This window comes from Bradyrhizobium sp. BR13661 (assembly GCF_029892425.1).
In the GTDB taxonomy this organism is placed as follows: Bacteria; Pseudomonadota; Alphaproteobacteria; order Rhizobiales; family Xanthobacteraceae; genus Bradyrhizobium.
The window spans coordinates 625032-682702 of record NZ_JARXWB010000001.1 but is presented as its reverse complement, the minus strand read 5'-3'; the positions used below and the strand labels follow the sequence as shown (position 1 = coordinate 682702).

General features: G+C 63.8%; 50 protein-coding genes (2 of these 50 cut by a window edge). 20 read left to right on the top strand and 30 right to left on the bottom strand.

The window, feature by feature from the left end; translation table 11 throughout:
* On the bottom strand, positions 1-419 hold the 5' portion of the coding sequence (locus M2427_RS03140) for a lytic murein transglycosylase (RefSeq protein WP_280704657.1). Its footprint begins 808 nt before the window's first position; the window shows 419 of its 1227 coding nt (coding positions 1-419); its start codon is at positions 417-419; the stop codon falls past the left edge of the window.
* A 7-nt stretch (positions 420-426) separates the two neighbouring features.
* Positions 427-2076: an energy-dependent translational throttle protein EttA gene (ettA, locus tag M2427_RS03135; protein ID WP_280704656.1), complete on the bottom strand. Its 1650-nt coding sequence runs from the start codon at positions 2074-2076 to the stop codon at positions 427-429.
* Between the two features lie 235 nt (positions 2077-2311).
* Here ettA and M2427_RS03130 point away from each other — a divergent pair, with 235 nt between their 5' ends.
* Positions 2312-2521, top strand: a complete 210-nt coding sequence (locus M2427_RS03130) for a hypothetical protein (RefSeq protein WP_280704655.1) — start codon at positions 2312-2314, stop codon at positions 2519-2521.
* 144 nt (positions 2522-2665) lie between these two features.
* Entirely contained in the window at positions 2666-3628 is a 963-nt protein-coding gene (locus M2427_RS03125; protein ID WP_280704654.1) for a D-2-hydroxyacid dehydrogenase family protein, read from the top strand.
* A 57-nt stretch (positions 3629-3685) separates the two neighbouring features.
* On the opposite strand, the gene M2427_RS03120 is transcribed toward M2427_RS03125, so the two are convergent.
* The gene (locus tag M2427_RS03120) at positions 3686-4846 is read right to left on the bottom strand and encodes a L,D-transpeptidase (protein WP_280704653.1); all 1161 of its coding nucleotides are present in this window, start codon (positions 4844-4846) and stop codon (positions 3686-3688) included.
* 365 nt (positions 4847-5211) lie between these two features.
* On the opposite strand from M2427_RS03120, the gene M2427_RS03115 reads away from it, so the two are divergent.
* Positions 5212-5985: a hypothetical protein gene (locus M2427_RS03115; protein WP_280704652.1), complete on the top strand. Its 774-nt coding sequence runs from the start codon at positions 5212-5214 to the stop codon at positions 5983-5985.
* 18 nt (positions 5986-6003) lie between these two features.
* Here M2427_RS03115 and sseA read toward each other — a convergent pair whose 3' ends face one another.
* From sseA to M2427_RS03100, 3 genes are all read right to left on the bottom strand, one after another.
* Complete coding sequence (gene sseA / locus M2427_RS03110; protein WP_280704651.1) at positions 6004-6858, bottom strand: 3-mercaptopyruvate sulfurtransferase; 855 nt, start codon at positions 6856-6858, stop codon at positions 6004-6006.
* A 208-nt stretch (positions 6859-7066) separates the two neighbouring features.
* A complete protein-coding gene (locus M2427_RS03105) occupies positions 7067-7480 on the bottom strand; it encodes a rhodanese-like domain-containing protein (RefSeq protein ID WP_280704649.1) in 414 nt (137 codons plus the stop codon).
* Positions 7481-7612: 132 nt separating this feature from the next.
* Entirely contained in the window at positions 7613-8788 is a 1176-nt protein-coding gene (locus tag M2427_RS03100; RefSeq protein WP_212234810.1) for a VWA domain-containing protein, read from the bottom strand.
* Positions 8789-8911: 123 nt separating this feature from the next.
* Here M2427_RS03100 and M2427_RS03095 point away from each other — a divergent pair, with 123 nt between their 5' ends.
* Entirely contained in the window at positions 8912-9157 is a 246-nt protein-coding gene (locus M2427_RS03095) for a GlsB/YeaQ/YmgE family stress response membrane protein (protein WP_280704646.1), read from the top strand.
* A gap of 105 nt (positions 9158-9262) precedes the next feature.
* Positions 9263-10105 carry a MoxR family ATPase gene (locus tag M2427_RS03090; protein WP_028145612.1) on the top strand — a complete coding sequence of 281 codons (843 nt, stop codon included), beginning with the start codon at positions 9263-9265 and terminating at the stop codon, positions 10103-10105.
* Positions 10106-11025: 920 nt separating this feature from the next.
* Here the strand turns inward: M2427_RS03090 and M2427_RS03085 are convergent.
* From M2427_RS03085 to M2427_RS03065, 5 genes are all read right to left on the bottom strand, one after another.
* Complete coding sequence (locus tag M2427_RS03085) at positions 11026-12672, bottom strand: GMC family oxidoreductase N-terminal domain-containing protein (protein ID WP_280704645.1); 1647 nt, start codon at positions 12670-12672, stop codon at positions 11026-11028.
* Positions 12673-12687: 15 nt separating this feature from the next.
* The gene (locus M2427_RS03080; RefSeq protein ID WP_280704644.1) at positions 12688-13281 is read right to left on the bottom strand and encodes a GNAT family protein; all 594 of its coding nucleotides are present in this window, start codon (positions 13279-13281) and stop codon (positions 12688-12690) included.
* A 166-nt stretch (positions 13282-13447) separates the two neighbouring features.
* Positions 13448-14374: an SMP-30/gluconolactonase/LRE family protein gene (locus M2427_RS03075; RefSeq protein WP_280704643.1), complete on the bottom strand. Its 927-nt coding sequence runs from the start codon at positions 14372-14374 to the stop codon at positions 13448-13450.
* Between the two features lie 137 nt (positions 14375-14511).
* Positions 14512-15366: an AraC family transcriptional regulator gene (locus M2427_RS03070; RefSeq protein ID WP_280704642.1), complete on the bottom strand. Its 855-nt coding sequence runs from the start codon at positions 15364-15366 to the stop codon at positions 14512-14514.
* A 247-nt stretch (positions 15367-15613) separates the two neighbouring features.
* Entirely contained in the window at positions 15614-15931 is a 318-nt protein-coding gene (locus M2427_RS03065) for a hypothetical protein (RefSeq protein WP_280704706.1), read from the bottom strand.
* A gap of 217 nt (positions 15932-16148) precedes the next feature.
* Here M2427_RS03065 and M2427_RS03060 point away from each other — a divergent pair, with 217 nt between their 5' ends.
* Complete coding sequence (locus tag M2427_RS03060; RefSeq protein WP_280704641.1) at positions 16149-16373, top strand: hypothetical protein; 225 nt, start codon at positions 16149-16151, stop codon at positions 16371-16373.
* A 282-nt stretch (positions 16374-16655) separates the two neighbouring features.
* On the opposite strand, the gene M2427_RS03055 is transcribed toward M2427_RS03060, so the two are convergent.
* On the bottom strand, positions 16656-17312 hold the full coding sequence (locus tag M2427_RS03055; RefSeq protein ID WP_280704640.1) for a glutathione S-transferase family protein: 657 nt from the start codon (positions 17310-17312) through the stop codon (positions 16656-16658).
* Between the two features lie 124 nt (positions 17313-17436).
* On the opposite strand from M2427_RS03055, the gene phaZ reads away from it, so the two are divergent.
* Positions 17437-18660, top strand: coding sequence for a polyhydroxyalkanoate depolymerase (phaZ, locus tag M2427_RS03050; protein WP_280704639.1), 1224 nt, complete (start codon positions 17437-17439; stop codon positions 18658-18660).
* Positions 18661-18703: 43 nt separating this feature from the next.
* Here the strand turns inward: phaZ and M2427_RS03045 are convergent, their stop codons facing one another.
* From M2427_RS03045 to M2427_RS03010, 8 genes are all read right to left on the bottom strand, one after another.
* The gene (locus tag M2427_RS03045; protein WP_280704638.1) at positions 18704-19174 is read right to left on the bottom strand and encodes a PaaI family thioesterase; all 471 of its coding nucleotides are present in this window, start codon (positions 19172-19174) and stop codon (positions 18704-18706) included.
* 19 nt (positions 19175-19193) lie between these two features.
* Positions 19194-19772: an Ada metal-binding domain-containing protein gene (locus M2427_RS03040; protein ID WP_280704637.1), complete on the bottom strand. Its 579-nt coding sequence runs from the start codon at positions 19770-19772 to the stop codon at positions 19194-19196.
* A 116-nt stretch (positions 19773-19888) separates the two neighbouring features.
* Positions 19889-21757, bottom strand: a complete 1869-nt coding sequence (locus M2427_RS03035) for an ABC transporter ATP-binding protein (RefSeq protein ID WP_280704636.1) — start codon at positions 21755-21757, stop codon at positions 19889-19891.
* On the bottom strand, positions 21757-22683 hold the full coding sequence (locus tag M2427_RS03030) for a glyoxylate/hydroxypyruvate reductase A (protein ID WP_280704635.1): 927 nt from the start codon (positions 22681-22683) through the stop codon (positions 21757-21759). The genes M2427_RS03035 and M2427_RS03030 overlap by 1 nt, the downstream gene beginning before the upstream one ends.
* A 7-nt stretch (positions 22684-22690) precedes the next feature.
* A complete protein-coding gene (locus M2427_RS03025; protein WP_280704634.1) occupies positions 22691-24019 on the bottom strand; it encodes an FAD-binding oxidoreductase in 1329 nt (442 codons plus the stop codon).
* A gap of 34 nt (positions 24020-24053) precedes the next feature.
* Positions 24054-24929: an ABC transporter permease gene (locus M2427_RS03020; RefSeq protein ID WP_280704633.1), complete on the bottom strand. Its 876-nt coding sequence runs from the start codon at positions 24927-24929 to the stop codon at positions 24054-24056.
* 4 nt (positions 24930-24933) lie between these two features.
* Entirely contained in the window at positions 24934-25884 is a 951-nt protein-coding gene (locus tag M2427_RS03015) for an ABC transporter permease (RefSeq protein ID WP_280704632.1), read from the bottom strand.
* 27 nt (positions 25885-25911) lie between these two features.
* On the bottom strand, positions 25912-27603 hold the full coding sequence (locus M2427_RS03010; RefSeq protein ID WP_280704631.1) for a peptide ABC transporter substrate-binding protein: 1692 nt from the start codon (positions 27601-27603) through the stop codon (positions 25912-25914).
* 206 nt (positions 27604-27809) lie between these two features.
* Here M2427_RS03010 and M2427_RS03005 point away from each other — a divergent pair, with 206 nt between their 5' ends.
* On the top strand, positions 27810-28442 hold the full coding sequence (locus M2427_RS03005; protein ID WP_280704630.1) for an XRE family transcriptional regulator: 633 nt from the start codon (positions 27810-27812) through the stop codon (positions 28440-28442).
* A gap of 155 nt (positions 28443-28597) precedes the next feature.
* On the top strand, positions 28598-30460 hold the full coding sequence (locus M2427_RS03000) for an ATP-binding protein (protein WP_280704629.1): 1863 nt from the start codon (positions 28598-28600) through the stop codon (positions 30458-30460).
* A gap of 16 nt (positions 30461-30476) precedes the next feature.
* Here the strand turns inward: M2427_RS03000 and M2427_RS02995 are convergent, their stop codons facing one another.
* A complete protein-coding gene (locus tag M2427_RS02995) occupies positions 30477-31502 on the bottom strand; it encodes an AraC family transcriptional regulator (RefSeq protein WP_280704628.1) in 1026 nt (341 codons plus the stop codon).
* A gap of 181 nt (positions 31503-31683) precedes the next feature.
* Between M2427_RS02995 and M2427_RS02990 the strand changes: the two genes are divergently transcribed.
* The gene (locus M2427_RS02990; protein WP_194479904.1) at positions 31684-32133 is read left to right on the top strand and encodes a cupin domain-containing protein; all 450 of its coding nucleotides are present in this window, start codon (positions 31684-31686) and stop codon (positions 32131-32133) included.
* A gap of 106 nt (positions 32134-32239) precedes the next feature.
* Positions 32240-33733 carry an NAD(P)/FAD-dependent oxidoreductase gene (locus M2427_RS02985; protein WP_280704627.1) on the top strand — a complete coding sequence of 498 codons (1494 nt, stop codon included), beginning with the start codon at positions 32240-32242 and terminating at the stop codon, positions 33731-33733.
* On the opposite strand, the gene M2427_RS02980 is transcribed toward M2427_RS02985, so the two are convergent.
* Positions 33730-35283 carry a TadE/TadG family type IV pilus assembly protein gene (locus M2427_RS02980; RefSeq protein ID WP_280704705.1) on the bottom strand — a complete coding sequence of 518 codons (1554 nt, stop codon included), beginning with the start codon at positions 35281-35283 and terminating at the stop codon, positions 33730-33732. The two genes, M2427_RS02985 and M2427_RS02980, sit on opposite strands and share 4 nt — an antisense overlap.
* Before the next feature lie 367 nt (positions 35284-35650).
* On the opposite strand from M2427_RS02980, the gene M2427_RS02975 reads away from it, so the two are divergent.
* Entirely contained in the window at positions 35651-36715 is a 1065-nt protein-coding gene (locus tag M2427_RS02975; RefSeq protein ID WP_280704626.1) for a hypothetical protein, read from the top strand.
* On the opposite strand, the gene M2427_RS02970 is transcribed toward M2427_RS02975, so the two are convergent.
* The 3 genes from M2427_RS02970 to M2427_RS02960 form a co-directional block, all read right to left on the bottom strand.
* Positions 36712-38055, bottom strand: a complete 1344-nt coding sequence (locus tag M2427_RS02970; RefSeq protein ID WP_280704624.1) for a cytochrome c peroxidase — start codon at positions 38053-38055, stop codon at positions 36712-36714. The two genes, M2427_RS02975 and M2427_RS02970, sit on opposite strands and share 4 nt — an antisense overlap.
* A gap of 18 nt (positions 38056-38073) precedes the next feature.
* Positions 38074-39786 carry an alkaline phosphatase family protein gene (locus tag M2427_RS02965; protein WP_280704623.1) on the bottom strand — a complete coding sequence of 571 codons (1713 nt, stop codon included), beginning with the start codon at positions 39784-39786 and terminating at the stop codon, positions 38074-38076.
* Between the two features lie 248 nt (positions 39787-40034).
* Positions 40035-40223 carry a hypothetical protein gene (locus M2427_RS02960; protein ID WP_280704622.1) on the bottom strand — a complete coding sequence of 63 codons (189 nt, stop codon included), beginning with the start codon at positions 40221-40223 and terminating at the stop codon, positions 40035-40037.
* A gap of 108 nt (positions 40224-40331) precedes the next feature.
* On the opposite strand from M2427_RS02960, the gene M2427_RS02955 reads away from it, so the two are divergent.
* Together M2427_RS02955 and M2427_RS02950 are read left to right on the top strand one after the other, a co-directional pair.
* A complete protein-coding gene (locus M2427_RS02955; RefSeq protein ID WP_280704621.1) occupies positions 40332-41525 on the top strand; it encodes an efflux RND transporter periplasmic adaptor subunit in 1194 nt (397 codons plus the stop codon).
* Between the two features lie 13 nt (positions 41526-41538).
* Positions 41539-44694, top strand: a complete 3156-nt coding sequence (locus M2427_RS02950; RefSeq protein WP_280704620.1) for an efflux RND transporter permease subunit — start codon at positions 41539-41541, stop codon at positions 44692-44694.
* 154 nt (positions 44695-44848) lie between these two features.
* Here the strand turns inward: M2427_RS02950 and M2427_RS02945 are convergent, their stop codons facing one another.
* Positions 44849-46822, bottom strand: a complete 1974-nt coding sequence (locus M2427_RS02945) for a potassium transporter Kup (protein ID WP_280704619.1) — start codon at positions 46820-46822, stop codon at positions 44849-44851.
* Between the two features lie 319 nt (positions 46823-47141).
* Between M2427_RS02945 and M2427_RS02940 the strand changes: the two genes are divergently transcribed.
* The 4 genes from M2427_RS02940 to M2427_RS02925 all read left to right on the top strand — a co-directional run bounded on the left by M2427_RS02940 (position 47142) and on the right by M2427_RS02925 (position 51983).
* Positions 47142-48395, top strand: coding sequence for an OpgC domain-containing protein (locus M2427_RS02940; protein WP_280704618.1), 1254 nt, complete (start codon positions 47142-47144; stop codon positions 48393-48395).
* A gap of 33 nt (positions 48396-48428) precedes the next feature.
* Complete coding sequence (locus tag M2427_RS02935) at positions 48429-49640, top strand: OpgC domain-containing protein (protein ID WP_280704617.1); 1212 nt, start codon at positions 48429-48431, stop codon at positions 49638-49640.
* 23 nt (positions 49641-49663) lie between these two features.
* A complete protein-coding gene (locus M2427_RS02930; RefSeq protein WP_280704616.1) occupies positions 49664-50155 on the top strand; it encodes a DUF2059 domain-containing protein in 492 nt (163 codons plus the stop codon).
* A gap of 97 nt (positions 50156-50252) precedes the next feature.
* Entirely contained in the window at positions 50253-51983 is a 1731-nt protein-coding gene (locus tag M2427_RS02925; RefSeq protein ID WP_280704614.1) for a hypothetical protein, read from the top strand.
* A gap of 42 nt (positions 51984-52025) precedes the next feature.
* Here M2427_RS02925 and M2427_RS02920 read toward each other — a convergent pair whose 3' ends face one another.
* Positions 52026-53204, bottom strand: a complete 1179-nt coding sequence (locus M2427_RS02920; protein WP_280704613.1) for an MFS transporter — start codon at positions 53202-53204, stop codon at positions 52026-52028.
* A gap of 60 nt (positions 53205-53264) precedes the next feature.
* Here M2427_RS02920 and M2427_RS02915 point away from each other — a divergent pair, with 60 nt between their 5' ends.
* Together M2427_RS02915 and M2427_RS02910 are read left to right on the top strand one after the other, a co-directional pair.
* Complete coding sequence (locus M2427_RS02915; RefSeq protein WP_280704612.1) at positions 53265-54110, top strand: helix-turn-helix transcriptional regulator; 846 nt, start codon at positions 53265-53267, stop codon at positions 54108-54110.
* A gap of 96 nt (positions 54111-54206) precedes the next feature.
* Complete coding sequence (locus tag M2427_RS02910) at positions 54207-55559, top strand: malonyl-CoA decarboxylase (RefSeq protein ID WP_280704610.1); 1353 nt, start codon at positions 54207-54209, stop codon at positions 55557-55559.
* 223 nt (positions 55560-55782) lie between these two features.
* Here M2427_RS02910 and tarD read toward each other — a convergent pair whose 3' ends face one another.
* The 3 genes from tarD to M2427_RS02895 form a co-directional block, all read right to left on the bottom strand.
* Positions 55783-56952 (bottom strand): D(-)-tartrate dehydratase, encoded by a 1170-nt coding sequence (gene tarD / locus M2427_RS02905; RefSeq protein ID WP_280704609.1) that lies wholly within the window; start codon positions 56950-56952, stop codon positions 55783-55785.
* A 109-nt stretch (positions 56953-57061) separates the two neighbouring features.
* Positions 57062-57319 carry a DUF3297 family protein gene (locus tag M2427_RS02900; protein WP_212234757.1) on the bottom strand — a complete coding sequence of 86 codons (258 nt, stop codon included), beginning with the start codon at positions 57317-57319 and terminating at the stop codon, positions 57062-57064.
* Positions 57316-57671: the 3' portion of a glutathione peroxidase gene (locus tag M2427_RS02895; RefSeq protein WP_280704607.1), read on the bottom strand. It continues 121 nt past the right edge of the window; 356 of the gene's 477 nt are visible here — the last part of the coding sequence; its start codon lies beyond the right edge, outside the window — the gene reads right to left on this strand; its stop codon occupies positions 57316-57318. Before M2427_RS02895 ends, M2427_RS02900 begins: the two co-directional genes overlap by 4 nt.

The following is a 57671-nucleotide window of genomic DNA, read 5'->3' as shown; positions in this document are numbered from 1 at the left end:
AGCTTGTAGCGACCGTAATCGGTCTCGCGGCCCCAGATCGCGAGCATCACGGTCGCGGGCACGCCGGAGCTCTTTTCGATCTTCGTCAGCGCAGCCTTGTATTTCTGCAGCAGCCGCTGCCCCTCGCCCGCAAGATTCGCAATCGAGGCTTCCCTGACGTAGTCAGCCGGCACCTGCACGAACTCAGCCTGCGACGGCGCGCCGGTCGCAGGCCGTCCGGGCAGGATCAGATCCGGCAGCTTGTAATCCGGCTCAAGCCCGCGCGTCTGTTGATCGAACGTCGCGCGCGAGACGCCGGCCTCTTGCGCTTCCGGCCAGAGCGAGGCAATGAACTGCGTGAAGGCAGCGTCGGCGGCGCGAGCGGGCGACCAGCCGCAGGTGATCACCATCACCGCAGCGATGAGCGCCCGCCGCATCATGACGGGATCACCGCGTCAGCTTCTTGTATTTCACGCGGTGCGGAATGATGCTGTCCTGGCCGAGCCGGCGCATCTTGTCCTTCTCGTAGTCCTGGAAGTTGCCTTCGAACCATTCGACATGGCTGTCGCCTTCGAAGGCCAGGATGTGGGTCGCGATGCGGTCGAGGAACCAGCGATCATGGCTGATGATGACGGCGCAGCCGGCAAAATCCTCCAGCGCCTCTTCGAGCGCGCGCAGCGTGTCGACGTCGAGGTCGTTGGTCGGTTCGTCGAGCAGCAGAACGTTGGCGCCGGACTTCAGCATTTTTGCCAGATGCACGCGATTGCGTTCACCGCCCGACAGCGCGCCGACCTTCTTCTGCTGGTCGGCGCCCTTGAAGTTGAACGACGAACAATAGCCGCGCGAGTTCACTTCCTTCTTGCCGAGCAGGATCAGCTCGTTGCCGCCGGAGATTTCCTCCCACACGGTCTTCTTGCCGTCGAGCGCATCGCGCGACTGGTCGACATAGCCGAGATGCACGGTCTCGCCGATCGTGATGGTGCCCTTGTCCGGCTTCTCCTGCCCCGTGATCATCCTGAACAACGTGGTCTTGCCGGCGCCGTTGGGACCGATCACGCCGACGATGCCGCCGGGCGGCAGCTTGAAGGTGAGATCGTCGATCAGGAGCCGATCGCCAAAGCCTTTGCTGAGGCCTTCGAAATCGACCACGTTGTCGCCGAGGCGCTCGGCGACGGGAATGATGATCTGCGCGGTCTGGGTCTGCTTCTCGCTCGCCTGCTTGAGCAGTTCCTCATAGCGCTGGTAGCGCGCTTTCGACTTGGCCTGGCGCGCCTTCGGCGAGGATGCGACCCACTCCTGCTCGCGGGCAATCGTCTTCTGGTGCGCGGCGTCCTCGCGGCCTTCCTGCTCCAGACGCTTCTGCTTCTGCACCAGCCATGACGAGTAATTGCCCTCGTAGGGGATACCCTTGCCGCGATCGAGCTCGAGGATCCAGCCGGTGACGTTGTCGAGGAAGTAGCGATCGTGGGTCACGATCAGGATCGCACCGGGATAGTTGCGTAAGTGGCCTTCCAGCCACGACACCGACTCGGCGTCGAGATGGTTGGTCGGTTCGTCCAGCAGCAACAGCTCGGGCTGGTCGAGCAGCAGCTTGCACAGCGCGACGCGGCGGCGCTCACCGCCGGAGAGCTTCGTCACATCGGCATCGTCGGGCGGGCAGCGCAGCGCGTCCATGGCCTGGTCGACCTTGCTGTCGAGATCCCAGAGGCCCTGGGCCTCGATCTCGTCCTGCAGCTTGGTCATCTCATCGGCGGTCTCGTCCGAATAATTGACCGCAAGCTCGTTGTAGCGGTCGAGGATCGCCTTCTGCTTGGCGACGCCCAGCATCACGTTCTCGCGGACCGAAAGCGCAGCGTCCAGCTGCGGCTCCTGCTCGAGATAGCCGACGCGGGCACCCTCGGCGACCCAGGCCTCGCCGGTATATTCCTTGTCGAGGCCTGCCATGATCCTGAGCAGGGTCGACTTACCGGAGCCGTTGACGCCGAGAACGCCGATCTTGGCGTCCGGGTAAAAGCTGAGGCGGATGTTGTCGAGCACCTTGCGGGTCGGGTAGCTCTTGGTCAGGCCTTCCATGAAGTAGACGAACTGGCGCGCCATCGGTCCCGTGAAACCTTCAATTTGAGGAGATTTGCTTAAGCGCCGATGTAGCGATCCCGCCCCCAAAGGGCAATGTTTTCCCTCCGTTCACCACGGATGAATACTGGGCGGACACCATCCGGAGGGGCGATCCGGACAATTGAAACCATCTTTTAATAAATCAGGCCAAAGCTCGGTTTCGCGCGGAAACAGCGCCACCCGCTCAGAATGAGCGGGGAGCACAGCGAGGCCCATCATGGCTCTGATCGAGACCCACTCCCATCCCGTTCCGGCAGAAGCCGGCCGCGCTAACGCGCTCGTCACGGAGATCAAGGGCTTCTGGAAGCGCTTCTTCACCACGGCTTTCAACCCCTACCGGCCCGAACTGCACTATATGCGCGGCCCCGGTCCCGCCTGGCGCGCCAAGCACGGCATGGATGCACCGATCCGGTTGAAGCCCCGCTGAAGCGCCCCTTCCCTATCGGACTTTTGAAGACCCAGACTGCTTGCGCGCGCGGCTGATTGCGCGCAACCATGGCCCCGGTTTCGACGATGGCGCCCAGCCCGCGCTGTCCCCTCTCGCCGTCAACCCTGGCCTTGGATAAAGCTGATGACGCGGCTGCGCTGTGCAATTCTCGACGACTATTTCAACCTCGCCCTCGATGTCGCCGACTGGTCGAGACTGTCCGACCGTATCGACACCACCGTGTTCAGCCATCCCTTTGCTTCCGAGCAGGCCACCGCCAGCGCACTCGCCGATTTCGACATCGTCTGCGCGATGCGCGAGCGCACCGCGTTCCCCAAAAGCCTGTTCGACAAGCTGCCCAAGCTGAAGCTGCTGCTGACCTCAGGCATGCGCAACGCCGCAATCGACATGGAGGCCGCCAAGGCGCGCGGCGTCGTGATCGGCGGCACACAATATTCACGCGATCCGACCGCGCCGCTGACCATGGGCCTGATCCTGGAACTGACCCGCGGCATCGGCCGCGAGAATGCGCGCATGCATGCGGGCGAGCCGTGGCAGACCTTCGCCGGTGTCGAGATCGAAGGCCTTACGCTCGGCGTCATCGGCCTCGGCAAGCTCGGCACCAAGATGGCCGGCATTGCCAAGGCGTTCGGCATGAGCGTGATTGCCTGGAGCCCGAACCTCACGCCGGAGAAGTGCGCGGCTGCCGGCGTCGGCTACGCCAGCAAGGAGGAGCTGTTTGCCCAGGCCGACATCGTCACCATCCACGTGGTGTTGAGCGAGCGCTCACGCGGCCTCGTCGGCCGCGCCGATCTGGCGCGGATGAAGTCGACGGCGTTCCTCGTCAACACCGCGCGCGGGCCGATCGTGGACGAGCAGGCACTGCTGGAAGCGTTGCAGCAGAAGAAGATCGCAGGCGCTGGCCTCGACGTGTTCTCGGTCGAGCCGCTGCCGGTCGATCATCCCTTCCGCAAGCTCGACAATCTCGTGCTGACGCCGCATCTCGGCTACGCCACCGAGGATGGCCTGCGCATCCATTACGGCCAGATGGTCGAGGCGATCGACGCCTTCACCAAGGGCAGCGAACTGCCGCGCAAGCTGGCCTAAAACGATGAAGGGCGCGCAGATGGCACGCCCCTCGCAATTTCAATTGTCTTTCCGCGCTTAGCGCACGGTGACCGGCGCCGGCAGCGGCGGCACCACCGTCGGCTGCGTGCCCGGAACCGGACCAGCCTGGGCGGCCATCGGAGCCGGACCGGGTGCAGCCGATGCGGTTGCCTGCGCCGGATTGCCCTGCATCACGACCACGCGCGTGCCGACCTTGGCGCGGTCGAACAAATCCGAGACGTCCTCGTTCAGCATGCCGATGCAGCCGGAGGAGACGAACTTGCCGATCGTCGAGGGCTGGTTGGTGCCGTGGATGCGATACACGGTCGAACCGAGATACATCGCACGGGCACCGAGCGGATTGCCTTCGCCGCCGGCCATGAAGCGCGGCAGATAGGGCTGACGCTCGATCATTTCCGCCGGCGGATGCCAATCCGGCCACTCGGCCTTGCGGGTGATCTTCTGCACCCCGTTCCAGGTGAAGCCGTCGCGGCCGACGCGAACGCCGTAGCGGATCGCACGGCCATTGCCGAGGACGTAATAGAGGTAGGTGTTCGGGGTATCGACCACGATGGTGCCGGCCGGCTCCTTGGTCTGGAACGCGACCTCCTGGCGGCGCAGGTTCGGCGCCAGCTGCGCCGGGGCCGCATCAGGCTGCTCCTCGGGCGGCAGTGAAGCGACCGACATCGGCCGGCCACCGGCGCCCTGCTGCGGAACCGCTCCGGTCGCGGCCGGGCCACCAACGGCTTCCGGCGGACGCATGCCATCGCTGCCGGGCGCCTGGCCCGAACGATCGCCATAGATCACCGGAGGTGGACCGGCGGGCCGGCCGTAGCGGGGATCATCGGGCGACATCACCGGCCCCTGCGGCGGATTGGCGGAATAGACCGGCGGCGCGCCGGCCGGACGGCCATAGCGCGGATCATCCGGCGACATCACCGGGCCCTGCGGCGGATTGGCGGAGTAGACCGGCGCGCCGGCGGGGCGGCCATAGCGCGGATCGTCAACGGGACCGGGCGGCGGCAGCGCAGCCTGCGGCATGGCGTCGTCATCGTCTTCCAGCGCGTCGAAATTCGGGGTGCGCTCGCCGGGCCGATATTCGGCCGGGGCGCCATAGCTCGGCGTCTGCTGAACCGGATAGCTCTGGGCCTGTGCAAGCGAGGTTCCCGCCGCAGCGACTGTTGCGGCAGCGCATATCGTCAGAAAATGTTTGATCATCATCGCTCTTGTGGTGTCCCGGGCCCCGTCCGAGCCGTTGACGGCCAGATGACCGAAGATAGCGGCACATTCAAGACATAACAGGCCGATTTGTGCCCGATTGAGCGATTTGTGATGCAATCGCACACAGTTGCTCCGTTGCATCACGGGGCGGAAATCGCATTTCGCCGTAGATCGACGGACCGCTCACCCCGATTTTTACGGAACGTCGCGAAGACGTTGCGATATGGTCGAATCAGCCTGATTCGCCACCGCTTTGAGCTCGAATCCCCGCGTGGCGAACGCGGCAGCAGTACCGTCACCGCGTTCAGATGGCTCATGGGCCCTGGCCAAACGCCGCCGGGGCGGAAATTCGCAATCCGTCAATGCTTCCCGGCTTTCGTTTCCTGCTTGCCGCGATCCTGGTCTCTACCTCCATCCTGGTGTTCGGCTTGGGAGCCGCCTCGCTGCTGCGGGCGAGCCACGAGCAGTATGTCAGCAATCCCTCCTGGCGGAACGGCCCGCAGGAGCAGATGTTCGCGCAAAGCCCAGAGCCAGCCCAGCCGGTGCTCGCGGCCCTGCGCGTCGAGCCGGCCGCCAGCGAAGCGCCGACGCCTGCGGTGCCCGAACAGATCCCGAGCATCGCCTTGCCCGCGGTCGAGACCGGGCCCGAGCAGATGGCCGCGGTGACGCTTCCTGTCAAAGCTCAGCCTGAGCCGAAGCCCGAGCTTCCGGTTGTTGCCGTGGCACCGGCGATGGAGCCGGCTGCGCCCGCCACAGAAGTGCCAGCGGTCGGGCCAGCCAGAAGCGAGGCTGCGGCTCCGTCGCCCACTGACACGCTCACCCCGACCGATACGACTGCTAACACCGCTGTGCCTTCGCCCGCTCCGGTCTTGAACGCCACCGACGTGCCGCGCACCGCGACGCCGGCGCTGGCATCGCGCGTGAGCGATATCGCAGCCGCCCGGATGGCTGCGCTGAACGACCTCGCGAAGCCCAAGGCCGACAGCGCGACGCCGGAGAGCAAGCCCCGCGCGCACAAGCCGAAGAAGCGACACCGCATCGTGCGGCGCGCGCCGCCTCAACAGGTCAACCAGGGGCTCGATCCGTTCGGCCAGCAACAGCAGACGCTCGCCACGACGGCCACGCGCACGCGCTGAGGCTTACGCCACCTCTCTTCACGCCGGCCCCGTCGCGATCGGCGGGCCCTGCTCCTGGCCCCATTCCGACCATGAGCCGTCATACAGCGCGGTGTCGGTGATGCCCAAGCGATAGAGCGCGAGCGTCAGCACGCCGGCGGAGACGCCGGAGCCGCAGCTTGTCACGATCGGCGCATCGAGCTTGACGCCGGCGCCGGTGAAGGCGGCGCGCAGATCCTCGAGCGGCTTCATCACGCCGGTCACGGCATCGAACAACTGGCTATAAGGAACGTTGCGCGCGTTGGGGATGTGACCGGATCGGATGCCCGCGCGGGGCTCGGGCGCACGGCCCTCGAAGCGATCGGCAGCGCGTGCATCGATCACCTGCTCTTTGCTGCTTTCGACGTTGGCGATCAGCTGCTGCATGCTGCGCACGCGCTTCGGATCGTAGCTCGCCTTGAAGGTCGCAGCCTTCGGCTTGACTTCACCACTTTCAACCGGACGCCCTTCGGCGCGCCACTTCTTCAGGCCGCCATTGAGGATGCGCACATTGCTATGGCCGAAGGCCAGGAACATCCACCACGCGCGCGGCGCGGCGACCCAGCCGCCGGCATCGTAGATCACCACGGTGTCGGCGTTGGAGATGCCGAGATTGCCGACGTCGCGGCCGAACTGCTCGGCGCTCGGATACATGTGCGGCAGCGGGTTGGAATGATCCGACACCGCGTCGACGTCGAAGAACACCGCGCCCGGCAGATGCGCGGCGAGGTAATCGTCCTTCGGCAGCGGCAGCACGCCCGGCAGCTTGAAGCTGGCGTCGAGCACCTTGACGTTGGCATCGTTGATATGGGCGGCGAGCCATTCGGTGGAGACGAGGGGGTCGGTGGCAGTCATACGATTTCATCCTTGTCATTTCCGGAGCAAGCACAGCACGAGCTGTCATTGAACTCGTGCGCGTCAAACTCCGCTGTCATCGCCCGGCTTGACCGGGCGATCCAGTATTCCAGAGACAGTTGTGATTAAGCCGTATGGCCACGGCGTACTGGATTCCCCGCTTTCGCGGGGAATGACAGCGGAGATCGGAGGGATTACGGCGCACTCCTCACCCCTTCTTCTTCGGCTCCCACGCTTCCGTCGGACCACCGGCATCGCGCCAGGCGGCGTAGCCGCCGGCAATGTGGGCGACGGGCTTCAGGCCCATGTCCTTGGCGGTCTTGGCCGCGAGCGCGGAGCGCAGGCCGCCGGCGCAGTGGAAGACGAACTTCTTGTCTTCCTGGAAGATCGGCTTCGCGTACGGGCTCTGCGGATCGATCCAGAATTCGAGCATGCCGCGCGTGCAGGCGAACGCACCCGGAATGCGGCCGTCGCGCTCGATCTCGCGGGGATCTCTGATATCGACGATGACGACGTCGCCGTTCTTGGAGATCTCGATGGCATCCTTGGCCGAGAGCGTCTCGATCTCGGCATTGGCCTCGTCGATCAGCGCCTTGATGCCGCGGGTGATGTTCTGGGGCATGGGGTTCTCCCTTCTCTTTGTCATTCCGGGGCGATGCGCAGCATCGAACCCGGAATCCATTTCTCTACATGCGCTGCGACCCGATGGATTCCGGGCTCGCGACTTCGTCGCGCCCCGGAATGACGGCGAACGTCAGTGCGTCAATTCCTTCATCGCATGTTCCAGACCTTCGATCGTGATCGGGTACATGCGGTTGGCGAAGATGCGTTTGATGATGGTGGTCGATTCCGAATAGTCCCAGTGCTTCTGCGCGACCGGGTTCAGCCACACCGTATGCGGATAGGTGCGGATGATGCGGTCGAGCCAGACCGAGCCGGGCTCCTCGTTGACGTGCTCGACCGAGCCGCCCGGCACCATGATCTCGTAAGGCGACATCGAGGCGTCGCCGACGAACACGACCTTGTAGTCGTGCGGGTACTTATGCAGCACGTCCCAGGTCGGCGTGCGATCGGTGAAGCGGCGCTTGTTCTGCTTCCACACGCCTTCATAGAGGCAGTTGTGGAAGTAGAAATATTCCATGTGCTTGAACTCGCTCTTCGCCGCCGAGAACAGCTCCTCGACCTGCTCGATATGCGAATCCATGGAGCCGCCGATGTCGAAGAACACCAGCAGCTTCACCGCATTGCGCCGTTCGGGGCGCATGTGGACGTCGAGATAGCCGTGATTGGCGGTCTCGCGAATGGTGGTGTCGAGATCGAGCTCGTCGGGCGCGCCGGTGCGCGCGAACTTGCGCAGGCGGCGCAGCGCCACCTTGATGTTGCGGATGCCGAGCTCGACATTGCCGTCGAGGTCCTTGAACTCGCGCTTGTCCCACACCTTCACGGCGCGGTTGTTGCGGTTCTTCTCCTGGCCGATGCGCACGCCCTCGGGATTGTAGCCGTGCGCGCCGAACGGCGAGGTGCCGGCCGTGCCGATCCATTTCGAGCCGCCCTGATGGCGGCCTTTCTGCTCCTCGAGGCGCTTTTTCAGGGTCTCCATGAGCTTGTCCCAGCCCATGGCCTCGATCTGCTTCTTCTCTTCCTCGCTGAGATATTTTTCGGCGAGCTTCTTCAGCCACTCCTCGGGGATCTCCGCCTTCTCCATGGCGTCGAGCAGGCTTTCCAGCCCCTTGAACACCGTGCCGAAGACGCGGTCGAACTTGTCGAGGTTGCGCTCGTCCTTCACCAGCGAGGTGCGCGACAGATAGTAAAAATTCTCGACCGAATAGTCGCTGAGGTCAGCGTCGAGCGCCTCCATCAGCGTGAGGTATTCGCGCAGCGTGACGGGGACCTGCGCATCGCGCAGAGAGGTGAAGAATTGCAGGAACATGGGTGACAGATTGCCCGTCGGGGGGCGAACGTCAAGGGGCGGAGGGCCGCGCCGGACGCTGGACCCGGAGCCCATTTGCTCTAGAATTGATGGCCTCACAGGGTCGTTTTGGGGATTGATGCAATGGGTATTCTCGCAGCGCTCATCATTGGCGCGATCGCCGGCTGGCTGGCCGGCAAGATTGTCCACGGGGCGGGATTTGGGCTGATCGGCAACATCGTGGTCGGCATCATCGGCGCGCTGGTCGCAGGCTGGGTGCTACCCCAGCTGCATATCGAGCTCGCCACGGGCACGCTGGGTGCCATCATCGATGCCACCGTTGGCGCAGTGATTGTGCTCGTCATCCTTTCGCTGATAAAACGGGTCTGAAAGCCTGACCGAACCAGGAACGGCCGCCATGCGCGGCCGTTCCCATGTCGCGACCAGAGCAATGAAATCGGCAATGCCTGGGACGACGACCAACAAGGACGCGCAATGAAATTTACCGGCACCAAGGACTATGTTGCGACCGACGATCTCAAGGTCGCCGTCAATGCGTCGATCGTGCTGGAGCGCCCGCTCCTCATCAAGGGCGAGCCCGGCACCGGCAAGACGGTGCTGGCGGAGGAAGTTGCGAAGGCGCTGAACGCGCCGCTGCTGACGTGGCACATCAAGTCCACCACCAAGGCGCAGCAGGGCCTCTACGAATACGATGCGGTGTCGCGCCTGCGTGACAGCCAGCTCGGCGACAGCCGGGTCTCCGACATCAAGAACTACATCAAGCGCGGCAAGCTGTGGGACGCCTTCACCGCCGAGCAGCGCCCGGTGCTGCTGATCGACGAGATCGACAAGGCCGACATCGAATTCCCGAACGACCTCCTGCTCGAGCTCGATCGCATGGAATTCCACGTCTACGAGACCGGCGAGACGATCAAGGCCAAGCAGCGCCCGATCATGATGATCACCTCCAACAACGAGAAGGAGCTGCCGGACGCCTTCCTGCGCCGCTGCTTCTTCCACTACATCAAGTTCCCCGACGCCGACACGATGGGCCGCATCGTCGACGTCCACTTTCCCGGCATCAAGAAGCGCCTGGTGGAAGAAGCGCTGCGCATCTTCTTCGAAGTGCGCGAGGTGCCCGGGCTGAAGAAGAAGCCGTCGACCTCGGAGCTTCTGGATTGGCTCAAGCTTCTGCTCAACGAGGACATGAGCGTCGAGCAGCTGCGCGAACGCGATCCGCGCAAACTGATCCCGCCGCTGCACGGCGCGCTGCTCAAGAACGAGCAGGACGTGCATCTGTTCGAGCGGCTGGCGTTCTTGAGCCGAAGGGAAGTGTGAGCGCGAGCTCGCTAGCGATAGCGCCTCGCTGCATCCCCACCACCGGTGTCATGCCCCGGCTTGACCGGGGCATCCAGTACACTGCAGCTTCTCGGCCCAATCACGTGCGCCTCTGGAATACTGGATCGCCCGGTCAAGCCGGGCGATGACACTGAGTGTCTAATCACAGACACACCTTCGCATCCTCGCGGCGCATCTCGCCCGAGGTTTGCTTCATCTCTCGCCCCCTCCAAACAGAGGGCGCAGGGAAGGCCGGGTGCTGACCTCGCACCCACGGTCCGCTGTGCGCGTGTAGCGCAATGGAAATTGCACAGCGGCATACAGGTGAAGCCGAACACACGGCCTTCCCTGCGCAGTGGTTGGACGGCTTATGCCGTACTCTCCCGGGAGCCGAGTTCCCTCTGGCCTCCCTCGCCCTGCGAAAGTCGCCGACAGCGCGCCGGTTGACACGACTGCCACATTCATCAGGACTTGACCGTAGCGACGACGGCCGGGACCACACGGTTTTGCCGTACGCGTTCAGCGCCGTCCGTCCACACGGAGATCTGGGCTCACGGAGAGCAATCCGCCCTGCCCTTCACCGTCCGTGCCGACGCTGCCGCGTCCACCGCAACCCGGCCCGCGTTTCGAACGACTCGCGAACCGCCCCTCATCGTCAGGCCGGGCTGTTTCGACTTATGCCGCAATTCCGAATTTCGGTAAAGTGGAATATTTTTGCGCGGAGGGCTTGACAGGATGGCGGGTGTTTTGCCCGACGGGACCAAGGCCCGGCACTCTCTCGTGTCCCGGACGCGCTGCAGCGTGCAACGCTGCTGCGCAGAGCCGGGACCCAGCAGCCTTGCGGAGATCGTGGTGAAATGGGCCCCGGCTCTGCAGCGCACCGCAAGGGCGCTGCGCTGCGTCCGGGGCACGAGAGAGTCCTATGCCACCGCGGCGTCCGGAATCCGCGCGGCTTCCATCGGGGCCTTGCCGCGGATCAGGTCCGAGGCGCGGTCGGCGATCATCATCGTGGACGCATTCAAGTTCGCCGAGATCATGCGCGGCATCACGGAGGCGTCGATGACGCGGAGGCCTTCGAGGCCGTGGACGCGGAGCTGGTCGTCGACCACGGCCCATGTCGAATCCGCCGGACCCATGCGGCAGGTGCAGCCGGGGTGGAAGGTGGTGGTGCCCCGTTCCGTTGCCGCGTGCAGGAATTCGTCGTCGGTGTTGATGTTGGGGCCGGGGAAATCCTCGTAGGCGTAATAGGGCGAGAGTGGCGCACTCTTCAAGAGCCGCCGCGCGAGCTTCATGCCGCCGACGATGACGCGGCGATCGAGTTCGGCGTCGAGATAATTGGTCTGGATGATCGGCGGCGCGAACGGATCGGAGGAGCGGATGCGGACATAGCCGCGGCTCTCGGGGCGCTGCTGCCAGGAGGCGACGGTCATGCCGGGCTCGTCCTCGAGCTGGCCCTGCACGCCTTCCTTGTAGCTTGCCGGCGTGAAGGTGAGCTGCAAGTCGGAACTATCGGCGCTCTCGCCGGAGTGCCAGAAGCAATAGACCATGGTCGGCGACAGCGAGAGCAGGCCCTTGCGCGCCGTCGCCCATTTCAGCGCTTCGATCCAGAGCGAGAAGCCACGACGAAGCTCGTTGATGGTCTTGATGTCCTTGACGCGCGCCACCGTGCGCGGCGCGTAGTGATCCTGCAGGCCTTCGCCGACCGGCAGCGCGTGGCGCACCTGGATGCCGTGGGCGTTGAGCAGATCGGGCGAGCCGATGCCGGAGAGTTGCAAGAGCTGCGGCGAATTATAGGTGCCGCCGGAAAGGATGACCTCCTTGTTGGCGCGCACCTCCACCGGCGTGCCGCCGCGGCCGCCCTTGGTGTAGCGCACGCCGACGGCGCGCTTGCCCTCGAAGATGATCTCGGTGGCGTGCGCGTGCGTATGGACATGCACGTTCGGCCGCTTCATCGCGGGCTTGAGGAATGCCGTCGAGCCGGAGACGCGCAAGCCGTTGTTGATGGTGCGCTGGCAGTAGGAGACGCCTTCCTGCTTGGCACCGTTGTAATCGGGGTTGCGGGGAATGCCGAGCGAGACCGCGCCTTCCATGAAGGCCTCGCAGAGCGGATCGCGCCAGTCCATGGTGGTGACAGTGAGATTGCCGTCGCGTCCGCGAAAGGTGTTGTCACCCTCGCCGACCCGCTTCTCCAGCCGCTTGAAGTAGGGCAGCACGTCGGCATAGCCCCAGCCGCGATTGCCCATCTGCGCCCAGGTGTCGAAATCCATCCGCTGGCCACGGTTGTAGATGTGGCCGTTGATCGAGGACGAGCCGCCGAGCGTCTTGCCGCGCGGCGCGTAGATGCTGCGCCCGCCGGTGTAGGGCCCAACCTCCTGCTGGTAGGCCCAGTTGATGCTCTTCATGTGGAAGGTCTTGATGAAACCAGCCGGCAGATGGATGTAGGGATGCCAGTCGTTCGGACCCGCTTCGAGCACGCAGACGCTCACATCAGGATCTTCGCTGAGCCTGGAGGTGAGGATGCAACCGGCCGAGCCCGCGCCGATGATCACGTAGTCAAATCTGTCCATGGTGCCCCGGCCGCCTCAGCGCGGCTTTTCGTTGAGTTGATATTCGAGATGCGCCTTCACCGTCGGCCATTCCGCCGCGGTGATGCTGTACACGACGGTGTCGCGCAGCGTGCCGTTCGGCGCGACCTGGTGGCTGCGCAAGATGCCGTCCTGCTTGGCGCCGAGGCGCTCGATGGCGCGGCGGCTCTGGTGATTGAAGAAATGCGTGCGGAATTCCACCGCGATGCAGTTCAGCGTTTCGAAGGCGTGGGTCAGCAACAGCAGCTTGCACTGCGTGTTGAGCGGGCCGCGCTGCGCGCTCTTCGCATACCAGGTCGAGCCGATCTCGACGCGGCGGTTGGTGGCATCGATATTCATGTAGGTGGTCTGGCCGACGATCTTGCCAGCGGCGTCGAACACGGTGAACGGCAGCATCGAGCCCGCGGCCTGCAGGCCGAGGCGGCGGTCGATCTCCTTGGTCACGTTTTCCGGCGTCGGAATCAGCGTGTACCAGATCGTGTAGAGCTCGCCGTCCTTGACGGCCTCGACCAAGCCATCATGATGCTCTTTCGACAGCGGCTCGAGACGGGCGTGCTGTCCACGCAGGGTGATGGGATCAGGCCAGGGCATTGGGTTGTCTCCAAGAAAAACGACTGGTCGTCATTCCGGGGCGACGCGAAGCGGCGAACCCGGAATCCATTCAACCACAAACTCTGCGGCCCAATGGATTCCGGGCCTGCGTGCTTGCGCACGCATCCCGGAATGACGGCGGAATGTATAGGCACATCTTCTACATTCACTTATTCAGAAAGTTCAACGGCAAACCGCCGCGCGGCCAGTCCATGGCGACGAGCTCGCCCCTGCCTGACAGCGTGATGTAGGCGGTCTTGAGCTCGGGGCCACCGAAGGCGATGTTGGTGGTGGCGCGGTCACCGGTCGGGATCTGCTCGACCAGGGTGCCGTCAGGCGCGATCACCGAGATGCACCCCGAAACCAGGGTCGCGACGCAGACATTGCCGTTCGCTTCCACCGCGAGCGAGTCGAACATCTGGTAGCCGCCGAGGCCGCAGATCGGCTTGCCCCGCTCGCCGCGATAGATCACCTCGCGCGGCTTCAGCGTGCCGGGCGCGGAGAGTTCATAGGCCCAGAGCCGGGCCGTCGGCGTCTCCGCGATGTAGACGGTGTTTTCGTCCGGCGACAGACCGATGCCGTTCGCCGGCAGCACGCCGTGCACGACCTCGACGATCTCTTTCATGCCGGGCTTAAGATAGTACATGCCGCCGACATCCATCTCGCGGGCGCGGCGCTTGCCGAGGTCTGAGAACCACAGGCCGCCGTGCTTGTCGAAGACGAGATCATTCGGTCCGCGCAGCTCGTGCTCGCCGCATTTGGTCACAACGGTCTCGACCTTGCCGGTTTGCAGATCGACGCGCTGGATCGAGCCGCCGAGATAATCCTCGGGCTGCGGCCCCGGCATGATCATCTTGCCGGTCGGGATCCAGGAGAAGCCGCCATTGTTGCAGATGTAGATTTTTCCGTCGGGGCCGAGCGCTGCACCATTCGGGCCGCCCGGCACCTTCGCGACGATCTCCTTGCGGCCGTCATGATAAACGCGGGTGAGGCGCCGGCCGCGGATCTCCACCAGCAGCACCGAGCCATCCGGCATCACGACCGGCCCTTCCGGAAATTCGAGGTCGGTGGCGAGAACGCGGACGTCAGGCATTTGGGGACCCTCCCGGCTGCTTGTTATGGCTTGCTCGGGACGTCCGGCGCGGGCCCCGCTGGCAAGATTTGCCAGCGGTTATGACAAAACAGGTCCCCCTTGCCAAGCAAGCGGGATGGTATGCCAGCGTTGCAGCGCTACTCCTTCACCGGCACCCAGATTTCGAAGCCGCCATTGCCAGTCATGGGATCGAATTTCTCGTCATAGCGCTCGAAGTTCGGGGCATCCGCAGCCTTGTAGCCGGAGGCGGGTAGCCATTGATTCCAGATCGTGGTGACAGTGCGCCTGATCGAGGCGACGTGGTCGGAGTGGGTGAACACCGCGTAGCGCTGCTCGGGGATGCGGATGCGGCCGAAGCGACGCGCGAGATCGGAGAAATCGGTAACTTCGACTCCGGCGATGTAGTCGAAATTGCCGGAATCGTCGCCGTTGCAGCAGACGCCGTAAGCGATCTGAATTTTCTCTTGATTCTTGCCTTCGACGCGCGCGGGGATTTCAACGACCTCCTGGTGCAAGCGGGCCCACATCCCGGGAATGATGGCGCTGTTGTCGCAGGTGATGCGCTCGGCGATGCCAGCGACGAGAAAGGCTTTTGCGGTTTCGAAACGCGGGGCTTTGAGATTGTCGAGCATGGTGGACTCCATGAGGATCGGCTCCTGAAGCTTGAGCTGATTGACACACGTTGCCGCTCTCACCGCTTCGGGCGTGGTGCCGAACTGGTCGCGGAACGCGCGGGTGAATGCTTCATGCGAGCCGTAATCCGCCTCCAGCGCCAGCGATAGAATGTCCGGCGCGCCCCGGGCAAGGCTGCGCGCCGCCTCACTCAGCCGTCGTGCGCGCAAATAGCGCATCACCGGGAAGCCGGTGGCTGCGGCAAACGCACGCACCATGTGAAACCGCGACACGCCGCCGATCGCAGCAATCTCGTCGAGCGTCATCGGCTCGGCCAGATGGCTTTCGATGTACCAGAGTGCGCGCTGGGCCGGGTTCATGGGTTCAAGGCTCTCGTTCGAAGCGTGGCGATGATGCGCGGACCAACGCTACTTCGCTTGATCGGGATTGCTCTCGTGCCCCGGATGCAGTGCAACGCGCCGCCCTTCGCGGCGTGGTGCGCTGCTAAGCCGGGGCCCATCTCACCACGGTAATGCGTGGCCATGGGTCCCGGCTCTGCGGAGCAGCGTTACCAGGACGATGCTACGCATCGCCTAGGCTGCACCGCGTCCGGGACACGGAGACCATTCATTTCGCCGCGTCCTTTGGCGGCGGCGCATCTTGCTTCTTCTTCAGATCATCCGCCGTCTTCGCCTGCGCCGCCTGAAGGTCACCGATGGTCTTCTGCAGACCTGCGAGCGTCACCTTCAGCGTATCGATCTGCCTGATGGCAGCATCGATCTTCTGCTGGTGGTCGAGATTGAGCTTGGTGATGGTCTTCTGGAGAAAGTCGACATTGCTCTGCAGGCAGCTGGTGCGCCGCTCCCAGGTCTTCTCGACCGTGCAGATCTCGATGCCGGGCACGTCCTGCGCGCGCGCCGGCGTGTGCGCGACAAACAGTAACATGACGAAACAAACAGCAACGATCCGGCGCGGCATTCAGGTTCCTCATCAAATCAATCACGGCAATGTGCGCCGATTGCGCGCAGCCGCCAAAGGCTACCACACTCGCACCGCATTCTCGCGTTGAGCTTGGCTTGTTCCCTTTGGACGGGGAGCAGTGAACCGCGCGCGGAAGAAGTGGGCGCTCTTTCCGCGGCTTTGATTAGGGGAGTTTTTTGGAATGGCAACGCGCGATAGACGTCTGGCGGAATTCGATGGCGCCGGAGAACCGCCGCCTGGCCTGCCGGTCGAAGTGCTGTGCGAGGACCACAGCGGAACGTATCAACTGCCGTTCGCCTGCCGCTATGTCGAGGGCCGCTGGCAGAACCACGAAGCCGGCATTGCGGTCGAAGCCACCGTCATCGGCTGGCGTGTGCCGCGCGTGAAGCATTCCGGGGCGGCCTGACGACCTTCGTCTGTCTCAAAATGTAACGGGGCCGCGCTTCCAGCTTAACGAACGGAACGCGGCCCGAACGAATCACGTCCGAATCGGCCTGGTAGCCCCGTACGCAACTGTTCACGGCTAGATGTCGACATCGCTGCGCCAGCGCGCACAATATCTACGCAGCGCGCGAACTGGCCGCCACCGAATACCGGTATCAAAGGTTAATATTAGCAAAGACATAGAGGCCAGCGACGAAGCTGGGCGCGTTCGCTTCGGAAACAGGCAGGGCTGCGCGGCGCCTGCCTAATATTCGACCTCGAGCTCCTCGATCTCGGCCGGCTCTTCCTTCGCCGCCGCGATCCATTCCCTCATTTCGGGCATGGCCATGATGGTGTCGGCATAGGCCTTCAGCCCCGGCTCGAGCTTGACGTCATAGGTGACGAAGCGCGTCACGACCGGGGCATACATCGCATCCGCCATGGTGCGCTGCTGGCCGAACAGGAACGGCCCGCCCGACTTCTCCAGGCAGTCGCGCCAGATGAACCAGACCCGATCGATGTCGGCCTGCGCGCGCGACCAGACCTTGAAGCCCGGGAAGTGCCCCTTCAGATTGACCGGCAGCGAGGCGCGCAGTGTGGTGAAGCCGGAATGGATTTCGCCGCAAATCGAGCGGCAATGCGCGCGTTGCACGCGATCATCAGGCAATAGCCCGGCGTGCGGCATCACCTCGTTGAGATATTCGGCAATCGCCAGCGTATCCCAGACCGTGGCGCCGTCATGCCGCAGGCAGGGCACCAGGATCGAGGACGACAGCAGCAGGATTTCGGCGCGCGCCGACGCATCGTCCGGCGCCGTGACGATCTCCTCGAAATCGAGCCCGGAAAACTTCGTCAGCAGCCAGCCACGCAGCGACCAGGACGAGTAGTTCTTGCTGCTGATGGTCAGTGTCGCCTTCGCCATATGGCCCCTTCCCTCGCTTTTCCGGCCAGAACAAGCAGCAAGCGACGTGCCAATTCCAGGGGCGATTTGACTCCGCTCTGGCTTCGATATTGCATGGCACCATGGGACAGGCGGGCGCTTCAGTATGATGTCGATGTATTATCAGGCTTTTCAGAACCAGATGGATTTGACGGCACCGCTTCGGGCGGGGGCCTCGTCCGCACTCAAATTCCTCAATCTGGTCCCGCAGGGGATGTCGGACCAGGTGGTCGGCCGGCTCTCGGCAGCGCTGGAGCTGATCTCGCGCTCCACCCTCACCTATGACCGGCCGGCCTACGGCATCGACAGCGTGACGGTGGGCAATCGCGAGATCAGCGTCACCGAGGAGATCGCCTATGCGACGCCGTTCGGGTCGCTGCTGCACTTCAAGAAAGAAGGCGTCAGCGAGCAGCCGCGCATGCTGCTGGTGGCGCCGATGTCCGGCCATTTTGCCACGCTGTTGCGCGGCACCGTGAAGACCCTGCTGCAGGACCACGATGTCTACATCACCGACTGGCACAATCCGCGCGACATTCCGCGCAGCGAGGGCCGGTTCGGGCTCGACGATTACACCGAGCATCTGATCGACTTCCTCGGACAGCTCGGCCCGCGCCCGCATATGGTGGCGATCTGCCAGCCGTCGGTCTCGGCGCTCGCGGCCGCCGCGATCATGTGCGAGGGCAACCATCCCTCGCGGCCGGCGACGCTGACGCTGATGGCGGGGCCGATCGACACGCGGATCCAGCCGACCAAGGTCAACGACTTCGCCAAGAGCAAGCCGATCGAGTGGTTCGAGCAGAACCTGATCAACTACGTGCCGGTGCAGTGCCGCGGCGCGCTCCGGAAAGTCTATCCGGGCTTCGTGCAGCTCACCGCCTTCGTCTCGATGAATCTCGAGCGGCACATCAAGCAGCACATGGATCTCGCCAACCACATCGCCAAGGGCGAGAAGGAGAAGGCGGCGACCATCAAGACCTTCTACGACGAATATTTCGCGGTGATGGATCTGCCGGCCGAGTTCTACATCGAGACCGTGCGCGACGTGTTCCAGGAGCATTTGCTGCCGCAGGGCAAGCTGATGCATCGCGGCCGCCCCGTGGACACCAAGGCCGTCAGCCGCATGGGGCTGATGACGGTCGAGGGCGAGAAGGACGACATCTGCTCGATCGGCCAGACGCTCGCCGCGCAGGATCTCTGCACCGGCGTGCGCGCCTATCGCCGCGTCCACCACATGCAGGCCGGCGTCGGCCATTACGGCGTGTTCTCGGGAAAACGCTGGAATAACGAGATCTACCCGCTGCTGCGGGACTTCGTGCACGTGAATTCTTGAGACGGCGGCCGGTCACCTCTGCCAGCACGTGATGACGGGCGCTTCAGCTTGGAAAGATGAGGCACGTCGTTGTACCATGCGCCAGCAGTCGTCCATTGCCGTCGACGACCCGCCCTTCAGCAGTGCCGATACGGCGACCGCAGTTCAGGACCTTGCCTTCAGCCCTTATTCGACCGGTTTCGGGGGTAATCGGTCGCACGAGCGAAATCTTGAACTCAAGCGTCGTCTGGCCGATGCCCTTGTCGAGCATTGACTGAACGGCCAGCCCCATGCAGCTATCCAGCAATGTCGCCGTCAACCCGCCATGCACGGTGCCCGCCGGATTGAGGTGCGCGTCGGTCGGGATCAGCGTGACGACAACACGGCCGCTTTCTGCCTCGGCGACGTCGTAACCCAACGTCTGCGCAATTTTGTTCAGAGGGAGCGTACCGGCCGCAAGCCCGCGGACGAATTCCAGTCCGCTCAACTGCTTTTGCCGTTCTGCGCTCACTGTTCCATAAGTTTTATTGACCATCGCGTTCTTCCTACTTCGTTCAGTCGGACCGAGTCTTCGATGACGACCGCCTTCGGATGGCCAACGGCGGTAGTCCATAAAGTCGCGTGAACGCTGCGTTCAGCCGCCTTGCGTTTGGAAACCCTGCGCGCTCGGCTACGAGCCGTATCGGAAGATCGGTGCCATCGAGAAGACGCTTTGCGCGCCGCACCCGAAGCGAGAGTGCGACCTGCAAGGGCGACGCGTCGAGATACTCGGCAAACAGGCGCGACAGGTGACGCGATCCGATCCCAAGACGCTGCGCAAGTTGGACGACATTACCTCGATCAAGCGCTCCACCCTCGATAAGGGATAGCGCGCGCTCAACGGTCGTCTTGGTCCCCTTCCAGGCAGGGCAAAAGGGAGCCGTTTCCGGGCGGCATCTAAGACAAGGTCTGAAGCCGGCCCGCTCTGCTGCTGCTGCGCTTCGATGGAATGTGACGTTGCGCGCCAACGGCGTTCGCACCCGACATACCGGACGACAATATACGCCCGTTGTCTTGACTGCGACGAAAACTACTCCGTCCCAGGCCGGATCGCGGCGTCTGAAGGCCTCGTATTGAGCGGCGAAGTCGAGCATGGCACGACTATAGCGACTGCGGTCTCGCAAGGCGAATTGAACGCGAAGATCGCGTCCGAAAACGACACTTCACCTGACGATCACTCAGGCAAATCAAGGCGCTCCGCCAAAGCCTTTCAGGCCGACCACTCCTCGCCCCAGACCTGCACGACGTGGCCGGGCGAGACCTCGCGATACTGCCGGATCGGCGGCTGATAATCAGGCGCGCGCACCGGGCTTCTGATCTCGTCGTTGGCGATCTCGCGCTTGCTGCCGCGCCGTGCGGGATCTGGGACCGGAACGGCGGCCATCAGCTTCTTCGTATAGGGATGCTGCGGGTTGCCGAACAATGCCGCGCGCGGGCCGATCTCGACGATCTCGCCGAGATACATCACGGCGACGCGGTGGCTCATGCGCTCGACCACGGCGATGTCGTGAGAAATGAAGAGATAGGCGAGCCCCATGCTGGCCTGAAGGTCGAGCATCAGATTGACGACCTGCGCCTTGACCGAGACGTCGAGCGCCGAGACGGCCTCGTCCGCGACGATCAGTTTCGGCCCAAGCGCGAGCGCACGCGCGATGCAGATGCGCTGGCGCTGGCCGCCGGAGAATTCGTGCGGGAATCGCGAGGCCATGTCGGCGGAAAGACCGACGCGCACCAGGAGATCGGCGACCTTGTCGCGCGCCTGCGACGCCGTGGCGAGGCCATTGGCGAGCAGCGGGGCTGCGATCGCCGTGCCCACCGACATGCGCGGATTGAGGCTCGCGAACGGATCCTGAAACACGATCTGCATGTGCTTGCGGAAGTCGCGCAAGGTGCGACCGGTCATGGCGAGCACGTCATGCCCGTCGATCAGGACGGTGCCGGCATCCGGTTCAGTCAGCTTGAGGATCGAGCGGCCGGTGGTGGACTTGCCGCAGCCGGATTCGCCGACCAGCGCCAGCGTCTCGCCGGCGCGCAAGGTGAAGGAGATGTTTTCGACCGCATGGACGCGGCCGGAAACCTTGCCGAACAGGCCCGAGCGGATCGGGAAACGCGTGGTGAGGTTTGATACTTCCAGCAACGGACGCTCGGCGGTCGAAACCGTATCCGGCGTCTCCGCGGGTTCGTCCGAGGTGCCCGTGACCTTGTCGACAACAGGAAATCGCATCGGCCGCGGACGTCCCTCCATCGAGCCGAGCCGCGGCACAGCAGACAGCAGCGCCCGCGTGTAGGGATGCGAGGGCGCGGCGAAGATGCGCGACGTCGCGTCCGTCTCCACAGCCTGCCCGCCATACATCACCACAGTGCGGTCGGCGATCTCGGCGACAACGCCCATGTCGTGGGTGATGAAGAGGATCGACATCCCCTCCTCCTGCTGAAGCTCCTTCAGCAGTTCCAGGATCTGGGCCTGGATGGTGACGTCGAGCGCCGTGGTCGGCTCGTCCGCGATCAGGAGTTTTGGCTTGCACGCCAGCGCCATCGCGATCATCACGCGCTGGCGCATGCCGCCGGAGAAGCGATGCGGATGCTCGTGGAAGCGCGACTTCGCCGCAGGAATGCGGACGCGGTCGAGCAGGCGGATGGTCTCGGCCTCCGCCGCCGCACGCGACAGACCGCGATGCTGGATCAGCGCTTCCGCGATCTGGAAGCCGATGGTGAGCACCGGATTGAGGCTCGTCATCGGCTCCTGGAAGATCATCGCGACGTCATTGCCGCGAATGTCTTTCATGCTCGTTTCAGGGAGCGTCAGCAGATCGCGGCCGGAGAGCATGATCCGGCCTTCGCTACGGCTACTCTCTCTCGGAATGAGCCGCATGATCGAGAGCGCGGTGACGCTCTTGCCCGAACCGGACTCGCCGACGATCGCGACGGTTTCGCGTGGCGCGATGTCGAACGAGACGTTGCGGACGACCGGGAACCAGTCCCGCTCGCGCAGGAAGGACGTGGTGAGGTCTGAGATCGACAGAACCGGCGCCTGCGCTTCGGCAACGACTTGGTCAGGTCTGGTTGCGCCAGCGCTCATCAGTACCCCCGACGACGGTCAACGAGCCCCGGCAACTCCTCGCCTCGCCCGTGACGCGCGATGACGTCGAGCACGAAATCGACGGCTGTGTCCGGGCTGGTCATGCTCGCATTGTGCGGCGTCAGCAGGATGCGCGGATGGCTCCAGAACGGATGGCCCGCCGGCAGCGGCTCGGGATCGGCGACATCGAGCACTGCACCGGACAGCGCGCCGCTGTCGAGCGCGGCCAGAAAATCAGCCTCGACGAGATGCGGACCACGCCCGGCATTGACGAGCCCCGCCCCGCGCGGCAGGCGCGCGAACAGGTCAGCGTTGAGGATGCCGCGGGTCTCCTCGGTCAGTGGGAGCAGGCAGACGAGAATATCGGCCTGCGCCAGAAATTCTGGCAACGTGTCAGCACCCGCGTAGCAGCTCACGCCTTCGATCTCGCGGGCCGAGCGATTCCAGCCTGACAGCGGAAAGCCGAACGTCTTGAGACGTTCGAGCACCGCCTGGCCGAGCTGGCCGAGCCCCATCACGCCGACGCGCCGACGCTTCGCCGGCGTGATCCGGATCTCGCGCCAGACCTGCTCCTTTTGCTGGGCGATGAAGTGCAGGAGATCGCGATGCAGGCCGAGCACGGCCATGGTGACGTACTCCACCATGGTCTCGGCGATGCCGGGCTCCAGCATCCGCACCAGCGGGATGTGCAGTGGGACTTTCGTCGCATCGAATTGGTCGACGCCGGCGCCGACCGAAAAGACTAGCTCAAGATTGGGAAACGTCGTCGCGATATCGTCGGGCGGCACCCACGCCACGAGATAGCGAACGTCGGAAGGATTACCGATATCAGGCCACAGCCGGAACGGCAGCTGCGGCGCGCGCTCCGCGAAGAAGCGTGCCCATTCCGCACCGCGCACCATGTTGGCCTTGTAGAGAACGCTCATGCCGCCCTCAGAACGGGCTGACCGGCGCGAGCCGCCGGCCGTCGATCATGCGCTTGTGGCTGTAGGGCTCGGGATCGACCAGCGGCGTCGCATTGGTCACGATGTCGGCGGCGAGCTTGCCAGCCGCTGGGCCGATGCCAAAACCGTGGCCGGAGAATCCGGTCGCGAGGAAGAAGCCCGGCAGCGCATCGACCGGCGAGATCACGGGAATCGTATCCGGCGTGCAGTCGATGGTGCCGCCCCAGGCTTCCGCGATCTCGATGTCCTTCAGTTCCGGATTCGCCTTGATTAGCGAGGCGAGCGCGGCATTGACGAGCGACATGTCGGGCGCCGGATCACGCACGCGCTCGGTCTCGAACGGTGACGGCTTGTCGAAGCTCCAGCTGGTGCCGCGCATGATCTGATCAAAGAACGACTTGCCGAACGACATCTTCAGGCCGTTGCGGCGATGCAGATAGGTCGGCCAGAAGGTGCGCGCGTAGCGGAACAGATCGGGCGACAGCTCGACGGTGCCACGGTTGCGCAGCGCCAGCGTGAAACCGCCGTCGAGGCGGCGACGGATGCAATAGAAATCGGTGCCGAGCGCGCCGGAGGTAATCTCCGGCGCCGGCGTGGTGCGGCACGCCGTGGCGTTGACGAGACCGATCGGCAGCTCAATGCCGTGGCGGCGGCAAAACAGCGACGACCATGCGCCGCCCGACAGCAGCACGGCTTGCGTTCTGATGGTGCCCTTCTCGGTGACGACGGCACTGACGCGGCCGCCTGTCGTCTCCAGCCCGCGCGCCGCGCAGCCCTGATGGATGGTGACGCCGTGCTTTCGCGCAGCGATAGCCAGCGCCGGCACGGCCATCGAGGGCTCGGCGCGTCCGTCGCTCGGCGTGTGCAGGCCGCCGACCCAATTGTCGGTATTGCCAGGCACGCGTTCCGCGACTTCGGCCGGGGTCAGCACGGTCGAATGCACCTGCATCTCGCGCGCAACCGCCGCCCAGCGCTCCCAGCTCGCGAGTTCGTCCTTGCTCTTGGTCAGGAACAGCACGCCGGTGCGCCGAAAGCCGGCATCGACGCCGGCGTCGTTCTGCATATCCTCCCACAGACGCAGCGCCTCACGGGCGAGCGGAATCTCCTCGCGCGCGCGGCCCTGCTGGCGGCACCAGCCCCAATTGCGGCTCGACTGCTCGCCGCCGACATGGCCCTTCTCGACCAGCGCAACCGAGAGGCCTTTCTTGGCCAGATGATAGGCCGCGGAGACGCCGATGACACCGCCGCCAATGACGACGACATCCGCCTGCGCCGGCAGGCGTTCGTCGCTGTTTATACGGGTAAGCGGCGGGGACATGGGACACTCCTGGGAAACAGTTCGGGTCGTTTCGTCATGGGATGTTCATGCGCGGGTCGAGCGCGTCACGCAGGCCATCGCCGAGGAAATTGAAGCTGGTCACGGCCAGCGTGATGACGAGGCCCGGCGCGATCGCAAGCCACGGCGCGCTGGTGAGATAGATCTGCGCGTTGTTGAGCATGTTGCCGAGGCTCGCGGCCGGCGGCTGGATGCCGTAGCCGAGATAGCTGAGATAGGATTCCAGCAGGATCGCCTTGGCGACGTTGAGTGTCGCCGCCACCATGATCGGCGCAACGGCATTGGGCACCAGCTCGCGGAACATGATCCGCAGGTTCGACGAGCCGAAGGCGAGCGCGGCCACCGCAAACTCGCGCTCCCGCAGCGAGCGCACCTGGGCCTCGACGACGCGCGCCACCCACATCCAGGCGGTCGTCGCGATCAGCACGGTCGTGGTCACGAAGCCGGGCTCGGTAAGCGCCGCCAGCGCCAGCAGCAGGAAGATGGTCGGAAAGCACAGCACGGCATCGACCAGCCGCATCAGGACCGCGCCGACCACGCCGCCGTAGAAGCCGGCGAAGGCGCCGACGACGATGCCGACCACCATCGCGATCACCATCGCGATGAAGCCGATCGAGAGCGAGACCCGCGCGCCCATCATCAGCCGCGCCAGCACGTCGCGGCCGAGCTCGTCGGTGCCGAGGATGTGCGCGCCTGAGAGCGGCGGCGCGAACCGCTTCATGATGTCGATATAGGTGTCGTCGAATGGCAGAAGATAAGGACCGAACGCCGAGCCCAGCACGAGAACCAGGATGATGACGGCGCCGGCAAGCGCGAGCCGGTGCCGGCAGAAGCGTTGCCAGGCGCCCTGGCTAGGGGTGGGTTGAGCGGTGGACAAGACTGCGGTCGCCATCGCTTCAGCCCACCCGGATGCGCGGATCGACGACGGCATAAAGGATGTCCGCAATCAGCGAGCCGATCAGCACCATGATCGCCGAGAACATCAGGATGCCCATCACCACGGGATAGTCGCGATAGCCGATGGAATCGAGAAACAGCCGGCCCATGCCGGGCCAGGTGAACACCGTCTCGGCCACCAGCGCGCCGCCGAGCAGGGTCGGAAACTGCAGGCCGGCCACCGTGATCATCGGCAGCAGCGCATTGCGCAACGCGTGCACCGTGAGGATGCGCCATTCCGGCATGCCCTTGGCGCGCGCGGTGCGAATGTAATCCTGGTTGATCACCTCGAGCATGGAGGAGCGCATGAAGCGGCCCCACATCGCGGTCTCGACCAGCCCCAGCACGATCGCCGGCGCAATCAGATGATGCAGCAGATCGAGAAAGGAACCGTCGCCGACGGTCTCGCGGTTGCCCGCCGGCAGCCAGCCGAGCGTCACCGAGAACACATAGATGGTGACGAGGCCGAACCAGAAGGTCGGAATCGACAGCGCGATCATCGCCCCGACGGTGGCGAGCGAGTCGAACAGCGAATAGCGCCGGAGCGCACCCGAGATGCCGATCCAGCAGCCGAGCAGCACCGCGATGATGGTCGCGGTGACCATCAGTTCCAGCGTCGCGCCGAGATGCGACGAGATCACCGACAGCACCGCCTCGCCGTCGCGATAAGACTTGCCCCAATCGCCCTTCAGCATCCGGCCGAACCAGTCGAGATACTGGATCGGCAGCGGACGATCGAGCCCGAGCTGTCTGGCGACACGGTCGAGATCCTCATGCGTCATTTGCGAGGAGACCGCGAATTGCGAGAGCGGGCCGCCCGGCGCCAGATGCAAGATGGCGAAGCCGATCGCGGAAACGATCACCAGCAGCATGACCGCCTGCGCCAGGCGATTGAGGACGTAACGGGCCATCTCAGGCGATCCAGCCAGCCTGAGGCATCAGGCCCAGTACCATTCGCGGATGTTCCAGCAATTGGTCGAGGTGTTGATGTTGGGGCGGAAGCCTTGCAGCCCCTCCTTCACGCCCTCGGCAATGAAACCCTGGAACAGCGGCAGGATCGCGAGGTCGTTGCGGATCAGCTTCTGCAAATCGCCATAAGTCGTCTTGCGTTGCGCGAGATCGAATTGCCTGGCGCCTTGCGCGAGCAGCCGATCGGCCTCTGCGCTCTGATACTGATAGGTGTTGTAGCCGCGGCCGCCCTTGGCCTGAATCGCGCCGGATCCGAACCGCGGCGTGACGTCGGGATCGCTGCCCAGCATGAAGTTTACGCCGACGATCACCGAGTTGAACTTCGATAGCTGCCAGAAATCGCCCCAGATCACGGCGGCCGGCATGTTGTTGACGCGCATGGTGGCGCCGATCGCGCGCCAGTCCTGGATCAGCAGCTGCTGGGTCTGCTCGCGCACGGCATTGCCTGAGGTCGTCGAATTGGTGAATTCCAGCTTCACGCCGCCCTTCTCGCGGACGCCGCTGCTGCCGCGCACCCAGCCGGCTGCATCGAGCAGCGCGTTCGCCTTGGTCGGATCGTATTTGTGTTGCGGCAGGCCCTTCTGGAACGACCATGCCTCCTGCGGCACGAAGCTTTCGGTCTGCGTCGGCAGGCCGTAGTTCAGCGCATCGATGATCGCCTGCTTGTTGATGGCAAGATAGAGCGCCTCGCGCACCGTACGATCCGCGAAGGGACCGAACTCCAGATTGGGTGCGATGTGCTCCACTGACGACGTCGACGAGACGAAGATCTTGCGCGCCTTCAGCGTCTTCGCCTCCTGCACGAAGTTAGGCAAAATGCCCTGCAGGCCGGTGTAGTCGACCTGGCCGGTTCGGAATTGCGTGTAGAGAACGGTGAGATCAGGAATGTACTTGAACACCACGCGTTCGACGTAAGGTCCCTTACCGTGATAGCCGGCATAGGCATTGAACAGGATGTGGTCGCCGGGCACGCGCTCGCCCCAGCGGAACGGCCCGGTGCCGACAGGCGCGTTGTGGAACGGCGAGGAATTGGGGTCGGACACCTTTTCGAGGATGTGCTTCGGCACCATGAAGGTGAGCGACAGGATCGACATGTAAGGCGAATACGGGGCTTCCATTCGCCAGTGGATCTCGTCGGGCGCGACGATCGTGATGTCCTTGACCAGACTGTGGCCGACACGGTTGCGGACGCGGAAGTCCGGATTGTTGATCAGATCGAGCGAGAACTTGACGTCATCTGCCGTGAAGGCCGTGCCGTCGTGCCACTTCACGTCCTTGCGCAGCTTGATCTTCCAGGTCAGGCCGTCGGCCGAGAGGCCGCCATTCTCGACGGTCGGCACTTCGCGCGCGAGGTCGGGAACGAACTTGCCGTCGGGATCGATGAACCAGAGCGGCGAGAACACCTGCCACCAGACGCCCTGATCGACCTCGATGCCGGGCATCAAGGGATGAAAGACGGTCGGCTCCTGCGACAGCGCCGCGATCACCTGCCCGCGCGGCTTGTCCGGCGGATTGCTTGGGCGTTCGGTCTGCGCGAAGGCGTTGCCCGAAAGCGTCCATCCCGCTGCGGCGCCGGCGCCGAGCTGGAAGAATTGTCGGCGATTTGGAATGCCGAAATGATGCAGTCCGCCAACGCCGAACTTGCCGGTGCTGTCTGCCATGACCAGTCTCCGTTCCCGCACGCGGCACCTCTCCCGCGCCCCCAAGACCCCGGCAAGGGACAGGAGTGGGCTTTAGTGCTTCTAAATTTTTCGATCAAAAGTTCATCATGACTAAATACAGCTGTCAATCGCCTTGCTAGGATGCGTGACCTTTTCACACCACCGCCGGCCATTCCGGCGGTGAGGGAATGCTTGGGGAGAGCGACATGGATGGTCGCGGCGACACAAACGGTCCGAAGGACGCACCGGCGGTCGAGGCCGGTGATGCGGTCGATGCGCGCCTCGGCGAGACCGTGCGGCTGCTGCGCCAGCGCGCTGGCCTCTCGATCCAGGACGTCGCCAACAAGACCGGCCTCTCCAACGGCATGATCAGCCAGCTCGAACGCGCGCGCGCGATGCCGTCGATTCGCACGCTGCGCCTGCTTTCTATCGCGCTCGAGGTGCCGATCTCCTACTTCTTCGAGACCAGCGATCCCACCGATGTGCAGCGCTACATCGTGCGCAAGAACAACAGGCGGCTACTGCGCCTGACTGCCAGCGGCGTCGTCAAGGAGGCGCTGACGCCGGAAGGCAAGGGCCAGATGGAGCTCTATGAGCTCACGCTCAATCCCGGTGCCTCTTCCGGCACCGACTTCCTGCAGCACACCGGCGAGAAGGCCGGCTACATCCTCTCCGGCAGCCTGCGGCTGTGGCTCGACAACCAGGCCCACGTCCTGGAAGCCGGCGACAGCTTTCGGTTTCCCAGCATCGTGCCGCACATGTTCGACAATCCGACCCAGCAGGCCGCGCGCGTGATCTGGGTCACGACGCTGCGCCAGACCGATCCGCCGGTCGGCTGACGCACGCCCTCGGCCCGATACCGCCGGAAATTGCCCTCGACGCCGCCGCAGGGAGTCTGTAGCTCACACGGAGCCGGACATTGTTTGCGGGCGGACTTGTGAAGGGGGCGCTGGGGCCCCTTGGGGGCCGCGGCTGACGTCGTTGGTGTGAGACCATGAAACTCAGGGGGCTTCTGACATCAGCGATGGCCGCGCAAGCCGTCGTGACCGCATCGGCTCTCCTCGTCTCCCATGCCGTGGCCGGCACCAGCTTCGGCGCTGCCCAGATTGTCGCCCTGCTCGCGAGCGGCGCCGTTGCGATACTGCTCGCGCGCATCTGCGCGCACAGCATCGCCACCTCGCAGGAGAAGCGTATCGCCGCACAACTGGCCGAGCGGGAGCAGGCCCGCATCGACAGTGTGCAGATGACGCAAGCCGTCATCAAGACCGCGCTCGACGCCTTCATTCAGACCGACGAAAGCGGCATCGTGCTGGAATGGAGCCCGCAGGCCGAGGCCCTGACCGGCTGGTCGCGGCCGGAAGCGCTCGGCGCCGATGTCGTCGAGCTGCTCGTCGCCGAGCCGCTGCGATCAGGCTTCAGGCAGCGCATGATGCGGCTGCTGCCGGAATTGTCCGACACGCCGATCGGCATCCGTTTCGAGGCGAACCTCGTTCACCGCAACGGCGACGGGATCCTGATCGAGGCGTCGAGCACCGCGCTCCGCCTCGGCGGCCAGACCATCATCAATGTTTTCGTCAAGGACGTGACGCAGAAGCGCGCAGCCGAGGAGCAGCTGATCCAGTCCCAGAAGATGGAGGCGATCGGCCAGCTCACGGGCGGCATCGCGCACGAATTCAACAACATGCTCACGGTGATCACCGGCACGATCGAGATTCTCGCCGATGCCGTCAAGGACAATCCGCGGCTTGCCACCATCACCAAGCTGATCAGCGAGGCCGCCGATCGCGGCGCCGCACTGACCTCGAGCCTGCTCTCTTTTGCGCGCAAGCAGGCGCTGCAACCAGCCGACATCGACGTCAACGACTTGCTCGAAGAGCTTGCTAAGCTGCTGCTCGCGACCTTCGACAAGAAGATCGAGATCGTGAGGAAGCTCGACGGCAACATCTGGCTGGCCTTCGCCGACCGCGGACAATTGAGCTCGGCGCTGCTCAATCTTGCGATCAACGCCCGCGACGCGATGCCGGAGGGCGGCCGCTTGACCCTGGCGACGCGCAACGTCGTGTTCGGCGTCCGCGAAGCCGTCGCGGTGGGCGCCGGCTATGCCGGCGACTATGTCGAGATCGAAATCTCCGACACCGGCACCGGCATTCCGCAGGCGCATGTCGAACGCATCTTCGATCCGTTCTTCTCGACCAAGGAGGTCGGCAAGGGCACCGGCCTCGGGCTCAGCATGGTGTTCGGCTTCGTCAAGCAGTCGGGTGGCGGCATCAAGGTGAAATCGGAAGAGGGCCGCGGCACGACCTTCACGATCTATCTGCCGAAGGCCGAGAGCAGCACGCTTCGTCCCACCGGCTACGATTCGCGCAAGATCGTCGGCGGGACGGAGACGATTCTCTGCGTCGAGGACGACCGCGACGTCCGCCAATACGTCACGGTGCAGCTGATGAGTCTCGGGTACAAGGTCGTACCGGCCGCCAACGCGACCGAGGCGCTCGCGATCGCGGCGAACGGCACGCCCTTCGACCTGCTGTTCACCGATATCGTGATGCCCGGCGGCATCAATGGCCGCGAGCTCGCCGACCGGATGGTGGCTGCACGCCCCTCGCTCCGGGTCCTGTTCACCTCGGGCTATGCGAACGACCCCCAGCACGCGCCGGGAGGTGCCACCATGGGCGCGCCACTGCTGGCGAAGCCCTACCGCAAGGCCGAGCTTGCACGCATGCTGCGCCGCTCGCTCGACACCGCCGTCGATGCCGCGGGCGATGCGATCCCGACGCCCTATTCGGTGCAGGCCGAGCTCGAAGGCTTCTTGCGCAAGCAATCGTCCGACGACGACACGCCCCGATCGCGTCGATGAGCTTTTTTCGGCGCCCTCAGCTCATCCGCCGCCGCAGAGTCGCCGACGGCGTCTCGCCGAATTTCTCGCGATAAGCTCCAGCCATGCGGCCGAGATGGGTGAAGCCGAGATCGAAGGCGATGTCGGTGATCGAGACGCCGGACGCGGCCTGCGCGAGTCGGGCGTGGAGACCGGCAAGGCGCATATCGAGCAGCATCTCCGAGATCGACACGCCGAAGTGCCGGCGGAAACCGAGCTGAAGCGCGCGGATACCGATGCCGGACGCGCAGGCGAGCCGCGAAAGGTCGAGCGGCTCACCGGCATTGTCCGCAAGATAGTCTCGCGCAGCGCGAAGTGCGCGCGGCAGACGTTCGGCCTGCCCCGAGAACGTCCTGATCGCATCCGACAGGCCGTGCCGCTGGCCATTGAGCAGATGATCGAGCAACACCTCGCGCCAGCCGGCCGTCACGACCGGCGACATCCGGCCTGACGGCCCGAGACGCTCGGCGAGCAGCATCAGCTCGGCAAGACTGGCTTGCAGGTGGCGGCCCGACGGCGCGTTCAGGTCGATCACGGGATCGAACTCGACCGCGCCGGCCGCCCTGCCCGACAGCGCCGCGGCGCGCTGCTCGACCATGCGACGGTCGAGCAGCAATATCGCTTGCGCGCAGTCGCGCCACATCATCTGCGTCGGGATGGTCGGCGACAGCAGCGATGCGGTCCTGGCAGGCGCAGCATCGAATCTGCCTGCCCCCGCACAAATATGGGCGGAGCCCGTGAGCGGGATCTGCACCAGGAAGAACCGGTCGAGGCAGCCGGGATCGATGCTGACAGTCCCGCCATAGGCAACGTAGTTGATGGAGAAGCCGTCGAAAGCTGCGCAATTGTGCCGGGCCGAAAATCCGGACGCGCGGGCCTCTGCCGGCTTGAGATCGTGCGGACAAAAAATGCGGCCGATCTGCTCGGCCGCTTCGTCGACATCATCAGTGGTCACGCGAGCGAAGTCCGCAAGCCGTTCGGCGGCTGGCGGTCCTGCGCTCATTTCCTGCACGGCTCCGGACATCGTCGACCACGCTTCGCGGAATTGCTTTAAGCCTATAATAGTTCCCTGAATGCGGAAAGGGCCGTGTCGCAAAATCGTCGTGCTGCATGGCAACAGGCGCGCCGGATTCGTTTAGCGGATAGACAGACGACCATCGCGGGCCGAAGCTCCATCCTCGCCGGTATCCAACAGGAGGCGAGCCATGACTGCACTCGAAAAGGGCATTACTGCAAACGGCACAGGCTACGGCGGCAAGACCTGGAACATCCTTGGGCAGGTCTACTTCCCCAAAGCCGTCACCGACTCCACCTTCGCGTTCGAGACCAACAGCGATCCCGGCCAGTTCGTGCCGGTGCATATCCATCCGACCCAGGACGAGTTCATCCTGGTGCAGGAAGGCACGCTCGACCTGAAGCTCGATGGCGTCTGGGTCAAGGCCCATGCCGGTGATCTCGTGCGCATGCCGCGCGGCATCCCGCACGGCTATTTCAACAAATCCGACAAGCCGTGCCGCGCGCTGTTCTGGGTCTCGCCGATGCAGAAGCTGGAGGCGCTGTTCAACCAGCTCCACAATCTGACCGACCCTGCCGAAGTCGTACGCATCTCGGCGCTGCACGAGGTCGATTTCCTGCCGCCCGAGGCCAACGACTAGGCGACCGCCTCCTCGTCCAATTTCATCTGCTTGCAGCTCGGCCGACCGCGCCTTGCGGCTGAACGAGACCGCTTGCGCGCGAAACACATTGATAGCGAGCCACCCCATGGTCAGCCCCAAGCATGTCTGCGTGATCGGCGCCGGCGTCTCCGGCCTCGCCACCGCCAAGGCGTTCTCCGCCCGCGGTCACCGCGTCACCATTGTCGAGCGCAGCGCCGATCTCGGCGGCGTCTGGGAGCCGGCGCGCTCCTATCCGGAGGTGCAGACGCAAAGCCCGAAGGATCTCTACCGCTACACCGACCGCGCCATGCCTGATACCTATCCGGAATGGCCGACCGGGCCGCAAGTCCACGCCTATCTCGCCGACTACGCGAAAAGCTTCGGCCTCGACCGCATGCTGCGTCTCAACACCGCGGTTGCCGGCATGGCGCGGCGCGCCGACGGCAGGCCGGGCTGGACGCTCACACTATTAGGCACGGACGGCGCGACCGCGAGCGAGGATTTCGATTTCGTCGCCGTATGCACCGGGCAGTTCAACGAGCCGCGCGAGCTGCATTGCCGCGGCGAAGGCAGCTTCCTGGATCAGGGCGGGCAGATCCTGCACTCGTCGAAATACGGCGATCCATCACTGGCAAAAGGCCGCCGCGTCGTCGTGCTCGGAGGATCGAAGTCGGCGACCGACATCGCCGTCAACGCGGTGAAGTCAGGCGCGCGCGAGGTCACCATCGTGATGCGCGAGCCGGTCTGGCGCATTCCCTATTTCATCGGCGGGCTCGTGAACTTCAAGCGCATCCTCTACATCCGCGCGCAGGAGGAGATGTTTCCGGGCTGGGGCATCGGCACGATGTCGCGGCTCGCGTATCGCCTCGCCGCGCCCCTGATCTGGGCCAACTGGCGCGGGCTCGAGAGCCTGCTGAAGGCGCAGCTGAAGCTCAAAACGTGCAAGATGGTGCCGAAGGAGCGGATCGAGGACGGCGTCAATTGCTCGGTGCCGATCGCAACGCCGGGCTTCTACCCGATGGTCGCCGACGGCCGCATCAAGGCCGTATTCGGCAGCTTCGACCACTACGAGGGCGACAGCATCGTGATGAGCGGCGGCGAACGTGTGGGCGCCGACGTCGCGGTGCTCGCGATCGGCTACAAGCTCGACGTGCCCTTCCTCCCCGAGGCCTATCAGCAAAAGCTTGTCGATGCGGACGGGCAGTACCGGCTCTACCGTCTGATCGCGAATCCCGACCTGCCCGATCTTGGCTTCGTCGGCTTCAACTCGTCATTCTGCACCGTGCTCTGCGCCGATCTCGCCGCGAACTGGCTGGTGCGCTATGCCGACGGCCAACTGGCGCGGCAGCCGACGGAGCGAGAGATGCGCGACAACATCGAGATGATGCTGCACTTCAAGCGCGTGGAGCGGCCCGCCGCCGGCGTTTATGGGGGCCTGTGCGTCGCGCCCTATCATTTCCGCCATTTCGACGAGCTGCTGGCCGACATCGGCGCAAAGACCCGGAAGCGCGGCGGGCCCGCCGGACACTTCCTGCCGCCCGACGCCGATGCCTATGCCAAATTCCTGGCGTCAGCGCCGGAGTACCAGGCCGCGGGCTAGTTGGTGATGCGGGCCTCCTGGACCGCATGATTGAACATCGCGTTCAACGCCGCCGTGATGTCGGCCGGCGTGTTCGCGGTGTAGAAGAAGCCCGGCGAGGCGCAGTTCTGCAGGCTCGCCGGAATGTTCGGGATGTTCCAGTTGGCGTAATCGTCCTCATCGCCGGCGAAGGACGTGTTGACCGGGTTGATCGGCTGATAGGGAATGTACAGCACGGACACGATGATGCCGCGGTTCTTCAGCGGCGTGCAGGACGTGGCCGGATCAATCGTCGTGGCATGGTTGCTGCCCGACCAGGAACCGTTGGGAACGCCCTTGACCTGCGGATCCTGCGCACCGTCGGTGACGAGGAAAACGTAGGGCAGCGTGTTGTTCCAGGCGCTGCCGTCACCCACGGTGGTGATCAGCGTGTTCACGCTCGACAGCGCGGTGTCGATATGCGTGCCGCCCGAACCGAGGCTCGCGTTCATGTTGGTATCGAGCAGCGTCGCCAGATTGGCCGCGGCATAATTGATTGTCGACGGATTGGTCGTCGAGCCGTTGATGCTGCTGGTCAACGGGAAATACGAATAGAGATAGCGGATGAAAGGATAAAGGCCGATGCGGAACTGGTTCGCCACCTTCGCGGTGTTGTTCGCCGTGACGAACAACTGGTTCACCGCATAACCGACCGCGTCCAGCCGCAGCTGAATGCAGGAATCGGTCCCGTCGGTCGGACAGTTCGCCGCCGTCGCGAGATTTGAGTAGAGCGAATTCGGCAGCCCGGAGACGATCGAGGACGGCAGCTGGACGCCCATGGGATTGCTGGCCTTCGGGCTGAGCAGACCCTTGTAGCCGCTCTGGCTGACGCGCGAGATCGCATAGCCGAGGCAGTAATTGTTGGTCGGGTAGCCCTGCGTGCCGGAGTCCGTGCAGGCGCTGTTCTGCGGCGAGAAGTGGCAGGCCAGCGTGCAGCCGGTCGGATATTGCCGGTAGTTGTCGGGATTGATCGACTGCATGCGCTGCGCTTCCGCGGTGGTTGACGGCAGGCCCATCGAGCCCGAGACATCCAGCGTCAGATAGAAATCGAGATACAGCGGCAGTGTCGTGGACGAGGACGAACTGCCCGTCACGGTGAGCGTCCTGTAGCCCAGCAGCTGCATGAAGGTGACTGGAACATCGGCGCTGAACTGCACGTTCGAGGCAAGCTTGTTTCCGGTCTTGGTCACCGTGCTCGTCTTGGTCAGATTGGTGTAGCTGCCGGCAAATCCCGAAGCGTTTCCACTGAAGATGTTGTTCGCTTCCGTGACGCCTGCTGTAACCGATCCGTTCGACGTCATCGACATCGCCGCGTTGTAACCGGCCGAGTTCACCGAGATCGAGGCCACGCTCGCCGAATCCGCCGCGCCCTGCAGCTTGGCCTTGATGCGCGTTGCCATGCTGTAGTCGATGGCGCACCCGGTCCCCGTGATGATCGGCACCAGCGCGATCGCAAACAAGACGGCGACATTGGCATTGGGGTCGCGTTTCAGTCGCGAGACGAGCCGGCCGATGCGATGGACGATTCCCATATCTGGCATTGCCAAGCCTTCTCGAAGGTGCGCTGAGAGAAATGTCTGAAAGGAGCGACAAGGACAAAGAGACGAAACAGGTGCCGGGAAGCAACGCGCGGCAGCAAAGACGAAGAATTTCGCGCAGGAACAGCCGCCTCGCCCCTCGGCAGGACAGCGCATTGTGCCGATCCGGCACTACCGAATCGTAAAGACGCCCAGTGAAAAGCGGGGCGACCTCGTCAGCCTGCTTTAAGCCGAAGACGGGCTCGTCCGTCCTTTTACGGCCCCTTTGGATCCGGCTGCCCCCAATCTGGCCCCTCGCCAGCCTGCACCATTGATGCTTACGATCGCAACAGCTGCCGAATCGGCGGCCCAGGAACCCGCGATGCAACCTCGATGTTATGCCGCCGCCGCAGTGCTGGCCCTGTTCCTTTCAATGCCCGCGTCGGCACAGGGCGGGCTCACGCCGACGCAATCCGAAGCGCAAGCGGCCTACGATCGCGCGCTCGGCGAATTCAAATCGATCCTCGCCGAGCGGCGCCGGCAGATCGAGGCGAAGCAGCCGCTGCCGAACCTGCCGGGCCAGGCCCTCTATCTCGCCCGCGTCGCCGTCATCAGCACGTACAAGGACCTCACCGACGCCATGCCGTCGCGGATCGGCAAGCCGAACAAGTTCGGGATTCCGCCGGCCTATTTCGATGCCGCGATCGAGCCGCTGGTGGACGAATACGCAGACATCTTCGAGATCATGGAGGCGCCGCCCGCGAGCGCTCAGGACTCAGCCACGCCGTTCAAGGACGTCGTCGATCTCGGCGCCGCGATTGCGCGCGCCAAAGGGCTTGGACCCGACGACGCCGCCGCCGCGGGCCGCATCAGCCTGGGGCTGTTCTATGCCGAGACCAACGGCAAGCAGAACGTCCGCAATGCGCGTTCGAACACCTATATGGGCAGCCTGCAGACCGGCCCGTCCGAGGACCGCAACGGCCAGCGCAAATGGGAGGCGATCAAGGGCAAGATCGCAGCCGTCGATCCCGCGCTCAGTGCGCGCGACGACAAGGAAGAGGCGCGATCGCGCGGCACCGACCGCCGCTTCAACCACTGGACCAATGTGCGCGACGGCCTCATGAACGCGCATGCGGAGTTGTTTGCCGAGATCCCCGCGATCGTGAAGACGCTGCCCGATCCGATCGAGCAGATGAAGCTGTTCGAGCTGGTCCAGATCATCCCGACGCCGACGCGGTCCGCGCTGGGTTCGGGCGAGCTGTTGAACTACAGGGTGTCCAATCCCACCATCATGAAGCACCTGCGCAACAACAGCATCTTCGCCTTCGGCAAGTCCGACCGGGCACGAAGCTCGGCCAGCTTCCGCGAAATCCTCGGCGCGATGTGGTTGTTCAAGCGGAAGTTCGACAAGGCGATGGCGAAATACGCGGAGATCAATCAGCGCTAGTTCTCAACCTTGTAGCCGTCGGTCAACGTCTTCAGGAAGGCGATGATGTCGGCCATGTCCTGGTCCGTCATCGCCGGCTTGTCGCCCAGATGGCGATCGAAGGGCGGATCCGCGACGTCCACATTGGCGTGATATTTCTGCGGCAGGTCGTCGTATTTCTGCACCGTGCCGTCGGCGGCGCGCGGAAACACCTTCTCAGGATTGGTGTCGCGGAAATTGTAGAAATCGAGCACCTGCTCGAGGGTTTTGAAAACGCCGTTATGGAAGAAGGCGCGACGCGTCGCGGTGTTGCGCAGCGTCGGCGTCAGGAACATGCCGCAATATTGCGTCTGCTCGGGCATGTCGGTGCGATGCGGGCCGCAGATGCCAAGATCGAAATGGTTCGGATCGCTGTTGCCGGCAAGCGCAACGTTCCGCGGCGCGCCGAGCGCCTCATACTGATGATCGGTAAAAAGCGGCGGCAGGCCGTCGCGCGACGGCGCCGAAGTATGACAGCCGGCGCAATTGGCCTTGTCGGGATCGTTGAACAATTGCAGGCCGCGCAGCTCGCTCTCGGAGAGCCGCGCCTTGCCCTCGAGCCAATGATCATACTTGCTGCTGTAGGGATGGAAGGTCTGCTCTTCCACCTGGTAGCGCGCGACCGCGAACATCGCCTCCGCAATCAGCAGCCGCTGATTCCTCATCACGCCGGCGCCGAACAATTCGACGAAGCGCTGGGCGTAAGGCGCGCTGCGCAGCTTGTTGGCCACGATCTCGGCGCTGCCGCCGTCCATCTCGTTGGGATCGAGCAGAGGGAACAGCGCCTGCTCCTGCAACGTGTCGGCGCGACCGTCCCAGAACAGGCCGCCTTGCGGCACGATGTTCGCTGACGCGCCGGTGCCGCCCGCAGTCTTGGTCGTGCGCACGGCCTGCTGGCCGAGCGCGGCCATCTGCGCGAGATCCATGACGTTGTCGTCGTCGTCCTTTTCCGGACCGATGCTGAAATTCGGGTGGCGCTCCAGATAGGTCAGCGACGGAACGGCGCGTGCGCCTTGCCGCGACAGGTTGGCGCCGCCGAGCATCACCGGCCCATCGTTCGGCGGACCGTAGGCGTGATCCGGGCTGTGGCAGGATGCGCAAGACAGCGCACCCGATGACGACAACGACGAATCGAAGAAGATCGCCTTGCCGAGCTGCGCCATCGCCGAGAGCGGCTCGACCGGCGGGCGGTAGAGATGAACCGGATTCGGGTTGACGCCCGACGGGGTCGCCTCGGCCAGTCCCTGCGTCTCGACCGCAAAGACAGCGCCGGCCAGCGAGAGCAGGCCGGCGCCGAGGAGCCACAAAGTGCGGCTGTGCATCATGACGTCCTGTCGGACTTAGTGGTGGCCGTCCGGCGGGCTGACGATGACCGTGCCGGCAGTCGGGTCGAGGAACAGCGCGTTGTTGCGGTCGTGGTCGTGACCGTCATGATCCCGATCGAAGTCGAACAGATCCATGATCGATCCCGAGGTCGCGTCGAACGAGCCGCCGCCGAGACGCTTGCCGTGCAGCCAGTTGTCCTCGATGAACCGCACCACGGAAGCCTGCGAGATGTAGGTGCTGCTCACATGATTGGTCTTGGCAAAGGGCGAGACCACGATGAAGGGAATGCGCGTACCCGGGCCGCAGCGGCCGTTCACCGGCTTGCCGTTGAGGCCGTTCGGTGCCGGTTGCTGGCTGGCGCCGAGGCCGCACTGGCCCGGACCGTTGACCTGGTCGGCGGTCGGATCATACGAGGCGCTCTTCGGGGCGAGGTACTGGTGGTCGTACCAGCCGTCGGAGTCGTCGTAGGTGATGATGACGGCGGTCTCGCGCCATTCCGGCTGCTTCTGCAGGAAGTTGAGCAACTCGACAGTACCGACCTGCTCGTCGAGCGGGTCGGAGTAGCCAGCATGACCGTCCTGGAAGGCAGACAGCTTGACATAGGAGACGGCCGGGAGATGGCCCGCCTTCACCGCCGCGTAGAAGTCCTCGAGATCGTAATTGTGGTTGGCCGGATCGAGGGTCTTGTGGTCATCCGCATAGGTGTGACCGATTGCATGCACCGAGCTCGGTCGCGCATGGGTCCAATTGGCAGTCGAGGTGTAGTACTGGAACCAGGCGTGATGCGGGATGTAGTCCGCGGTCGCAGCGCCCACGACGGTCGACAAGGTGCTACGCGCGCAACCCGTCGTGCCGTTGGCGTTCTTGATCGTCAGATCGAAGCCGCCCATGAAGCTGCCCCAGCTGATGTGCTCTTCATTGAGCAGGTCGCCGATGTTCTTGCCGTTCATCAGGAGCGTCGCAAATGCCGGGTTCGTGGTCGAGCACACGTCATTGCCCGGATCTGTGTCGCCAATCAGGGTTAGGCCACCCTGAGTGTCCGGAACGGTCTGCGTCGATGTGCCGAGGACGTTCACGGCGCCATTGGTCTGACCCGCGACAAGCTCGAGCGCGCCCGGCGTCGACGGACCGAAGGTGTCGGTCCAGGCGTTGTCGCTCATAGCGAAGTGCTGGGCGTAATTCCAGAGCGCGGTGACGGTATTGCCGTCGAAATAGCCCATCACCTGACCGTTGGTGCCGAAGGCTCCGACGCCGCCGGCGGTGCCGCGGCCGGTGAATTTCGGGAACAGGTCGTCCTTGCCGTTGTCGACGGCTTGCTGCTCGGGCTTGTAAGCGTGGTTCTGCGAGCGCGTGTTGGCCTGGGTGCGGTCGAGGCGGAACGGGTCCGTCGCGCCGGTGCCGTTGGCCGCATTGTTGTTCGGGTTATTCGTCAACAAATTGGCGTTGGCGAGGTTGTTGACCTTCGGCGTATGCGGCTTCGGCACGAACGGGATCGAGCCCGAGGGATTGCCGGCATTCGGATAGGTCGCGAAATAATGGTCGAACGAGCGGTTCTCGTTGAAGACGATCACGAGATGCTTGATCGGCGTCTCGGTATGAATGTGGTGCGGATGGCGATGATCGCCATCGTGATCGCGATCGAAGTCCTCGGCGAACACCGGAACACTGCACGCAAGTGTCGTCGCGGCTGCGAACATCGCAGCCGTCGTCAAGAATTTGGTTTTCATCTTGTTTGCCCCGAAGGAGTGACGGCGGGACCCTAGCGATCACCGGTGACAACGCTGTGTCAGTTTGACGCAAGAGAAATTTCGCGCAGTTGTTGGGACAAACAATTTTACAGACGCGACTGAGCAAGACGTCGCCGCTTGTTACCGACCCGTCGCAAAAATTTCATTCGCGATCGAGATGTCGTCGGCCAAGGGCTATTCTATTCGATCCGGATAGCGACGTCCTTCATCGCGTGATTATCGAAAGCCTAGCGCAGGGTGACGTTCGTCGCTGCGGCGAGAACAAACCCGACAAAGATCGACCAGAGACGCGTTGGCATGTCGCCCAACCCCTTCTTTCGGTCGCTCATTTCCGTCACACGGCCTTTGGCACAATTCTGGTCGATCGTGCGCTCGGTGAAAGGCGATTTTGTCATGCCAAAACTGTCAATGGCCACGCCGCTCTTTGTCGTGCAAGGAGCGCGACTGCCATGGCTATGGTGTTCCAAGGCCGGGCATTTGTTGCTAGCCTGCCGCACCGACAGACAGCCATCGGGGGCCACCGAATGACCTCAGCGAATCCTGCCCATCCCGCACAGTTTGATCGCCCGTGGAGATCTATCGGGCGGGCTTTGGCCGCCACCGCGGCCGTGATGGCGCTGGCAGGCTGCGAGGACAAGAACACATTCGTGGCGCCGCCGCCGCCCAAGGTGGACGTCGCGACGCCGGTGCAGCGCCCGGTCACGCGCTATGTCGAGGCCACCGGCAACACCGCGCCGATCAAGAGCGTCGATCTCGTCGCGCGCGTGCAAGGCTTCCTGCAAACAATCGACTATACGGACGGCACGTTCGTCAAGCAGGGCACCCAGCTGTTCACGATCGAGCCCGAGACCTACAAGCTGAAGCTGGATCAGGCGCAGGCGGCCGAGACCGGCGCGCAGGCTTCGCTCAAGCAGGCTGAGGCCGACTACAAGCGGCAGGTCGATCTGGTGCAGCGCCAGGCCGTCTCGCAGGCGACGCTCGATACATCGACATCCACCCGCGACAACGCCCAGGCCAATCTCCAGCAGGCGCAGGCCAATACCAGGCTCGCCGAGGTGAACTACGGCTACACCAAGGTGACCGCGCCGTTCGACGGCATCGTCAGCGCGCATATGGTCTCGATCGGCGAGCTCGTCGGCGTCTCCTCGCCGACCCAGCTCGCGACCATCGTGGCGATGGATCCGATCTATGTGAACTTCACCGTCAACGAGCAGGATGTGCTGCGCATCCGCGCCGAGGCGCAGCGCCGCGGGCTGACTACGGCCGACCTCAGACAATTCCCGATCGAGGTCGGCCTGCAAACCGAGACCGGCTATCCGCACGAGGGCAAGCTCGACTATGTCGCGCCGACCATCAATACGTCGACCGGTACGCTCGCGGTGCGCGGCCTCGTGCCCAACGACAAGCGCGTGCTGCTCCCCGGCTATTTCGTCCGCGTCCGCGTGCCTTTCGGCGACGCCAAGGACGCCCTCCTCGTCCCCGACACCGCGCTCGGCAGCGACCAGAGCGGCCGCTATCTGCTGGTGGTGAACAAGGACAACGTCGTCGAGCAGCGCAAGGTGCAGATCGGCCCCGTCGACGGCGGCCTGCGCGTGATCGAGAATGGCCTGATGCCTGATGACCGCGTGATCACATCGGGACTCCTGCGCGTGATTCCGGGCCAGAAGATCGACCCGCAGCAGAGCAAAATCGAGCAGCCGCAGGCGTCTGCCAAGTGAGGGGTCGCCAGCCATGATCTCAAAGTTCTTCATCGAGCGGCCGGTCCTCTCGAACGTCATCGCGCTGCTGATGATCCTGATCGGCGGCGTCGCGCTGTTCAACCTTGCGATCTCGCAATATCCCGACGTGGTGCCGCCGACGGTGCAGGTGACGACGCGCTATCCCGGCGCCAGCGCCAGGACCGTGATCGACACGGTTGCCTTGCCGATAGAACAACAGGTCAACGGCGTCGAGGACATGCTCTACATGCAGTCCTACAGCGGCTCCGACGGCACCTACACGCTGACGGTGACCTTCAAGATCGGGACCGATCTGAACTTCGCACAGGTGCTGGTCCAGAATCGCGTTTCCAGCGCGCTCTCGCAACTGCCGCAGTCGGTGCAGAACCAGGGCGTCACCGTCCAGAAGAAGTCGACCTCGATCCTGCTGTTCGTGACGCTGACCTCGCCGGACAAGACCTTCGACAGCCTGTATCTGAGCAACTACGCCACCATCAACATCCGCGACGAGCTCTCCCGCCTGCCCGGCGTCGGCAACGTCACGGTGTTCGGCGCCGGCCAGTATTCGATGCGGATCTGGCTCGACCCGAACAAGCTGCAAGTGCGTGGGCTGGTGCCGCAGGACGTCATCCAGGCGATCCAGCAGCAGAGCCAGCAGGTCTCGGCCGGACAGGTCGGCGCGCCGCCGACACCGCCGGGCCAGGCGTTCCAGTACACGCTCAACGTTAACGGCCGGCTCGACGACACCACGCAGTTCGAGAACATCATCGTCAAGACCGGAGCCAGCGGCGACGTCACGCGCGTGCGCGACGTCGGCTGGGTCGAGCTCGGCGCGCAGACCTACAGCCAGATGTTCTCCCTCAACAAGCAGCCGGCCACCGGCATCGGCGTATTTCAGTCGCCCGGCGCCAACGCCCTCGAGGTCGAGCAGGCCGTCGAGAAAAAGATGGTGGAGCTCGCCAAGCGCTTTCCGGAAGGCATCAAGTACGACACGCCGTTCGACACCACGAAATTCGTGAACGCCTCGGTGCACGAGGTCTATATGACCCTGATCGAGGCCGGCCTGCTGGTACTGGTCGTCATCCTCGTGTTCCTGCAGGACTGGCGCGCGATGCTGGTGCCGGCGACCACGGTGCCCGTCACCATCATCGGCGCCTTCGCCGCGATGGCCGCGCTCGGCTTCACCGTCAACATGTCGACGTTGTTCGCGATCGTCCTCGCCATCGGCATCGTGGTCGACGACGCCATCGTCGTGGTGGAGGGTGCCGCCCACAATATCGAGCAGGGCATGAACGGCCACGACGCCGCGATCAAGGCGATGGACCAGCTGTTCGCGCCGATCGTCGGCATCACCCTGGTGCTGATCTCGGTGTTCCTGCCGGCCTCGTTTCTCGCCGGCCTCACCGGGCGCATCTACTCGCAATTCGCGCTGGTGATCGCGGCAACCGCGCTGCTGTCCGCCATCAACGCCGCGACGCTGAAGCCGACGCAATGCGCGCTGTGGCTTCGCCCGGCGGTTCCGCTGGAGAAGCGCAACTTCTTCTACCGCGGCTTCAACGCCGTCTATAACAAGGTCGAGCGCGGCTACATCAGGCTGATCACCTTCCTCGTGAAGCACGCCACTGTCTCGGTCGCGTTCGCGCTCATCGTGATCGGCTTTAGCGGCTACGGCCTGTCGCGGGTGCCGACCGGCTTCCTGCCGATCGAGGACCAGGGCTATCTGATCGCCGCCGTGCAGCTGCCCGACGGCGCCTCGCTGGAGCGAACCCAGAAGGTGCTCGACCGGGCCGCCGATATCATCAAGGACACGCCAGGCGTCCAGCAGGTCATCACCATCGCCGGCATCTCCGCACTCGACAGCAGCGCGAGCCTTGCCAATGCCGGCGTCGCCTACATCATCCTGAAGGATTGGGAGGCGCGCGGCAAAGGCGAGGATCTGCGCTCGCTGGTCTACGGCCTCAACGACAAGGTCGCAACCATCATGGAGGCGCGGACGTTGGTGCTGCCGCCGCCGCCCATTCAAGGCATCGGCAACGCGGCCGGCTTCTCGATGCAGGTCGAGCTGCGCGACGGCAACAGCGATTTCGGCAAGCTGCAGGCCATCACCGGCGCGATGGTCTCGAACGCCCAGAGCCAGAGCGCGCTGCAGCGCGTCTCGTCCTCGTTCCGCTCGGCGGTGCCGCAGTTCAATGTCGAGATCGACCGGGTCAAGACGCAGACGCTGCACGTCACGACCGACGCCGTGTTCTCGGCGCTGTCGACGTATCTGGGCTCGTCCTACGTCAACCAGTTCAACAAGTTCGGCCGCGTGTTCCAGGTCTACACGCAGGCCGACCCGGCGTTCCGCGTCACCGAGCGCGACATCGCCAACATGATGGTGCGCAACCAGAACGGCGACATGATCCCGATCGGCACCGTTGCCACCATCACGCCGGTGACGGGACCGTCGCTGATCAGCCTCTACAATCTCTATCCGTCCTCCACCATCGTCGGCCTGCCGGCGCAGGGCTATTCGTCCGGTCAGTCGTTGAAGCTGATGGAGGAGATCGGCGACAAGACGTTGCCGCCGGGCACTGGCTACGAATGGACGGCGATGTCGTACCAGGAGAAGGCCGTCTCCAACCAGATCTACTGGGTGTTTGGCCTCGCCATGCTGCTGGTCTATCTCGTGCTCGCCGGCCAGTATGAGAGCTGGTACGCGCCGATCTCGGTGATCCTCGCGGTGCCGCTGTCGCTGCTCGGGCCGATGCTGATCCTCTCGGGGCTGAAGATCGACAACAACCTCTATTGCCAGATCGGCCTGATCCTGCTGATCGCGCTGTCGGCCAAGAACGCCATCCTGATCGTCGAGGTCGGGCTCGAGCTGCACGGCCGCGACGGCAAGGAGGTCGTGGAAAGTGCGATCGAGGCGGCGCGCGCCCGCTTCCGCCCGATCCTGATGACCTCGTTCGCCTTCATCCTCGGCGTGGTGCCCTTGGTGCTCGCGACCGGCGCCGGCGCCAGCGCGCGCAAGTCGATCGGCATCACGGTGTTCTCGGGCATGCTGGCCTCGACCTGCCTCGCGGTGCTGTTCGTGCCGGCGTTCTTCGTGGTGGTGCAGCGGTTCGAGAACTGGCGCGAGTCAAGGAAGGCGCCGAAGGCGCAGCCGGCCGCGGAGGTGAAGACCTAGGGCAGTTTCGGCGACAACGCGAAAACAACCCCATGCACAGTAGGGATGGGGTTGAAATGACTGGAGAAAATTCGGTATCACCGAAATCGCTTGCTGCGTCGGGCAAAACAGGGGCAAGATGGCATCGTGGGTGGTGTGCGTAACGCGCAATGCCTCACACGTCGACGCGGAAGCCGACCTCGATCACTGCGTCGTGGGGGATCTTGAAGAAGTCCGGCGCGCGGCTGGCGATCCGGTTCAGGAACGAGAAGATGCCGAAGGACACCGGATCGATCGCAGATCCGGCCTCGCGGCGGACGATGGTCTCGTGGGCCAGATAATAGTTCTTGTGCTCGAGGTCGGCGTCGAAGCCGAGCTTGTTGCAATTGTCGAGCGTCAGCGGAATGTCCGGCGTCTGCATGAAGCCGAGCCGGACCTGGATGGCGTAGAAGCCATGGCCAAGGCGATGCACCGAATGGCGCTCGCCGAACGGCACGCGCGGCCTTCGATCCCCGACATAGGTCAGCAGCACCACGGTCTCGTGCAGCACCCGGTTGTGCTCGATATGGCGCAGCAGCATCGGCGAGGCGCCATGCTCGACTTTCGTCAGCCAGACGCCCATGCCGGGCGCGCGGCCGATCACAGCGGTGTCGGCATAGCCCAAAAACTCCTTCAGCGGCATCGACATCTCGTTGAGGCGATGCCGCACCGCCGACGAGCCCCGCCGCCACGACAGCATCAGCGCGGCAATGAGCGTGCCCACCACCAGCGGAAACCAGCCGCCCTCGACGATCTTGAACGAGTTCGACACCAGGAAACTCGCATCGATCGCCCCGAAACCGAGGATCACCGGCAGCGCCAGCGCACGTGTCCATTTCCAGCGCGAGCGGGCGACCCGATAGAGCAGGATGGTGGTGATCAGCATGGTGCCAGACACGGCGATACCGTAGGCGGCGGCGAGATTCTCCGACGAGCGGAACATGATCACCGTGAGCAGCGTCCCGGCCATCAGCAGCCAGTTCGCGGCGGGCACGTAGATCTGTCCGGCTTCGTCGTAAGAGGTCGGCGTGATCCGCGCCCGCGGCGAAAGGCCCATCTGCATTGCCTGCCGCGTCAGCGAGAACACACCTGAGATCAGCGCCTGCGAGGCGATGACGGTGGCGAAGGTCGCGAGGATCACCATCGGGATCAGCGCCCAGCCGGGCGCGAGCTTGTAGAAGGGATTGTCGGCCGCGCCAGGATCGGCGAGCACCAGCGCGCCCTGGCCGAAATAATTCAGCATCAGGGCCGGCAGCACCAGCGCGAACCAGGCCTGCCGGATTGCGGTCGCCCCGACATGGCCCATGTCGGCATAGAGCGCCTCGCCGCCGGTGAGCGCGAGGAAGACGGCGCCGATCACCACGAACGAGATCTTGGGATCGGCGACCAGGAAGTGGCCGGCTTCCAGCGGATTGACCGCAAGCAGGATGGCCGGCGCCTGCCAGATGTTGATGGCGCCGAGCGCCGCGATCACGACGAACCAGACCACCATGATCGGGCCGAACAGCTTTCCGATGCTGCCGGTGCCATGGCGCTGGATCACGAACAGGGCGATCAGCACAGCCAGCGTCGCCGGCAGGATGAAATTTTCGAAGGCTGGCGCCACCAGCTTCATGCCTTCCATGGCCGACAGCACCGAGATCGCCGGCGTGATGACGCCGTCGCCATAGAGCAAGGAGGCGCCGATGACGCCGAGCAGCACCAGAATCGGAAGCTTCGCGCCGTTGGCGACCTTGTCGGCGGCGACCAGCGACAGCAGGGCGAGGATGCCGCCCTCCCCGTCATTGTCCGCCCGTAAAATGAACACGACGTATTTCAGGGCCACCATGGCAACCAGCGCCCAGAGAATGAGAGAGACGATGCCAGTCACCTCGGCCGCTGTAGGCGTGGGATGGCCAAGGCCGGAGAGCGCGACCTGGAAGGCGTAAAGCGGACTGGTGCCGATATCGCCAAAGACGACGCCGAGCGCGGTCAGCGCCAGAAACCAGGGGCTGCCGAGGTGATGGACGGATTTCGGGTGCTCGGTCGCCGCTTCGAGCGGATCAAGGACGACACCCGTCGCGGCGCGATCGATCAGGCTTCGGACCGGCAGATCGGACGGCATATCCATGCGGGGCCTCGGCGGTGAGGACAGATACCCGCAGGGGGAAATGCAAGGCGCGTGCCGCGCCAGTTTCGGACGAACGGCGCGCATCCCTCGATCGTTGGCTCTGGCAGTCCTTCTCGGTCACTTCCAATGCCGACCGGCTAACGAAGCCATAGGGCCAAGGCATTGGATAGGTCCCCCCCGTACCGGTTATGCAGCCCTCACGCACGGCATTCGTTGTGTGAGGTATTCGGCAGGGTCGACTTGCATGGAGGCATCGCATTTTCGATGTTCTTGTTCCAGAGCCGAGGTTAAGCTCCTATCGGAACAGGGAGGGGGACCAATGAGGCGTTCGCCGATTCTTGATATCCATGGCGCGGGGGTCGAGATTGGGGTGACGAGCCGCCCGGCCTCGTCGCCGTCCCTCGCAACACCCAGCTTTGCCGTCGCCAAAGGCGAGCGAGAACTGCGGCTCGACTTCTTCCGCGGCCTGGCCCTCTGGCTCATTTATGTCGATCACGTTTCACCAGACCTCCTGACCTGGGTCACGATACGCAACTACGGGTTCAGCGACGCCGCCGAAGTATTCATCTTCATCTCCGGCTTCACCGCGGCTCTGGTCTACGGTCGGGCAACCTTCGAGACGGGCTTCGTGATCGGGACAGCACGTGTGCTGCGGCGGGTCTGGCAAATCTATACCGCGCATCTTCTGCTCTTCCTGGTCCTGATGGCCGAAATCGCTTTCGTTACGACGGTTTCCGAGAAGCCGGCGTTCTACATCCAGGAGATGGAGGTCGGAGAATTCTTCAAACAACCTGGTTCCGAAGTGATCCAGGCGCTACTTTTGCGATTCCGCCCGCTGAACATGGATGTCCTGCCGCTCTATGTCGTGCTGATGGCCTTTCTGCCGTTGGTGCTGCTGCTCGCGAGATTGCACAGGGATCTGCCGCTCGCCCTGTCGGCCGGACTCTATGTGCTCACGCTTCGATACGACCTGCATTTGTCGACCTATCCAGACGGCTTCTGGTCGTTCAATCCTTATGCATGGCAGCTGCTGTTCGTGTTTGGTGCCTGGTGCGCGCTTGGAGGAGGCAGGCGACTATCGCCGATCCTCAATTCCCGATCCGTGTCGTGGCTGGCCGTTGCCTATCTCTGCGCTGCTTTCTTTGTGACCATGACGTGGTATTTTCCGTCACTGGAGCGCCTGATCCCCGGCTGGGTGGCGAGGCTGATCTATCCGATCAACAAGACCGATTTCGACATCCTGAGGTTTGCGCATTTCCTGGCGCTGGCCGTCGTCGCGCTACGCTTCGTGCCGGGCGACTGGGCGGGGTTACGATCGGCCTGGGCGCGCCCACTCATTCTTTGCGGACAATATTCTCTTCAGATTTTTGCGCTCGGCGTCGCCCTGTCATTCGCAGGCTACGCGCTGCTCACCGAGCTTGATGCGGGTGTCGTGCTGCACGTGTTGGTCGGCGCCGGCGGCATCTTGATCCTGTACGGCATAGCAAGGGTATTCACCTGGTACAAATGGGCGATGTCCGGGCGCGAGCGCGCCAAAGCGGATACGTCCAAACTGATCGCGCAAGGTTCTTGATGATGACACACTCAACCGACTGGGCAGGCTGACATGGCAAGAGAGAGCACGGATCTTTTTGTCGTAGAACGGGACTTGAGGCTCGATCTCCTGCGCGGCCTCGGCCTCTGGATGATTTTTCTCGACCACATTCCGGACGACGTCGTGGCCTGGCTCACGCTACGCAATTACGGTTTCAGCGACGCAGCCGAGTTCTTCGTTTTCATCTCCGGCTATCTCCTCGGATTCATTTACGTTCCCATCGTGGCTGCGGGCCAGTTTCTTCCGGCGTTGAAGCGATTGTGGCTGCGCGCCTGGCAAATGTACGTTGCCCACATCCTGTTGTTCCTCGCCTTCACGGCACAGATCGCCCGTGCAGCGAGGAAGTGGGACAATCCCATGTACAAGGACGAGTTCAACGTCGCCAACTTCCTCGCGCACCCTGACGAGTTGATCGGCAAGGCGCTCACGCTGCAATACAAGCCTGTCGATCTGGACGTCCTGCCGCTCTACATCTCCCTGGTGCTGGTTTCGCCGTTCGTGGTGTGGTGCCTGGTGCGACGCCCGAATCTGACCTTGGCAGGTTCGATCGTGCTGTACCTGCTCGCTCGCTATTTCGACTGGAACCTGCCGTCCTATCCGAAAGGGGCGACCTGGTATTTCAATCCGTTCGCCTGGCAATTGATGTTCTTTTTCGGTGCCTGGTGCGGATGCGGCGCGGTCGCTCAAATCAGCAAATTCCTTCAGTCGCGCATCGTCTTCGCAGTCGCGATCGCCTGGATCGCCTTTGCGCTGGTGATCGTGATGACCTGGCACAGTGCATTTCTGGAGTCGTTGATCCCGAAATGGATGATCAAGCTGATCTATCCGATCGACAAGACCGACCTCGACATGCTCCGCTTCACGCACTTCCTTGCGCTGGCGGTCATCGTCTCGCGTTATCTCAACCGAGATTGGGAAGGACTGAAGTCGATATGGCTGCGACCGCTGGTGTTGTGCGGCCAGCATTCGCTGCCGCTGTTCTGCCTCGGCGTCTTCCTGTCGTTCGGAGTGCATTGGATGCTGGTTCAGTGGAAGCACCAGGTGATCGAGCAAATTCTGCTCAGTATCGGTGGAATGGCCATCATGACCGCTGTCGCCTGGCTTCTGGATCGTGCACAGCGGGTCCAAAATCTCTTTGTAGACGCCGGCAGCGACCGGCGCCTGGACACTAAACCCCAGGCGGAGGCCGTGCCCGCGGCTCGCACTCAGCCAAGCGCCGCGTGAGCGGGTTCGAGGAGGACACGGCCATGTACAAGGTACTGACGATCATTGTTTGTGCCATCCTGCTCACAATGGGTGGCGCGCGGGCAGACGACCCATCGCCCGCCGCCATGGACGTGGCCCGACGCCTAGTCACGGCGCTGAGGGTGACCGATCAATTCAAGGCCATGCTTCCGGGTATTCTGTTCAGCCTGCGGCCGGTTTTGTCTCAGGACCGTCCCGAGATCGAGCACGACTTCGACGCGGCAGTGACGGCGATTTTGGAAACCGGCCAATCGAAATACAACAATTCGATGATCGAGCGCGCCGCAGCGCTTTATGCGAGGAATTTCTCCCTGGACGAACTTCACGCGATCGAAGCGTTCTATCGCAGCGCGCCCGGGCAGAAATACATCGAAAAATCGCAGGAGCTCTCGGAGATGAGCCGAAAGATCGGTGATGAAATCTCGCGCGAAGAAGCCGACGAGATCAAGGCGCAGATGACCCAGTTGCTGCGGGACAAGGGCCATAAACTCTAGGACCACCGGTCATGAGGGACGACGTGGGAGACAGCGCACCAGTGGCCGCCTCCGAGACATGCGCTTGCGGCCCGCTTTGCAAGCGAGCGAGCCGCACATGAGATCCGACAATGCGCTCTTGAGAGTTGAAGCAAAAGCAGCGGACCGGGTTTCGGCTCGTCACGCACCAAAGCGTGATGTCGAAAGCACTCCGCGCAGCATCATCCCTTCGAAAGCTTTCGATTTCCTGGCCCTGGCGTTTCTTGCAGCCTTGGTATTCCTCGCGTTCTCCACAGCGAAGGATTACGCAATTTCCAATGACGAGGCCGTCCAGCATCGTTACGGCGAATTGATCATTGCTTACTATCGGAGCGGACTGCGGGTCCGCGATCTCTTCACCTTCGATAACCTGTATCTCTACGGGGGTCTGTTCGACGTCATCGCAATCGCGCTCGGCCAGGTTATCCCCATCGACATCTACGAATTGCGGCACATCCTCTGTGCCGTTACGGGCCTCGCCGGCATCGCGGCCAGTGGCGCTGCCGCGCGACTGATCGCCGGGCCGCGCGCGGGCCTGATTGCGATGGTCGCGCTTGCACTCTGCGGCGCCTGGTACGGCGCCATGTTCAACCATACCAAGGACATTCCATTTGCGGCGGCCATGGGCGGAGCGACGCTGTTCCTTCTCCGCCTGGCGCGCCAACTGCCGGCGCCCCGCGCCCTCGATGTCGTGGTCTTCGGCTGCCTTGCCGGAGCAGCGCTCGGGCAGCGGAGCTATGGTTTGCTGCTGTTCGTCTATCTCGGGGTTGCAATCCTGATCTATCTGCCCTGGCCGGAAAGCCGCGGGGCGCGCCTGGCCTTTGTGGCCAACTCCCTGTTGACGACATGTCCCGCGGTAGTCGTCGCCTATCTGCTGATGATCCTGGCCTGGCCGTGGGCTGCCCTGTCGCCCCTCAATCCCATTCGTGGCCTGTTTGCCTTCTCGGAATTTCAATATGCAATCCGCACCCTTTTTGACGGGCGCGTGTACGAGATGGCCGACGTACCGCGCGTCTATGTTCCCTTCTACCTCTTCATCCGCTTGCCGCTGATGACTCAGGCGGGCGCCGCGCTGGCGATGCTTTCGCTTCTTTGGCGTCCCCTCAAGCGTGGCTCGGTCCGGTGCCGCGAACTTGCATTGCTGTTGACAATGGTTCTGCTTCCCCTGGGGTGCCAAGCTCTCGTTCATGGTCCTGCGTTCAGCGGCATGCGCCATTTTCTCTTTGTGCTTCCTCCTCTGGCCATGCTGGCCGGCGTCGGTTTGAGCGAGGTCCTCGATACGATGGCCGTGCGGAGCCGCCGACTGGCCTCAGCGGCAGTTGCGGTGATGTGCGCGGCTTTCTTGTCGGAAGGGATCATGCTGGCAAGGCTTCATCCTTACGAGAATCTAGCCTACAACGCCGTGGTCGGAGGTCTTCCGGGAGCCTTCCGCCGCTATGACCTGGACTACTGGTTCAACAGCATGCCGGAAGCGATCCGCATTCTCGAGGCATTCGTCCGCGAAACGACACCGCTCGACGGTATCAAATCGCCGGCGGTCTATTCGGTCGCGGTATGCGGGGAGCGTCCGGCGTTCGATCACACCGTCACGCTTCCGCAATTGCGTTGGGACTTCCGGTCCGAATGGGAGGAATCGGAATTCTTCATCGCTCCGACGCACATGAACTGCGATCGCGACCTCGATGGCGCCATCGTCGGCCGCGTGGAGAGGCTGGGTGTTCCCATTGCCTATGTGAAAGACAGGCGGGCCATTGTGAAGCAACCGGCGACGAACGTCTCAATTGCCGCTCGCCCGTCGGATTCCCGCTGAGAACGAGATCGCGCCGGGATTTCGAAAGCCGTCATCTTCTGATCAAGCGTTCTGACCCGCCGGCGCCTTGATCTCGCGCGGCAGGATGATCGCGGCTGCAATCGCGAGCAGGCATAACCCGGCAAAGGCGTGCAGCATCGTCACGAAGCCGCCCTGCTCATACAACCACGCGACGAGGCCGACGGACGCACCCGCCGCGGTGAAGCCGATGAAATAGCGCACGGCGTAGGCGCGCGAGCGCCATTCTTCGCTGGTGTATTTGCCGACCATGGCGTCGTTCACCGTGACCTGCCCGAACGCGCCCATGACGATGCCGATCGACACCAAGATCAGCGGAAAATTATTCAGACTGGCGGCCAGATACAGGAACGGCGCCAGCATGAAGGACAGCGGCAGGGCCACCGTCTTCAGCGAAAAGCGGTCGAGCAGCCGGCCGATCGTGTACTGCGTCATCGCGCCGAACACGTAGACGCAGGCCGCGATGACCCCCAACAGCGCCGGGCTCCTGGTCAGGTCCGCGAGCCGCTCGGCGAACAGCTTCGGCAGCGCCACGGTGACGGCGTTGAACGTGGTGGAGATCGCGATGACGACGATGAGCAGCGACAGCACCACGCGCCACATGTCCTGTCTTGCCACCCGCGCCTGCGCGGCCGCCTGCTTGCTGCCCTTGCGGTCCTCGTGCACGACCAGCATCGCAAACGCGATGCCGATCAGGATGGTGACGATGCCAGGGACGATGAAGGCAAAACGCCAGCCGAGATACTGGCCGATCACGCCTGTGACCAGCGCCGAGGAGGCAACCCCGAGATTGCCCCAGACGCCGTTGATGCCCATCTCGCGGCCGAGCCTGTTAGCATAGGACACGATCATCGCGGTACCGACAGGGTGATAGATCGAGGCGAACATTCCGATCGCGAGCAGCGCCGCGCCGAGCTGCAACGGCGTCTGCACGAAGCCGACCGAGATCATGGAGGCCCCGATGCCAATGAAGAAGATCAGCATCATGTGACGCCGGCTCCAGCGGTCGCCGAGCCAGCCTGTGAGCAGCGAGCCGGCACCGAAGGCGATGAAACCGGGGGTCGCGTAAGGCAGCAGCTCCGAATAGGCCATGCCGAGCGCCGGCCCCATGATGATCACGGCGGCGGCGAAAATGAGCATCGCATAATGGTCGATGAAATGGCCTGCGTTGACGAAACTGATGACCCTGACAGGGCTGTTCATTCGGAATCCTCTCCTGCTCCGAAATGAGTTATATGTCCTGGGCATGACGGGATGCCGCCAATGACTGTCGTCGAAAAGCCAATCTTGGAAACGCCAAACTTGGAAACGCCAATCTTGGAAAAGCCAATCCTGAGGGAGGTCCGGGGTAACCACCGCTCCACCGCGGGCGTGCATCTGGTCGCGCGCGATTATCCCAGGGGTATGCGGATCGATCTGCACATGCACCGTGAAGCGCAGCTGATCTATGCCGCGAAGGGCACGATGCAGGTCAACACCCCCGAGGGGCGCTGGCTGGTGCCGCCGGACCGCGCGGTCTGGGTCCCGGCCGGGCTCCAGCATGCCATCGACCTGCTCGCCGATATCGAGATGCGCACGCTGTATTTCGACCTTGCCTGGCTGAAGCGCGAAAAGCGCTATCAGGGACTGACCCGGGAATTCGTGGTGCGGGTGTCGCCGCTGCTCAACCAGGCGATCCTCGCTTTGTTCGACGCGCGCAACACCGAGGAACGAACCGAGCTCCTGGTGCGCCTGGTGATGCTGGAACTGAACCAGGCCGAAGATTCCGCGACCTTCGTGCCGCTGCCGCACGAGCCGCGCTGCCGCCGCGCCGCAATGATCGTGCTCGACGATCCCACCGCCCTGCACGACATCGACACCCTGGCGCGCGAGGTCGGAACCTCGGCGCGCACGCTCTCGCGGCTGTTCTCGACGGAAACACAATTGAGTTTCAAGAGCTGGTGTCAGCGCGCAAGAATCGCGGCGGCGATTCAGAGGCTGTCGACCGATGCGACCGTTTCGGTGAAGCAACTCGCAACGCAGCTCGGCTATGCGAGCGTGCCGGCGTTCTCGGCGGCGTTCCGCCAGGTGACGGGACGAACGCCGACGGAGTTTGCGGGCAAAGCATAACAAACATGCCGCAATCCTCCGCTTGATTGTGATCGGCTTCCGCCTAAATCCCGTGTAAGCTTCCGCACTGCACAAACCCGGATTCGAAAAGCCCAGATGGCCAATGCCTTCTTCTCCGACCTGCTCGCCACCATTTCCGAGCGCGGCCGCACGCTGCTGCGCCGGGGGGACGCCACCGATACCAAGCAGGATGCCGACGGGCTGATCGCGCTCTGCGACGCGCTGCTGTCCGGGCGCGGCGAGGCCTCCGGCACCGCCATGGCGCGCGAGGTGCTGGACAGCTACGCGGAGCTGGATGCGGCAGGACGCCGCGCCTTCTTCGAGGGACTGGTGCGCGATTTCGGGCCGGACCGGGAACGCCTGTCCAGGGCGATCGAGAAATGGCGCGCGGAGCTTGATGACGCGGACGCCAGCGCGCTGCATTTCGCCTCGGAACCCCGGCGGCAGGAACTGATCCGCCGGCTCAACCGCGCGCCGGGCGGCACCGGCGATCTCGTTGCCATGCGTGCCGACCTGCTCGGCATGATGAACGGACACACCGACCTCGCCGCGCTCGATCGCGACGTCTCGCATCTTCTCTCGTCGTGGTTCAACAGGGGGTTTCTCGTGCTGCGCCGGATTGACTGGTCGACCCCGGCCAACATCCTCGAAAAGATCATTCGCTATGAAGCCGTGCACGAGATCTCCGACTGGGACGATCTGCGCCGCCGCATCGATCCCGTCGACCGCCGCTGCTATGCCTTCTTCCATCCTGCGATGGTGGATGAGCCCCTGATCTTCGTCGAGGTGGCGCTGACCGAAACGATTCCGGGCGCGATTGCGCCGCTGCTCGCCGTCGACCGCCAGCACTTACCGATCGAGAAGGCACGCACCGCCGTGTTTTATTCGATCTCGAACACCCAGCGCGGCCTTGGCGGCATCTCCTTCGGCAGCTTCCTGATCAAGCAGGTGGTCGAGGAGCTGCGCCGCGAGACGCCGAAGCTCGACACCTTCGTGACGCTGTCGCCCGTGCCCGGCTTCATGCCATGGGTGAAGCAGGACAAGGACCTGCCGCTGTCGGACGAGGACCGCGAGATGCTGAAGCGCCTCGACGATCCCAGTTGGTTCGAGAACCCCGAGACGACCGCGCAGCTGCGCGCCGTGATCGAGCCGCTCGCCGCCTATTACTTCCTGAAGGCACGCACGCCGAAGGGCAAGCTGATCGATTCCGTCGCCCGCTTCCACCTCGGCAACGGCGCGCGCCTCGAGCGCATCAACTGGCTCGGCGATCTCTCGCCCAAGGGCCTGCGCGAGTCCGCCGGCGTGATGGTGAACTATCTCTATCGCCTCGACGACATCGAGAAGAACCACGAAGCCTACGCCAATGACGGCGAGGTCGTGGCGTCCGGCGCGGTGAAGAAGCTGCTGAAGGGCGAAGGACGGCGGCTGCTGGATATGCGGCTGTCGTAGTTGCTCACTCAATCGTCGTTCCGGACAAGCGGAGCGCAGCGCTGATCCGCAGCCACAGCCTCAGTGTCATCGCCCGGCTCGACCGGGCGATCCAGTATTCCAGAGGCCGCCGTTGAAGAGCTCGCTCTCGCCACGTCTGCCGCGGCGTACTGGATGCCCCGGTCAAGCCGGGGCATGACAGCAGAGAGCTTGGCTCGGCCGTCGCGCGTCAGCAACGTGAGCCCTACTCCGCCAACGCCTTCATCTCCTTGTAGAGATCCGACTTCCCTTCGAACCCGATGCCCGGGAGATCCGGCATCGTGATGTGGCCGTTCTCGACGCGCACGCCATCGGGGAAACCGCCATAGGGCTGGAATAAATCAGGGTAGCTTTCATTGCCGCCGAGGCCGAGGCCGGCTGCGATGTTAAGCGACATCTGGTGGCCGCCGTGGGGGATGCAGCGGCTGGGGGACCAGCCGTGGGTCTTCAGGACGTCCAGCGTGCGCTGGTATTCGCACAGGCCATAGGACAGCGCGCAGTCGAATTGCAGCCAGTCGCGATCGGGGCGCATGCCGCCATAGCGGATCAGATTGCGGGCGTCCTGGTGACTGAAGAGATTCTCGCCTGTCGCCATCGGGCCGGGATAGAATTCGGCGAGGGCTGCCTGCAGCGCGTAGTCGAGGGGATCGCCGACTTCCTCGTACCAGAACAAGGGATAGTCGCGCAGCATCTTGGCGTAGGCGATGCCGGTCTCGAGATTGAAGCGGCCGTTGGCATCGACGGCGAGCTGCGCGTCCTTGCCGATCTCTTCCAGAACCGCCTCGATGCGCATGCGATCCTCGCCGATGTCAGCACCGCCGATCTTCATCTTCACGACGTTGTAGCCGCGATCGAGATAGCTGCGCATCTCGCCGCGCAGCATCGAGAGCCCCTTGCCCGGATAATAATAGCCGCCCGCCGCATAGACGAAGACGCGCGGATTGGCTTGCCGGCCGTGGCGTTCGGCCAGCAGGCGAAACAGCGGCTTGCCTGCGATCTTCGCCACCGCGTCCCACACCGCCATGTCGATGGTGCCGACCGCGACCGAGCGCTCGCCGTGACCGCCGGGCTTTTCGTTGGTCATCATCGCGCCCCAGACCTTGTCTGGGTCGAGATTGTCGCCGACCTCGTTCAGAAGCTTCTTCGGATCGGCTTCGAGAATACGCGCGGCAAAGCGCTCGCGGATCAAACCGCCCTGCCCGTAACGGCCGTTGGAATTGAAGCCGTAGCCGACGACGCGCTTGCCGTCGCGCATGACGTCGGTGACGACGGCAACGAGGCTCGTCGTCATCTTGGTGAAGTCGATATAGGCGTTGCGGATCGGGGAGGAGATCGGTTTGGTGATCTCGCGGACGTCGACGATGCGGACGGACATGGGGGTCAGCTCTCTCTCTTCGTCATTCCGGGGCGATGCGTAGCATCGAACCCGGAATCTCGAGATTCCGGGTTCTCGCTTCGCGAGCCCCGGAATGACGGCTTCGCCGTCACTTCTTATCCCTGAAATACGGCTCGACCGGGCCATGCACCTTGATGGTCAGCGGGTTGCCGTAGCGGTCCTTGGCGTTGCCGGCGGTGACGCGGACCCAGCCTTCGCTGATGCAGTACTCCTCGACATTGGTCTTCTCGATGCCCTTGAAGCGGATGCCGACGTCGCGCTGGAGGATGTCGGCGTTGTAATAGGGGCTGTTGGGGTCGACCGACAGGCGGTCCGGAAATTCGTCGCTCATGGATGTCTCGCTCATAACAGGGTCTCGATTTGCTTCCGCAATCCTTCCGGCCTCGCTGTCGGCGCATAGCGCGCGATCACCTTGCCGGCACGGTCCACCAGGAATTTGGTGAAATTCCATTTGATGGAGGAACCGAGCAATCCGGATTGCTGACGTTTCAGGTACTCATACAAGGGATGCGCATTGGCGCCGTTGACGTCGATCTTCTCGAACAAGGGAAAGGTGACGTCGTAATTGGTGGAGCAGAACGCCTGGATCTCGTTCGCTTGCCCCGGCTCCTGTGCGCCGAACTGGTTGCAGGGAAAGCCGAGCACCGAGAAGCCGCGTGGCGACAGGTCGCGGTGCAGATCTTCCAGCCCGCGATATT

Excerpts from the sequence above, each read along its gene's own strand:
- M2427_RS03010 (WP_280704631.1), bottom strand. The coding sequence starts at position 27,603 with ATGGCAGACAGCACCGGCAAGTTCGGCGTTGGCGGACTGCATCATTTC.
- M2427_RS02975 (WP_280704626.1), top strand. The coding sequence starts at position 35,651 with ATGCAACCTCGATGTTATGCCGCCGCCGCAGTGCTGGCCCTGTTCCTT.
- M2427_RS03065 (WP_280704706.1), bottom strand. The coding sequence starts at position 15,931 with ATGTTACTGTTTGTCGCGCACACGCCGGCGCGCGCGCAGGACGTGCCC.
- sseA (WP_280704651.1), bottom strand. The coding sequence starts at position 6,858 with ATGACTGCCACCGACCCCCTCGTCTCCACCGAATGGCTCGCCGCCCAT.
- M2427_RS03125 (WP_280704654.1), top strand. The coding sequence starts at position 2,666 with ATGACGCGGCTGCGCTGTGCAATTCTCGACGACTATTTCAACCTCGCC.
- M2427_RS03090 (WP_028145612.1), top strand. The coding sequence starts at position 9,263 with ATGAAATTTACCGGCACCAAGGACTATGTTGCGACCGACGATCTCAAG.
- M2427_RS03095 (WP_280704646.1), top strand. The coding sequence starts at position 8,912 with ATGGGTATTCTCGCAGCGCTCATCATTGGCGCGATCGCCGGCTGGCTG.
- M2427_RS03025 (WP_280704634.1), bottom strand. The coding sequence starts at position 24,019 with ATGTCCCCGCCGCTTACCCGTATAAACAGCGACGAACGCCTGCCGGCG.
- M2427_RS03130 (WP_280704655.1), top strand. The coding sequence starts at position 2,312 with ATGGCTCTGATCGAGACCCACTCCCATCCCGTTCCGGCAGAAGCCGGC.
- M2427_RS03105 (WP_280704649.1), bottom strand. The coding sequence starts at position 7,480 with ATGCCCCAGAACATCACCCGCGGCATCAAGGCGCTGATCGACGAGGCC.
- M2427_RS03000 (WP_280704629.1), top strand. The coding sequence starts at position 28,598 with ATGAAACTCAGGGGGCTTCTGACATCAGCGATGGCCGCGCAAGCCGTC.
- M2427_RS02945 (WP_280704619.1), bottom strand. The coding sequence starts at position 46,822 with ATGGATATGCCGTCCGATCTGCCGGTCCGAAGCCTGATCGATCGCGCC.
- M2427_RS03085 (WP_280704645.1), bottom strand. The coding sequence starts at position 12,672 with ATGGACAGATTTGACTACGTGATCATCGGCGCGGGCTCGGCCGGTTGC.
- phaZ (WP_280704639.1), top strand. The coding sequence starts at position 17,437 with ATGATGTCGATGTATTATCAGGCTTTTCAGAACCAGATGGATTTGACG.
- M2427_RS02995 (WP_280704628.1), bottom strand. The coding sequence starts at position 31,502 with ATGTCCGGAGCCGTGCAGGAAATGAGCGCAGGACCGCCAGCCGCCGAA.
- M2427_RS02940 (WP_280704618.1), top strand. The coding sequence starts at position 47,142 with ATGAGGCGTTCGCCGATTCTTGATATCCATGGCGCGGGGGTCGAGATT.
- ettA (WP_280704656.1), bottom strand. The coding sequence starts at position 2,076 with ATGGCGCGCCAGTTCGTCTACTTCATGGAAGGCCTGACCAAGAGCTAC.
- M2427_RS03035 (WP_280704636.1), bottom strand. The coding sequence starts at position 21,757 with ATGAGCGCTGGCGCAACCAGACCTGACCAAGTCGTTGCCGAAGCGCAG.
- M2427_RS02965 (WP_280704623.1), bottom strand. The coding sequence starts at position 39,786 with ATGAAAACCAAATTCTTGACGACGGCTGCGATGTTCGCAGCCGCGACG.
- M2427_RS02920 (WP_280704613.1), bottom strand. The coding sequence starts at position 53,204 with ATGAACAGCCCTGTCAGGGTCATCAGTTTCGTCAACGCAGGCCATTTC.
- M2427_RS03060 (WP_280704641.1), top strand. The coding sequence starts at position 16,149 with ATGGCAACGCGCGATAGACGTCTGGCGGAATTCGATGGCGCCGGAGAA.
- M2427_RS03070 (WP_280704642.1), bottom strand. The coding sequence starts at position 15,366 with ATGAACCCGGCCCAGCGCGCACTCTGGTACATCGAAAGCCATCTGGCC.
- M2427_RS02925 (WP_280704614.1), top strand. The coding sequence starts at position 50,253 with ATGAGATCCGACAATGCGCTCTTGAGAGTTGAAGCAAAAGCAGCGGAC.
- M2427_RS03045 (WP_280704638.1), bottom strand. The coding sequence starts at position 19,174 with ATGGTCAATAAAACTTATGGAACAGTGAGCGCAGAACGGCAAAAGCAG.
- M2427_RS03015 (WP_280704632.1), bottom strand. The coding sequence starts at position 25,884 with ATGGCCCGTTACGTCCTCAATCGCCTGGCGCAGGCGGTCATGCTGCTG.
- M2427_RS02990 (WP_194479904.1), top strand. The coding sequence starts at position 31,684 with ATGACTGCACTCGAAAAGGGCATTACTGCAAACGGCACAGGCTACGGC.
- M2427_RS02955 (WP_280704621.1), top strand. The coding sequence starts at position 40,332 with ATGACCTCAGCGAATCCTGCCCATCCCGCACAGTTTGATCGCCCGTGG.
- M2427_RS03080 (WP_280704644.1), bottom strand. The coding sequence starts at position 13,281 with ATGCCCTGGCCTGATCCCATCACCCTGCGTGGACAGCACGCCCGTCTC.
- M2427_RS02910 (WP_280704610.1), top strand. The coding sequence starts at position 54,207 with ATGGCCAATGCCTTCTTCTCCGACCTGCTCGCCACCATTTCCGAGCGC.
- M2427_RS02900 (WP_212234757.1), bottom strand. The coding sequence starts at position 57,319 with ATGAGCGAGACATCCATGAGCGACGAATTTCCGGACCGCCTGTCGGTC.
- M2427_RS02980 (WP_280704705.1), bottom strand. The coding sequence starts at position 35,283 with ATGGGAATCGTCCATCGCATCGGCCGGCTCGTCTCGCGACTGAAACGC.
- M2427_RS03075 (WP_280704643.1), bottom strand. The coding sequence starts at position 14,374 with ATGCCTGACGTCCGCGTTCTCGCCACCGACCTCGAATTTCCGGAAGGG.
- M2427_RS02970 (WP_280704624.1), bottom strand. The coding sequence starts at position 38,055 with ATGCACAGCCGCACTTTGTGGCTCCTCGGCGCCGGCCTGCTCTCGCTG.
- M2427_RS02930 (WP_280704616.1), top strand. The coding sequence starts at position 49,664 with ATGTACAAGGTACTGACGATCATTGTTTGTGCCATCCTGCTCACAATG.
- tarD (WP_280704609.1), bottom strand. The coding sequence starts at position 56,952 with ATGTCCGTCCGCATCGTCGACGTCCGCGAGATCACCAAACCGATCTCC.
- M2427_RS02915 (WP_280704612.1), top strand. The coding sequence starts at position 53,265 with ATGACTGTCGTCGAAAAGCCAATCTTGGAAACGCCAAACTTGGAAACG.
- M2427_RS02935 (WP_280704617.1), top strand. The coding sequence starts at position 48,429 with ATGGCAAGAGAGAGCACGGATCTTTTTGTCGTAGAACGGGACTTGAGG.
- M2427_RS03115 (WP_280704652.1), top strand. The coding sequence starts at position 5,212 with ATGCTTCCCGGCTTTCGTTTCCTGCTTGCCGCGATCCTGGTCTCTACC.
- M2427_RS03055 (WP_280704640.1), bottom strand. The coding sequence starts at position 17,312 with ATGGCGAAGGCGACACTGACCATCAGCAGCAAGAACTACTCGTCCTGG.
- M2427_RS03100 (WP_212234810.1), bottom strand. The coding sequence starts at position 8,788 with ATGTTCCTGCAATTCTTCACCTCTCTGCGCGATGCGCAGGTCCCCGTC.
- M2427_RS03020 (WP_280704633.1), bottom strand. The coding sequence starts at position 24,929 with ATGGCGACCGCAGTCTTGTCCACCGCTCAACCCACCCCTAGCCAGGGC.
- M2427_RS03040 (WP_280704637.1), bottom strand. The coding sequence starts at position 19,772 with ATGCTCGACTTCGCCGCTCAATACGAGGCCTTCAGACGCCGCGATCCG.
- M2427_RS03120 (WP_280704653.1), bottom strand. The coding sequence starts at position 4,846 with ATGATCAAACATTTTCTGACGATATGCGCTGCCGCAACAGTCGCTGCG.
- M2427_RS02950 (WP_280704620.1), top strand. The coding sequence starts at position 41,539 with ATGATCTCAAAGTTCTTCATCGAGCGGCCGGTCCTCTCGAACGTCATC.
- M2427_RS02985 (WP_280704627.1), top strand. The coding sequence starts at position 32,240 with ATGGTCAGCCCCAAGCATGTCTGCGTGATCGGCGCCGGCGTCTCCGGC.
- M2427_RS03005 (WP_280704630.1), top strand. The coding sequence starts at position 27,810 with ATGGATGGTCGCGGCGACACAAACGGTCCGAAGGACGCACCGGCGGTC.
- M2427_RS03030 (WP_280704635.1), bottom strand. The coding sequence starts at position 22,683 with ATGAGCGTTCTCTACAAGGCCAACATGGTGCGCGGTGCGGAATGGGCA.